We start from the raw sequence: 57,246 nt of genomic DNA, 5'->3' as shown, positions 1-57,246 counted from the left end.
CGCGAAGACGGTCGTCAGCGCCGCGATGCGCAAGGAATAGAGATAGCTCTGCCAGTAGAGCGGATCGTCGCCCAGCAGGCTGAAATTCGCGAGGTCGAGCTGCGAGAGAAACTCGCCGAGCCGGGCGAGGCCTTCCCAATGCGGCGCATAGGGCGGCAGAGCCATCGCAGACTGCGAGAAGGCCATGCGCAGCACGATGGCGAAGGGCGCGAGGAAAAACAGCGTGAGCCAGAGGTACGGCACGGCCACGACGAGCCGGCGAAGCCGCTGCAGCGAAGCGACCGCGCTCATGGCGGCAGCACTACGCCGGCCTCGACATCCCAGGAGAGCCAGACCTTGTCGTCCCAGGCGAAGGGGCGGGCCATCCGGCGGGTACGGTTGGCGAGCGCGACCTTGACGAGCTGGCCACCCTCGCCGCCGAGCATGACCTGGATCATGGTGAAGTCGCCGAGATAGCCGATATCCCAGATCTCGCCCGCGACCTTGTTGACGGCCTGCCCCGGCTCGTCATGGCCGATCTCGATCTTCTCGGGCCGGATGCCGACGACAAGCGGCTCGTCCGGCTTCAGGGCCAGCGCCTCCTCGTCGAGTTCGACGGTACCGACGAGCGGCACCTCTGCCCGAACCAGTTCGCCCTCGACCGACGCGATCCGGCCTTCGAAGATATTGATGTCGCCGACGAACTCCGCGACGTGGCGGTTGGCCGGCGCCTCGTAGATCACGTCGGGCGGACCGATCTGGACAAGCTTGCCATGGTCCATCACCGCCATGCGGTCGGCCATGGTCATCGCCTCGTCCTGATCGTGGGTGACGACCATGAAGGTGAGACCGAGTTCGCTCTGCAGGTCCATCAGTTCGAACTGGGTCTGCTCGCGCAATTTCTTGTCGAGCGCCGCCATCGGCTCGTCGAGCAGCAGCAGCTTCGGGCGCTTGGCCAGCGACCGGGCCAGCGCGACGCGCTGGCGCTGGCCGCCGGAGAGTTGGTGCGGCTTGCGCCCGCCAAGACCGGAGAGTTTGACCAGCGCCAGCATCTCCTCGACGCGCCGGTCGATCTCGGCGCGCGGCAGCCCTTCCCGCTTCAGCCCATAGGCGATGTTGCCGGCCACGCTGAGATGCGGAAACAGCGCGTAGGACTGGAACATCATGTTGATCGGCCGCAGATGCGGCGGAATGCCGGTGATGTCCTGCCCATCGAGCAGGATCGTGCCGGCATCCGGCGTCTCGAAGCCGGCGAGCATGCGCATCAGCGTGGTCTTGCCGCAGCCGGAAGGCCCAAGCAGCGCGAAGAACTCGCGCGGGTAGAGCGCGAGCGAGAGATCGCCCACGGCGGTAACGTCGCCGAAGCGTCTGGTCACACCCCGGAGCTCCACCAGCGGCTTCGCCGCCGGGTCGTTCCAGGGCTGGAAGGCCCGGCGCACGCTGCCGGGCGAGGTCTTCTTCATGGCGCTCGCGATCCGTGCCGTTCCGGTCACTTGGTCGCGTTCACTTGCCGGTCTTCACGCGGGTCCAGAGCCGGTTCACCAGCCGCTGGGACTTCTGGTCATAGGGCGTGATCGTGTAGAGCCGCCCCATCACTTCGTCCGACGGATAGATGCCGGGATTGTCACGCACCGCCGCCGACAGGAACGGCTTCGAAGCGAGGTTGCCGTTGGCATACTGGATGAAGTCCGAGTTCTTTGCGGCCATCTCCGGCTTGTTGACGAAATCGATGAACTTCATCGCTGCGTCGACATTGCCGGCATCCTTCGGGATCACGAAGGAGTCGAACCACATCAGCGCGCCTTCCTTCGGGATCGAATAGGCGATCTGGACGCCGTTCTTGGCCTCCTCGGCGCGCTTCTTGGCCTGGAGGATGTCGCCGGAATAACCGACGGCCAGGCAGATATCGCCATTCGCCAGCGCGTTGATGTATTCCGAAGAATGGAATTTCTGGATATGCGGGCGGATCTTGCGCAGGAGTTCGCCGGCCTTGTTCAGATCGGCTTCCTTCTTCGAGTCGGGATCGAGCCCGAGATAGCGCAGGGCCGCCGGGAACATCTCCTCGACCGCGTCGAGCACATGCACACCGCAATTCGACAGCTTCTTGAGCTGCTCGGGCTCGAAGACGATCTTCCAGGAATCGACCACCGCATCGGGGCCGAGCCGCTCCTTCACCTTCGCGACGTTGTAGCCGATGCCGGTGGTGCCCCACATGTAGTTCACGGCGTATTTGTTGCCGGGATCGTACTTGCCGAGCCGTGTCTGGATTTCCGGCCAGATATTCCTGAGGTTCGGCGCCTTGTCCTTGTCGACCGGCTGGTAGAGGCCCAGCGGGATATGGCGCGGCAGGAAGGAAGCGGTGACGACGATCAGGTCGTAGCCGGTCTTGCCGGCGAGAAGCTTGGTCTCCACCGTCTCCATCTGGTCGAAGGTGTCGTAGACGACGGTGATGCCGGTTTCCTTCTTGAAGGCGTCCAGCACCTCCGGATCGACATAGTCCGACCAGTTGAAGATGCGCAGCTGCTTGTCCTGCGCGGCCACTGGTGTGGCCAGAAGTCCCAGTCCGATCGCGCAAGCCGCAATCGCCTCGGTCAGTCGCTTCGCCGTCCTACCCAATCCGCCCCTCCATCGTGTTGGCGCGCGCACGCTACCAGCTTTCCCCTCGGCATCAACCGCCAGCGGCCGCGACCGAACGCCCGCGCACAGGCAAGCTGCGCCTGACGCAAGCGTGAACGACCGCATCCTTGCCGGCTCGCGCCGCCATGCACATACCGTACCGCATGCGCCTGTTCCGCCGCTTCCTGCTGTTCTTCGCGATCGCCTTCCTGCTGCCGCTCGCGAGCCATGCGGGCTGGTGGTACTGGCAGACGCATGCGCCGGACTGGCGACGCGCCGATTGGACGAGTGCCAAACTCCTGCCCGCGGCTTCCGTAGAGCCCGAAGCGACGGTGCACGTCTTCGCCGCCCGCGTTGGTCGCTGGCGCGGCATCTTCGCCCATCATTCCTGGATCGTAGTGAAGGAGCGCGGCGCCAGCGCCTATACGCGCTTCGACGTCGTCGGCTGGGGCGCGCCGCTCAGGGTCAACCATCGCGAGGCCGATGGCCGCTGGTTCGGCAACATGCCGGAATCCGTCGTCGAAATCCGGGGTGAGGCAGCGGAGCGCCTGATCCCGCGCATAAGGGCAGCCGTGGCGGATTACGCCTATTCCAGCCCCGGCAGCTATCTCGCCTGGCCGGGCCCGAACTCGAACAGCTTCGTCCAGCATGTCCTGGCCGAGGTGCCCGAGCTCCATCAGGCGCTGCCGCCGACAGCGCTCGGCAAGGACTGGCGCGCCGACGGCCTCTTCGCCGGGCTGACCGCCAGCCGCACCGGCATCCAGGCTTCACTCTACGGTCTTGCCGGCGTGACCGTGGGCTGGGTCGAGGGCATCGAGATCAACCTGCTCGGCCTCGTCGCCGGGCTCGACCTGCGCAGCCCGGCGCTGAAGCTGCCGGGCTGGGGGCGGGTCGGCGTCTAGAGCATCGAAGCGGTCAGACCGCCTCGAAGGCCTGTGCGAGATCCGAGATCAGGTCCTCGATATTCTCGATGCCGACCGAAATGCGGATCAGCGCATCGGTCAGGCCGATTTCCTCGCGCAGTTCGCGAGCGACGCCGGAATGGGTCATCGCGGCCGGGTGAGAGACCAGCGTCTCAGTGCCGCCGAGGCTGACCGCAAGCTTCATGATCTGGAGGTTGTCGAGCAGCGCGAAAGCCTCCTTCTCGCCGCCCTTGACGTCGAAGGCGAAAGTCGAGCCCGCCGCCGTGCACTGGCGGTCGAAGACGGCCTTGCGCGGGTCGCCGTCCTTGAGATTGCCGAGATAATGGACCCGGGCGACCTTCGGATGGCTCTCCAGGTATTCCGCCACCAGCTTGGCGTTCTCGTTGGCGCGGCTCATACGGATGTCGAGGGTCTCCAGCGAGCGCATCAGCATCCAGCAGGAATTCGGATCGGCCTGCGTGCCGAGCGAGCCGCGCCAGGCCTTAACCTGCCGCACGAGGGCTTCCGAGCCGCTGATCGAGCCGCCGACAAGGTCGGAATGGCCGCCGACATATTTGGTCAGCGAGAGCAGCGAGAGATCGGCGCCCTGCTTCAGCGGCTTCTGGTATTTCGGGCCGAGCATGGTGTTGTCGACGACGACCGGCGGGCGATGGCCCTGCGACTTCTCCAATTCGTCCGCAATCATCTTGCAGGCGGCGAGGTCGACGAGGCCGTTGGTCGGGTTGGCCGGGGTCTCGACCAGGATCATCGCAACGCGGCCCTTGGCGGAGGCGGCGCGCGCGACATCACGCATCTGCTCGATATCGAGCCCATCGGTGAAGCCGAAGGGCGTGACGCCGAAGGCGCCCATCTGGTTCTTCAGCAGCGTCTCGGTGCCGCCATAGAGCGGGCGGGAATGCAGGATCGTGTCGCCCGGGCGCAGGAAGGCGAAGCAGGTCGTCGCGATCGCGGCCATGCCCGAGGCGAAGACGGCGCATTTCTCGGCCTCGTCCCAGATCGCCAGACGATCCTCGAGGATTTCCATGTTCGGGTGGTTGAAGCGCGAATAGACGAGGCCGGGCTTCTCGCCGGGCTTGGGCTGGCGCCGGCCGGAGGTGAAGTCGAAGAAGTCCTTGCCCTGCTGGGCGTTCTCGAAAACGAAGGTCGAGGTCAGGAAGACCGGCGGCTTCAGCGAGCCCTCCGACATGGCCGGCGAATAGCCGAAGCCCATCATCAGCGTCTCGGGATGGAGCTTGCGGTTGGCGATCCGGTCCTTGTGGTAGTTGTCTGCGCTCATGGCCGTCTCCCTTTAGATCCTGCAACGCAGGCCGGTTTCTGCCGCCAGATTATTCCGATCAGCGCGCCATTGCTTGGCCGATCAGCATCATCCTACTATGCGTTGAGCAGCTTTCTGCTCAATTTTGACAGGGATGGAGCATATCGTGCTCGACAGCATCGACCGCCGGATTCTCGCCGTGCTGCGCGAGGACGGGCGCATCACCAACCAGGACCTGTCACAGCGCGTCGGGCTGTCGCCGACACCGTGCCTCAGGCGGCTGAAGCGGCTGGAGGAGACCGGCGTCATCCAGGGCTACACGGCCGTGGTCGATCCGAAGGCCTATGGGCTGCCCTTCAGCGTCTTCGTCTCGGTGCGGCTGACCCAGCAGAACCAGGAGCAGATATCCGAGTTCGAAAAAGCCGTCGAAAGCTGGAGCGAAGTGGCCGAATGCTACCTCATGACCGGCTCGCAGGATTACCTGCTGCGCGTCGTCACGGACGGCATCGAGGGCTATGAGCGCTTCCTGAAGCAAAAGGCGACGCGGCTGAAATGCATCCAGTCAGTCGAATCCAATTTCGCGCTGGCGACGATCAAGAAGCGCTCCGGCCTGCCCCCGGTCTAGACGCTATCAACGGACGCCGAACAGCTCGGCTCCGGCAGCCTCGGCCATGCCGCTCTGCTGATGTGCCACGCCCGGCACGACGACCTCGCGCCAACGAAGCGTCACTCCGAGGCGGCGCGCTTCGTCGCGGGCCGCGGCCATGAAGTGCTCTCCGCGCGCGAAGCGGGTCGGCCCCTGCTCCTCGGCACCGCGGGATTTGTTGAGCTGGGGATGGTCGGGATCGGTGTCGCGGTCGCCGAGCATCACCAGCATCGGCTTGGACAGCGCGGCTGCGAGCGTGGCGTCCACAGCCGGGGTGCCCTTCAGCGAATAGGGATAAGCGCGCTCGCCAGCGAGAACCGGCAGCGTGTAGTAGCCGGCATTCGCCACGGCCGCCGCCGCAATCCTCGCATCCGGCATCAGCATGACCATGCGGTGCACGAACTGGGCACCGGCGGAGTGGCCGAAGATCGTGTAGCTACCTCCGGCGACGCGGCCGCTGGCGCGGGCGACATCGAACAGCCTCTCGATCAGGCCGAATGTCCATTTCGCCTTGTCGGGTTCGCCGCGCACATTGCCTTGCTGGAAGCGGCGGCTCGAAAACTGCTCCTTGTCGAAGCGTGGGGCGAGGACGAGGAAACCGCCTCGGTCGGCAGCGGCCTTCCAGGCGTCGCGGGCGCCTCTCGCATTGCGGCCCATGCCGTGGATCGCAATCAGCAGCGGGCAGGGCTTGGCCGCGCAGGCCGGCGGCGCATAGGTCGAAACCGCGACGGTGGCCGGCAGCGGATCGGCATAGCTGCTTTCGGCCGGCCCGGTCCCGGCGAAGAGCGGCAGCGTCTCGGCAAAGGCCGAGTGGAGGCCGAAGCCCGGCGCAAGCACGACGATCGCCAATGTCCCGATCAGCCGCAGCATTCTGCGCTCCTTCAGGCGCCGCCACGGTCCATGGCGCGGCGCACGACCTGGGTGACTTCGCTGTTGGACAGGAAGAGATCGTGACGCAGCATGCTCCAGCCCCGGCCGGAGGTGTCCGCGACCCTGACGCCCAATGCTTCCAGCCGCGAGCGATCCGCTGCACCGGCCCGCGCAACGCCGCCGGCGATGCGGGCGGAGACGGCCAGTGCCCGGTCACCGGGGTCGATGATCACGGTCATGCGCTGGGCCAGGGGGCCGATCTTCTTCACCGTCTGCTCGAAGGCGTCGATATCGACATCGGGTGAGGCCAGCACGACCGAACCGATCCGGGCGTAGATTTCCCGGGAATCGCGCAGCTCGCGCAAGCCTTCCAGCGTCAGGAAGGTTCCCATGGAATGGGCAACGATGTGGATGCGGCCGACGGTCGGGTTGGCGACAAGCGCCTGCAGCGACTGGACGAAACCGTCGCGCGACCAGAGCGCGCTCTCGCGGTCGTAGGCGTAGTCGAAGAGCTTGCCGCCGGAGGGCCAGGTGAACAGGACCGTGCGACCCTGGAACTCCAGCGAATGGGACAACTGGCCGGCGCTGCGGGCGGCCGTCTCGAAGCTCTCGTTGAAGCCGTGGATGTAAAGCAGCACATCGCGCCCGTTCACGGCGTCCGCGAGTGCCCGCGTCGCGTCCGCCGTCGTTTCATGCGAAATGCCGAGCACGGCCCAGTCGCCGCTCACCGCCGAGGAGACACGCCCCGCGATGCCGCGCCCGGGCGGCGACAGTTGCGCCTCGGCGAAGGTCAGCGGGCCGCGATCGGTATTGAAATAAGGCGTCGCGTTGCCGGTCGAGCGGCGCGTCGTCATGACGAGCAGCCGCGGGTCCTTGCCGAGCGCCGAGGTATCGGCGCGTTCCGGCTCGGAGAAGGGCGACACACTCGCCTCGCTCTGCGCGCAGGCGGCAAGCCCGAGCGGGAGGAACGCGGCGAGCGCCAGCGAACGGCATGAGAAGGCGCGCCTTGTAACGGGCATGGAGAGAGGCATCCGGTCAGAATTTGAGGGGCCGAACTAGCAGCCGCACCTCTAAAGGCAGGCCAACGCGGCCAGAATGGGGCGAGAGTGCTGCCGCCTACACGAAGCAGCACCCGCGTTGCACCAAGGCGACATCACTGCGTGGCGCCGGAGATGATGGTGATCGGTGCGGTGACGACGAGCCCGACGGTCGATCCCACCGTGCCCATCACGCCGCCGGCGACGTCTCCCAGCCTGTCGCCGAATTGCGGCCCGGCGAAGCCAATGCCCTTGTCCTGCTGCAGCCGCTGGCCGATCATCTGCACGACCTTCGGCGAGGATGCGAATTTCGCATGGTTGAGGCTGTCGCCGGAGGAGACCTCGGAGAGGTCGATCAGCCTCACGCCAAGCTTTTCCAGCTCCGCGATCGTCTCGGTATCTTTGCTCGACACCGCGCCCAGCCGCTTTTTGTCACCGGCGAAGCGCCGGGAGAAATCGAGCGCCCGGTCATCGGCCGAGACGAAGACCGTCACCGGCCGCCGGATTTCGCGCATCTGTGTCTTGAAGACGTCAAGATCGACGTCGGGCGCCGCCAGCATGACATCGCGCAGCTTGCCGCCGAAAGTCCCGTCGCCGCGGATTGCAGCCTGGCGGAGCGTCTCCAGCGTCAGCAATGTGCCCATTGAATGGGCGAGGATGTCCATGCGCGACGGGCCGAGATCCCGGGCGATGGCCCGCAGGTTCAGCTCGAGGAAATCGCGCGAGTAGAAGGCGCTTTCGCGATCATAGGGATAGGCAAGGAGCTGTCCGCGCGAGGGCCAGGTGAACAGCACCGGCACGCCCTTGAAGCCGGAATCATAGACGATCTGGGCGAAGCGATAGGCCGCATCGGCGAAATTTGTGTTGTAGCCGTGGACGAAGACCAGCACGTCGCGCTGGGAGGCAGGCCGCCGCGCCAGCTCTTTGCGCACGTCGGAGACGATCGGCGCGAGATCGAGCTTCTGGAGATTAGTCGCGGTGAAATGCTTCGCCGGGTCACCCGGTCCCGAATCGGGCAGCTCCAGATTCCCGGACTTGTGGGTAAGCGGCACGGTGATGTCGAGCCGGGCGAAGGAGAGCTTCGGCCCGCGCTCGCCGCTGAAATAGACCGGCTGCGCCGAGGCCTCGCGCGTCGTCGCGACGTAAATCTGGACAGTCCCTGCGACCTCCGCCTTCGGAGCGGAGCTCAGCTCCAGCACGCGCGGCGTGCCGCAGGCTGCGAGCGCCAGCGGCAAAAGCAGAACCAACAGGAAACCACGAAGCCGCATCGCCACGCACATCATCGCCAAGTCGTCTCATCGCTGCGGCGGATTCACAAGATGCGCACATGACACAGTGATGAAGCAAGTGGTGCAAGGACGCCTTGTCGCCCGCGCCGGCAGCTTGCTAACTGGCGGCATGGTCGACAGCAGCAGCTCCCCATCCGACACCCTGCGCGATGCCATTCTCGCCGGCGAGCGCGCTGCGCTGGCCCGCGCGATCACTCTGGCGGAATCGCGCCGCGCCGACCATCGCGAGCAGGCGCAGACCCTGATCCAGCAGTTGCTCCCTCACACCGGCCGGGCGATTCGGGTCGGCATCACCGGCGTGCCCGGCGTCGGCAAGTCGACCACGATCGACGCGCTCGGCAGCCACCTGACCGCGGCCGGACACAAGGTTGCCGTGCTCGCGGTCGACCCCTCGTCTTCCCGGACCGGCGGTTCGATTCTCGGCGACAAGACGCGGATGGCTCGGCTCGCGGTCGATCCCAATGCGTATATCCGCCCCTCCCCCTCCTCGGGCACGCTGGGTGGGGTCGCGGCCAAGACGCGCGAGACCATGCTGCTCTGCGAGGCCGCCGGCTTCGACGTGATCCTGGTCGAGACTGTCGGCGTCGGCCAGTCGGAGACCGCGGTCGCCGACCTCACAGACTTCTTCCTCGTGCTGATGCTGCCCAATGCCGGCGACGAATTGCAGGGCATCAAGAAGGGCATCATCGAGCTCGCCGACATGATCGCGGTCAACAAGGCGGACGGCGACGGCGCCATGGCCGCGCGCGCAGCCGCCGCGCAATACAAGGCCGCGTTCCATATCCTCGCCCCCGCCTCCCCCCTGTGGAGCACGCCGGTCGTGACGATCTCGGGGCTGACGGGGCTCGGCCTCGACAAGCTCTGGGCCAGGATCGAGGACCACCGCGCCCGCTTCGAGGCCAAGGGCCTGATCGCCGAGAAGCGTCGCCGGCAGGATGTGAAATGGATGTGGGCGATGGTGCAGGACAGGCTGCAGGCCAGGCTCCGGCACGACCCGGCCCTGAAAGCCCGCACGCCGGAGCTGGAGGCGGCCGTCGCCGCCGGAAAGCTCCCCCCGACATCCGCCGCCGACGAGATCGCGCGGGCGCTGGGGCTGTGATCCCGGCGCAGCGAGCCTCGGTGCCAGATCGGCACAGGTGAAGCTGGCACAGAGCTTGATCCGCGCCGGCCGAACAGGAGTTTCCATGGTGCTGTCCCGACGCAACGTGCTGGCGATGGGCCTTTTCGGCACGGCCTCGGTCGCTCTGCCCGCCGCTGCGCAATCGCGCGGCGCAGCCGCCGGCCCGCTCGGCCATCTTGGCCTAGATGCCGGCCAACTCGGCTTACGGCCCGGTGCCGCGGAGGATCAGTCGCGGCAACTCCAAGCTGCCCTCAAGCAAGCTGCTGCGCGCGGCGCGCCGCTTCTCCTGCCGCCCGGCCGCTACCGGATCGGCGGCGTCGCCCTGCCCGAGAACGCCAGGATGATCGGCGTGCCCGGCGAGACGCATCTCGTCACGGCCAGTGGCCAGCCCCTCCTGATCGCACGCAATATTGGGCGGGCCGCGCTTACCGGCCTGAGCTTCGACGGGCTCGACATCCCCGCTGCCCAGCGAAGCGGGTTGCTCATGGCCGAGAACGTCGGCGAGATCACCATTTCCGGCTGCGCCTTTGCCAAGGCCGGCTCGGTCGGCCTGACGCTTGACCGCTGCGGCGGGCGCGTCACCGCGAGCCGGTTCCGCGACATGCGGGACGCGGCACTGTTCGCGATCGATTCGAAGGGCCTCACGGTCGAGCAGAACCGAGTCGAGGATTGCGGCAATAACGGCATCCAGATCTGGCGCAGCCAGCCGGGCGACGACAGCTCGATCGTCCGCGGCAATCATGTGATGCGCATCCGCACCGATAGTGGCGGCAGCGGCCAGAACGGCAACGGCATCAGCGTCTTCCGCGCCGGGGGCGTGATCATCGAGGGCAACCAGCTGCGCGACTGCGCGCTGAGCTTCATCCGCAACAATTCCGGCTCCGGCGTCCAGATCCTCGGCAACCAGGGGCGGCGCTGCGGCGAGGTCGCGCTCTACAGCGAGTTCGCCTTCGAGGGCGCGATCATCGCCAACAACCATGTCGAGGACTGCGCGTCGGGCGCCTCCATGACCAATCTCGACCAGGGCGGGCGCATGGCGGTCTGCGCCAACAACATCATCCGCAAGGCGACGCGCAAGGCCGTCCCCTACAGCAAGGAGCCGACCGGAGGCTACGGCATCCATGTCGAGGCGGAAGCGGCGGTGACCGGCAATGTCATAGAGGACGCCAGCGATATCGGCATCGCGCTCGGCTGGTCATGGGGCATGCGCAATCTCGCCGCCACCGGCAACGTCATCCGCAAGACCGGGATCGGCATCTCGGTCTCGCTGGTGCCCAAGGAACGCAACGCGCTGATCGCCAACAACGTCATTTCCGAGGCCCGCGACGGCGCCGTGATCGGCACAGAATACGGCAAACCGGTCACCGGCGACCTGACGAAGGCTCCCGACGCGAGGGCCTCCGGCATCGTGGTCGCGAACAACGCGGTGCGCTGAGGCCTCAGGCCGCCGGCGCGCGAATCCGGCCGACCTCGATGCCGTTCCAGTTCTTCAGTACGGTCTCACGCAGCGGCGCGAAGGCTGCCTGCGTGGCATCGTCCATCGGCAGGAAGCGGGCGATCAGGGCGCCAAGCGCGATCTCGGCGGCACGACCGGCGCCATCGTCGCATTTCAGGGCGATGCCGTAGCCGAGTTCCGGCAGCGCGGCGCAATAGACGCCCTCGGCCCCGGTCTTGGTGAAGGCGCGCGCGCCGAGCAGATCCATCAGGCGCGTGTCGTAGCGGCCCGTGCCGGCGACCATGAAGGGGTGGGCTGCAGCGGCCGCCCGGATGCGCGCCGCCGCCTTTGCCCGCTCCGGCCCGAAGCCACGGCCGGTGCCGAGCCGGGCGAAACCCAGCGCCAGCGCCGACAGCGGCACGGCGTAGGATGGGATCGAGCAGCCGTCGGTGCCCATCCGATCGGCACTATGGACGGCGCCGGTCACGGCTTCCAGAGCGCCGCGCACGGCCTGCTGCACGGGGTGGCTCGCCTTCACATAGCCGGCAGGGTCCTCATCCATGTTGCAGGACAGGCAGACGAAGCCGGCATGCTTGCCCGAGCAATTGTTGTTGAGGGCGCTCGGCTCGGCGCCAGACTTTGCCAGGGCGCGGGAGACGACCTCGTTCGACGGCCAATGCGCGCCGCATTCGAGGCAGCCGGCATCGCGGCCGGCCTTGCGCAGCATCGCCAGCGAGGTCTCGGCATGGAGCGGCTCGCCGGAATGCGAGGAGACGGCGAGCGCGATCTCGGCCTCGGTCAGCCCGTAGCGGTCGGCGGCGCCGCTCTCGATCAATGGCAGTCCCTGGATCGCCTTGACGGCCGAACGCGGAAACACCGGGCGCTCGACATCGCCCGCCGAGAAGACCACGCCGCCATCGGCATCGACGACGATCGCCGCGCCGCGATGGCGCGATTCGACGACATTGCCGCGCGTGACCTCGGCGAGAACGGGATTTTCCATGGCGACCTCCATTGCCCTTTGCGCCGGGCTTGCCGCCTTTTGGAGCCGGAGCGGGGTCCTGTCAAAAGCGCTGGCGCGAAGGGCGCCGGGCTGCCACGGTGCGGCCCAGCCAACCCACGCCCTTCAGCGATGGAAGATCGATGTCGCCGGACTACGAGACCGAGTACAACAACCGCGCCCGCGTGCCGGAACATCCGGGAATCATCGCCGGCTGGCAGGCCGATGCCGCCGCCTACCGTGCCGAGGCCCTGCGCGAGCTGGACGTCTCCTATGGCGAGGGCGAGCGCCAGGCCTACGACCTGTTCAAGCCCGAGACGATCCGCGGCAACGCGCTGGTGATGTTCATCCATGGCGGCTACTGGCAGGCGCTGGACCGCAGCTATTTCTCGCATATGGCGCGCGGGCTGAACCGGCTCGGCCTGCCGGTCGCGGTCGTCGGTTACGATCTCTGCCCGCAGGTCCATCTCGGCCACATCGTCTGGGAATTGCAGCAGGCGGCTGCGGCGCTGTGGCGGCGTTTCGGCCTGCCGGTGATCGCGACCGGGCATTCCGCCGGCGGCCATCTCAGCGCCTGCACGCTTGCCACCGACTGGAAGAATGTCGACCCGGACCTGCCAGACCAGCTCGTGCCGGCAGCCTATGGCATCTCCGGCCTCTACAACCTGAAGCCCCTGACCGAGACCAGCATCAACAAGGCGCTGAATCTCGACCTGGCTGCCGCGGAACTGGAAAGCCCGCTGTTCTGGCCGGCGCCGTCGCGGCTGACCATGGATGCCGTGGTCGGCGGCGCCGAGAGCGACGAGTACCACCGGCAGAGCCGCCGCCTCACCGATGTCTGGGGGCTGGAAGGCGTGACGACGCGCTACGAGGAAATCCCCGGAGCCAACCATTTCACCGTGATCGCCGGACTGACCGATCCGGAGAATGCGATGACCCGACGGATCGCCGCGCTCGCCGGCGCTTGATCTTACCACGCAGAGGATTCTATCCAGACCCAACAGAGTTTCGGAGCGCGCGATGCAGACCTTCTTCGTCGAGATCAAATGCAGGCTCGGCAAGACCTATGAGGTCGCCAGCGAACTGGCCGATCGCGAGATCGCCTCGGAGATCTATTCGACCGCCGGCAACTACGACATCCTGGCCAAGTTCCACGTCGCGGCCGATGTCGATATCGGCCATTTCGTCGCGCAGAAGGTGCAGTCGATCCCCGAGATCGCCGACACCCATACGATCATCACCTTCAAAGCGTTCTGAATTTCGCGCCGACGGCGCTGGGGATTTATCGAATCGTTTCCGGCGCTTGCGTGCGGGTTCTCGCATGCCGATTCAGCATCTTGCCAAATTGATTCAAGTTCGCAGCCGCCTCATCCTTTCCGCCCCGGCGAAACTGCTGGCGGCGCCGACGGCTTGACGGCGTGGGGGCTTTCGCGCGACCAGCATCCTTCGGACTGCAGGGATCCTCGCGCCATGAAAAGCACGCTCTCCACTGATCTGCGCTCGGGCGCGCTCGTCTATCACCGCCAGCCTCGGCCGGGTAAGCTCGAGATCCAGGCGACCAAGCCGCTCGGCAACCAGCGCGACCTGGCGCTCGCCTATTCACCCGGCGTCGCCGCCGCCTGCGAGGCAATCGTCGACGATCCCTCGGAAGCCGCCGAGCTCACCTCGCGCCAGAATCTCGTCGCCGTCATCACCAACGGCACCGCCGTGCTCGGCCTCGGCGATATCGGTCCCCTCGCCTCCAAGCCGGTGATGGAGGGCAAGGCCGTCCTCTTCAAGAAATTCGCCGGCATCGACTGCTTCGACATCGAGGTCGAGCAGAAGAACATCGAAAAATTCGTCGAGGTCGTCGCAGCGCTGGAACCGACCTTCGGCGGCATCAATCTCGAGGACATCAAGGGGCCGGAATGCTTCGAGATCGAGGAGCAGCTCAAGGCCCGGATGCAGATCCCCGTCTTCCATGACGACCAGCACGGCACGGCGATCATCGTCTCCGCCGCGGTGCTGAACGGACTCGACCTCGCGGGCAAGAAGATCGCCGACGTCAAGATCGTCGTCTCCGGCGCGGGTGCCGCCGCGCTCGCCTGCACCAACCTGCTGGTCGAGCTCGGCGCGCAGCGCCAGAACATCTGGCTCACCGATATCGACGGCGTGGTCTACAAGGGCCGCAACACGCTGATGGACCGCTGGAAGGAGGTCTACGCGCAGGAGACCGATGCCCGGACGCTCAGCGACGTCATCGGCGGCGCCGACGTCTTCCTCGGCCTTTCCGCGGCCGGCGTGCTCAAGCCCGAGATGGCCAAGCAGATGGCGACGAAGCCGCTGATCCTGGCGCTGGCCAACCCCAATCCCGAGATCACGCCGGAAGATGCGCTCGCCGTCCGCCCCGACGCGATGATCTGCACCGGCCGCTCGGACTATCCGAACCAGGTCAATAACGTCCTCTGCTTCCCCTACATCTTCCGCGGCGCGCTCGACGTGCAGGCGACGACGATCAACGAGGCAATGAAGCTCGCCGCGGTGCGCGCCATCGCCTCGCTCGCCCGCGAGGCGACCTCCGACATCGCGGCCCGCGCCTATGGTGGCGAGGCCTCGACCTTCGGCGCGAACTCGCTGATCCCGAACCCGTTCGATCCGCGCCTGATCATGCGCATCGCGCCCGCTGTCGCCGAGGCGGCGATGGTGACCGGCGTCGCCCGCAAGCCGCTGGTCGATGTCGAGGCCTATCGCGAGCAGCTCTCGCGCTTCGTCTTCCGCTCGGGCTTCCTGATGAAGCCGCTGTTCCAGAAGGCCAAGGCCGACCCCAAGCGCGTGATCTACGCCGAGGGCGAGGACGAGCGCGTGCTGCGCGCCGCCCAGGTCGCGCTGGAGGAAGGGCTCGCCGTGCCGATCCTGATCGGCCGCCCGAGCGTGATCGAGACGCGCATCCAGCGCTTCGGTCTGTCACTCAAGCCCGGCGTCGACTTCGAGGTGGTGAATCCCGAGGACGATCCGCGCTATCGCGACTACGTCCAGACCTATCTCGACATCGCCGGCCGGCGCGGCATCACACCGGAGGCCGCCCGCTCGCTCGTGCGCACCAACAACACCGTGATCGCGGCGCTCGCCGTCGCCCGCGGCGAGGCCGATGCGATGATCTCGGGCCTCGAAGGCCGGTTCATGTCGCGCCTGAGGCACATCAAGGACATCATCGGCCTGGCTCCAGGCGTCTGCGACCTCGCGGCGATGACCCTGATCATCACCAACAAGGGCGCCTTCTTCATGTCGGACACCCATGTGAAGCACGATCCGACGGCGGAGGAGATCGCCGACATGACCGTGCTGGCGGCGAGCCATGTCCAGCGCTTCGGCATCGACCCGAAGATCGCCCTGCTGTCGCATTCCGATTTCGGCGCGGCCGACACGCCCTCCTCGCTGAAGATGCGCAAGGCGCTGAAGCTGATCCGCGAGCGGGCGCCGCATCTCGAATGCGACGGTGAGATGGAGGCCGATACCGCCCTCGTGCCCCTGATCCGCGAGCGCGTGCTGCCCTCCTCGACGCTGAAGGAGATGGCGAACGTCCTGATCTTCCCCAATCTCGACGCGGCCAACATCTCCTACCAGTTCGCCAAGGTGATGGCCGACGCATTGCCGGTCGGGCCGATCCTGATCGGCACGGCCAAGCCCGCCCATATCCTCACCGGTTCGGTGACGGCGCGCGGCGTCGTCAACATGACGGCCGTCGCCGTGGTCGAAGCCCAGGAAAGCGCGGCGGAAGCGGCCAGCCGTTGAGCCTATAGCCACCCCCTGACAAACAACGAGCGAAAACCGCGGCCTCGCCGTCGTTTTCGCGCTTGGCAGACTCAATTCGACAGGGTCTACTCCCCCTGAAGTCGGGCATCGCTCGCAACGACGCCCGGCTTGAGGGAGGTTGCCATGCTCGACGTCACGCGCCGCCATGCCCCTTTGGCCTTCGCCGCCATCCTGGCCGCGACACGCGCCGCCGCCCAGGGCCGCATCGTCTTCCACCGCGGCAATGACGGCGATCCCGAGACGCTCGATCCGCACAAGACCTCCACCGTCGCCGAAGCGCATCTGCTGCGGGACCTGCGCGAGGGCCTCGTGATCCACAATATGATGGGCGAGGTCGTACCCGGCGTCGCCGAAAGCTGGACAATGAGTCCGGACGGCAAGAGCTGGCGCTTCAAGCTGCGCGGCAACGCGAAATGGTCGAACGGTGACCCGGTCAGGGCCTCGGATTTCGTCTATTCCTTCAGGCGTATCGTCAATCCGGAAACCGGCGCGAAATACGCCAACCTGCTCTTCCCGATCCGCAATGCCCAGGCGATCCACAAGGCCGCTGCCGGCTCCTCGCTGGAAACGCTCGGCGTCACCGCTCCAGACGAGAGCACGCTGGAGATCGCACTGGAGCAGCCGACGCCCTATCTGCTCGAGCTCCTGACCCATCAGAGCGCCCTGCCCGTGCACCCGCCCAGCGTGGGCAGGGCGGCGCAGGAGCCCGAGCGGCCGGAGAACTGGATCACCAACGGCCCCTATATGCTCAGGGAGCTGGCGCCGAACTCGCATATCCGGCTCGACCGCAACCCGCATTTCCACGCTGCCGCCGAGGTCAAGATCGATACCGTGATCTTCTATCCGGCGTCCGACCTCGCGGCGGCGGTGCGGCGCTTCCAGGCCGGCGAACTGCATCTCACCACGGACATCCCGGCCGACCAGTTCAAAAGCCTGAAGGAAAAGCTCGGCGATCAGGTCCGGATCGGCCCCTATCTCGCGACCTACTTCCTGATCATCAACAGCGCCAAGCCGCCCTTCGACGACGAGCGCGTCAGGCGGGCACTGTCTTTGCAGATCGACCGGGAATTCATCGCCGACCGGATCTGGGGCGGCACGATGCTGCCGGCCTATGGCGTGATACCCCCGCATATCGGCAATTACGGCGAGCGGGCCGAGCTGGATTTCCGCTACGCTTCTGGGCTCGAACGCGAGGACGAGGCCAAGCGCCTGCTCGCCTCGGCCGGCTTCGGCAGCATACCGCTTCAGGTCGAGTTCCGCTTCAACACCACCGACAACAACCGCCACACGGCCGAGGCGATCGCGGAGCAATGGCGGGCGATCGGCGTCGAGACGCGCTTCGTCCAGACCGATTTCCGCACGCATTTCGCCTATCTGCGCGATGGCGGCGATTTCGACGTCGCCCGCTACGGCTGGATCGGCGACTATTCCGACCCGCAGAATTTCCTGTTCCTGTTCGAGAGCGACAATGCCGGCTTCAACATCGGCAAATACAGCAATCCGCAATTCGACGCGTTGATGAAGCTCGCAACCGAGGAACTCGACATCGCCCGGCGCGCCGCGATCCTGCGCGAGGCCGACAGCATCGTCATCCGCGACGAACCGTGGATTCCGGTGCTGCACTACTCGACCAAGAACCTGGTCTCGCCAAAGCTCGCAGGTTTCGAGCAGAACCTGCGCGGCGCGATTCCGACGCGCTTCCTGAGCTTGAAGGCTTAGGCTTTCGCTGGGTCTTCCTCCGAAGTCATCCCGGACCGAGCGAAGCGAATATCCGGGATCCATGCCTGAACCTTTATCGGAAAGCCTCCGGCATGGATCCCGGGTCTCCCTCCGGTCGCCCGGGATGACCCGCGTGTTTTCACTGAAAACGATCGGGTCGGTTGAACAGCCGGCCCTGCATCAGACGCCGGGCCGTTTCCACGCCTTGAGGCTCGCAACCGGCGCCAAGCTTCGCTAGGAAGGGCGGGCGTTCCCTTCCAATCCAGCGAGTCCGCATCGATGAGCCGCATCGTCTACGTCAATGGCGCCTATCTTCCCGAGGAAGAGGCCAAGATCTCCGTTTTCGACCGCGGCTTCATCTTCGGCGACGGCATCTACGAGGTTTCGGCCGTGATCGGCGGCAAGCTCGTCGATTGCGAGGCGCATCTCGCCCGGCTCGAGCGCTCCTGCGGCGAAATTCGCCTCGGCCTGCCCTGGTCGAAGGCCGAGCTCGTTGCGATCCATCAAGAGCTGATCAAGCGCAACAATCTCGACGAGGGCGGCATCTACCTGCAGGTCTCGCGCGGCGCCTCCGATCGCGACTTCCCCTTCCCGAAGGATGTCCAGCCGACCTTGGTAATGTTCACCCAGGCCCGCAACTTCGTGAACGCACCGACGGCGAAGACGGGCATCAAGGTCGTCTCGACGCCGGACCTGCGCTGGGCGCGCCGCGACATCAAGAGCGTCAACCTGCTCGCTCCGGTGCTCGCCAAGCAGTTCGCGCTCGAAAGCGGCGCCCAGGAGGCCTGGCTCATCGAAGACGGCGTGGTGACCGAGGGCGCCTCCTCCACCGCCTGGATCGTCAAGGGCAAGACGCTGATCTCGCGCCCGCTCTCCAACAAGGTGCTGCCGGGCATCACCCGCAAGGCGGTGCTGGCCTATCTCGCGGAATCCGGCTTCACCTTCGAGGAGCGCGAATTCACGCTGGAAGAGGCGCTCGACGCCGAGGAGGCCTTCATCACCTCCGCGACCAGCCTCGTCATGCCGGTAACCACGATCGACGGCCACACGATCCATAACGGCGCCCCCGGCCCGACGGCGCTGCGCCTGCGCGAGATCTATATCGACTACGCCCGCAAGGGCGGCGTGCTGGGCTGAGGCATCGGGCCCGTTCAACGGCGTCATGCTCGCCCTTGTGGCGAGCATCTACGTCTTGGATAGCGCCTTCGATAGGCGAAGGCGTGGATGGTCGGGACAAGCCCGACCATGACGGTCGGCGCTAGGCACCGCCCGAGAATGACGAGCCCGCAGCCAATTCCCCCATCACATAGGTCGCGGCGACATTGCGCTCGTCGCCGAGCGTGACGAGCACGAAGAGCTCCTCCGCCAGATCGCGCACCGTCTCCATGCGGTGCGCCATCGCTCGCGTCGCGCCCGTATCGAGCACGACCACATCCGCCTCGCGGCCGGGTTCGAAGCTGCCGATCAGGTGATCGAGGCCGAGTGCCACCGCATTGCCGCGCGTGATCGCATGCAGGGCGCCCAAAGCCGACAGGCTTTGCCCTTGAAGCTGCAGCACCTTGTAGGCCTCGGTCATGGTCCTGAGCATCGAATAGGAGGTGCCCCCGCCGATATCGGTCGCGACCGCGACCTTGACGCCGCGCTGCCTTGCATGGGCCCAGTCGAACAAACCTGAACCGAGGAAGAGGTTCGAGGTCGGGCAGAAAACCGCGACGGCGCCGGTCTCGGCGAAGGCCTGCCATTCATTGTGGGTCATGTGGATGCAATGGCCCATCAGGCTTTTCGCACCGAGCAGGCCATAACGCCGGTAGATATCCGCATAGTCCGCAGCTTCCGGATAAAGCTCGCGGGCAAAGGCAATCTCGGCTCGGTTCTCATCGATATGGGTCTGGACATGACAGTCGGGATGCTCGGCCGCCAGCCTCCCCGCCGCCGCCAGTTGCTCCGGCGTCGAGGTGATCGCGAAACGCGGGGTGATCGCATAAAGCTGGCGGCTCTTGCCGTGCCAGCGCGCGATCAGCGCCTTGGAATCGCGATAGCTGCTCTCGGCCGTATCGGTCAGCGCTTCCGGCGCGTTGCGGTCCATCATCACCTTGCCCGCGATCATGCGGGTGTTGCGGCGCTGCGATTCCGTGAAGAAGGCCTCGGCCGATTGCGGATGGACCGAGCAATAGACAGCCGCCGTGGTCGTGCCGCTGGCCAGCAATTCGTCGAGGAAGAAGCGCGAGAGCTTCTCGGCATGGCCCTGCTGAGCGAGCTTCTGCTCCTCGACGAAGGTGTATTTGTTCAGCCACTCCATCAATTGCGCGCCGTAGGAGGCGACGACCTGCGTCTGCGGCATGTGGATATGGGCGTCGATGAAGCCCGGCATGATCAGATGCGGGCGGTGGTCGACGATATCGGCATCGGCCGGCAGCGTCCGCAGCAGTTCGCGCGCCTCGCCTGCCGCCTGGACCAGCCCGCTCTCGATGACGAGCAGCCCGTCCTCGACATAGCGATGCGCGGCCTCGCCCGCGGTCTCCGGATCGTCGACGAACCAGAGCAGGCGGCCGCGCAAGGCGCGCAATCGGGTGGAGGTGGTCACGTCGGGCGGCTCCGGCACAATTCCACATCACATCTGCACCAAATCGAAGCTTCCGGCCAAGGCCGGATCATGCCTAATCTGCGGGCATGATTTGGCTTTGCGAGTGGAGCGAGAGGGATGCGTGAGAGCTTGCGCTTCCTGCTCGGCGACAGACTGGTCGAGATCGACCACTGCGATCCCACTTTGACGGTGCTCGACTGGCTGCGCCTCGACCGGCGCATGACCGGCACCAAGGAAGGCTGTGCCGAGGGCGATTGCGGCGCCTGTACCGTCGTCGTCGGGCGACTGGATCGCGGGCGGCTGCGCTACGAGGCGATCAATGCCTGCATCCGCTTCCTGCCGACGCTGGACGGCTGCCAGCTTCTCACCGTCGAGCATCTGAAAGGCGCCGACGGCAGCCTGCACCCGGTCCAGCAGGCGATGGTCGAGTGCCATGGCTCGCAATGCGGCTTCTGCACACCGGGCTTCGTGATGTCGCTGCTGGCGCTGAGGCTCAACGAGGCAGAGCCCAGCATCGGCCGCATCGAGGATGCGCTGGCCGGGAACCTCTGCCGCTGCACCGGCTACGAGCCGATCATCACCGCCGGCCACCGCATGGACGAGATCGCGCCGCGCGAGGCGGATCGGTTCCTGCTGGAGCGCGAGGCCGTCGCGACCCGCCTCGCGCTCCTGAACGATGCCGAGACGCTGGCTCTGCAGGGCGATGGCGGACGCTTCTATGCACCCGCGACCATCGACGCGCTGGCCGATCTCGTCGCGGCGCATCCGCAGGCGACTCTGGTCGCCGGCGCGACCGATGTCGGGCTCTGGGTCACCAAGGCGATGAAGCGGCTCGATCCGGTGATCTCTCTCGGCCGGATCGAGGCGCTGCGCGCGATCACTGACGAAGGCAGCCATCTGCGCTTCGGTGCGATGGCTGGTCATATCGACGTTCGAGCAGCGCTCACCGCACTCTCGCCGCAGCTCGACGAATTGATGCGGCGCTTCGGCGGCGAGCAGGTGCGCAATGCCGGCACGATCGGCGGCAACATCGCCAACGGCTCGCCGATCGGAGACCTGCCGCCAGCCCTGATCGCGCTCGACGCGACGCTGGTGCTGGCGCGGCGCTCCGAGGCCGGGATCGAACGCCGCAGCATCCCGCTCGAAAGCTTCTTCATCGACTATCGCAAGCAGGACCGGCGCCCCGGCGAGTTCGTCGAGTCCGTGCTGGTACCGAAGCTGGCCGATGGCATGCTGTTCCATGCCTCGAAGGTCTCGAAGCGCTTCGACGAGGATATCTCGGCCGTCTGCGGCGCCTTCCGGCTGACGCTCGGCAGCGATGGGCAGATCAGCGAGGCACGCCTCGCCTATGGCGGCATGGCCGGCATCCCGAAGCGGGCGAAGGCGGCCGAAGCTGCGCTCATTGGCCAGCACTGGAACGAGGGTGCCGTCACCGCCGCCATAGCAGCGCTGCCGCAGGATTTCTCGCCACTCGACGACATGCGCGCCTCGGCGCATTATCGGCTGACGATCGCCGGCAATCTGCTGCGTCGCTTCCTGATCGAGACGACGCAAGCGCAGACGCCAACGCGGGTCGCCGGCCTGCTGGCGGAGGCCACCCATGGCTGACGCGCGCCGCAAACTCGATATCGGACTGGAGAGCGGCCCGGTCGGCAGCTCCCGCATCCACGATTCCGCGCCCAAGCATGTCGCGGGCGAAGCGCTCTATATCGACGACATCGCCGCCCCCGAGGGACTGCTTCACGCTTATCTCGGCACGAGCAGCATCGCGCATGGCAAGCTGATTTCGCTCGATCTCGCAGCGGTCCGCGCCGCACCGGGCGTCGCTGCCGTGCTGACGGCAGCGGATATCCCCGGCGCCAACGACATCTCCTCGACGCATCTCCATGACGAGCCAGTCTTCGCGACCGATGCCATCCTGTTCCACGGCCAGCCGCTATTTGCGGTGATCGCCGAAACACGCGAGCAGGCGCGCCATGCCGCAACGCTGGCGAAGGCGGATTATGCCGAGGAGGCGCCGCTGATCGACATCGCCGCCGCCCGCGAGGCCGGCGGCAAGCTGGTCACCGCACCGCTCAAGCTGGAGCGCGGCGACGTCGCGGCCGCCCTGTCCGCGAGCCCGCGCCGGTTGAAGGGCGCGATGACGATCGGCGGTCAGGAGCATTTCTACCTCGAAAGCCAGATCGCGCTCGCCATCCCCGGCGAGGACGAGGATATGGCCGTGCTGGTCTCGACCCAGCATCCGAGCGAGGTCCAGCATATGGTCTCCGCCGTGCTCGGCGTCGGCTCGCATGCGGTGACCGTCGAGGTCAGGCGGATGGGCGGCGGCTTTGGCGGCAAGGAGACGCAGGCCAATCTCTTTGCCTGCGTGGCGGCCATCGCGGCCCGCAAGCTGAAGCGGCCGGTCAAGCTCAGGCCCGACCGCGACGACGACATGGCGATCACCGGCAAGCGCCACGACTTCGTCTGCGATTACGAGATCGGCTTCGACGACGAAGGCCGCATCCATGCGCTCGATGCCGTCTATGCGGCACGCTGCGGCTGGAATGCCGATCTCTCGGGACCGGTGACGGACCGCGCCCTGTTCCACATGGACAACTGCTATTTCTACCCGGCGGTGCGCGCCCGCTCGGAGCCGCTCTTCACCAATACCTGCTCGAACACCGCCTTCCGCGGCTTCGGCGGGCCGCAAGGCATGGTCGGGGCCGAACGCTTCATCGAGGAGGTCGCCTTCGCGACCGGGCTCGACCCGCTGGAGGTGCGCCGGCGCAATCTCTATGGCGGCGCCGGACGCGACGTCACGCCCTACCACCAGACGGTCGAGGACAATATTGCGGCGGATGTCATCGCCGAGCTGGAGCGGCGCTGCGACTACCAGGCCCGCAAGGCCGCGATCCGCGAGGCCAACAAGACCAGCCCGATTATCAAACGCGGCATCGCATTGACGCCGGTGAAGTTCGGCATCTCCTTCACCGCGACCTGGTTCAACCAGGCCGGGGCGCTGGTGCATGTCTATACCGACGGCACGGTCGCGCTGAACCATGGCGGCACCGAGATGGGGCAAGGGCTCTATATCAAGGTGGCGCAGGTGGTGGCACACGCTTTCGGCATCGGGCTCGACCAGATCAAGATCACGGCTACGACCACCGGCAAGGTGCCGAATACCTCGGCCACCGCCGCCTCCTCCGGTTCCGATCTCAACGGCATGGCAGCGCTCGATGCCTGCGAGACGATCAAGAAGCGGCTGACGGAGTTCGCTGGGAAGCATTGGCAGGCCGAAGCAGAAGACATCGCCTTCCTGCCGGGTCGCGTGAAGGTCGGCGCCCGCGAGATCGCCTTCAAGGAGCTGATCGCCGCCGCCTATATGGCCCGCGTCCAGCTCTCGGCCACGGGCTTCTACGCGACGCCGAAAATCCACTGGGATCGCAAGGCCGGGCGCGGCCACCCGTTCTATTATTTCGCCTATGGCGCGGCGGCGGCCGAGGTCGCGATCGATACGCTGACCGGCGAATACAAGGTCGAACGTGTCGATATCCTGCATGATTGCGGACAGTCGCTGAACCCGGCGATCGACAAGGGCCAGATCGAGGGCGGCTTCGTGCAGGGCATGGGCTGGCTGACGACTGAGGAACTGGACTGGGACAGGAAGGGGCGGCTCTGGACCCACGCCCCCTCGACCTACAAGATCCCCGTGGCTTCCGACCGGCCGCGCATGTTCAACGTGCATCTGCTGGAGAATGCGCCGAACCGCGAGCCGACGATCCACCGTTCCAAGGCCGTCGGTGAGCCGCCCTTGATGCTGGCGATCTCGGTGCTGCACGCGCTGTCTGATGCGGTCGCGAGCGTCGGGGGCTACCGGGTTTGCCCGCGCCTCGACGCGCCGGCGACCCCGGAGCGCGTGCTGGATGCGGTCGAGCGTGTCAGGGCGGAGGCTGAGCGATGACAAGGCTTCGCCACACCCTTCACCGAGAAAAGCGCGGGGAACCCTCTCCCATAGGGAGAGGGCAGGGTGAGGGGTCGGCCCTCCGACGCTTTGGCTGTGCCCTCCCCGCAGCGTCCCCGCAAACCCTCCGCTTTACTGGTCTATGGGCCGACACCTCACCCCTACCCCTCTCCTTACAGGAGAGGGGTTCCCCACGCCTTTCAGGACAGGGCGGCGGGAGAAAACCATGAGCCTCTCGACCTTCCTCGCCGCCCATCAGCGCGACGGCATCGTCCTCGTCCGCATCGAAGCCGCAGAAGGCTCGACGCCGCGCGAAGCAGGCGCCTGCATGGCGGTCAGCCCCGGCGCTATCGCGGGAACCATCGGCGGCGGGCAGCTCGAATTCCACTGCATCGACCTCGCCCGGCACATGCTGAGCGAAAGCGCCGAGGATCAGTTGCTCGACATTCCGCTCGGGCCGCAGATGGGGCAGTGTTGCGGCGGGCGAGTGCGCGTGTCGCTGCGCCATGCCGGCGCAACCGAGATCGCCCTGTTCGGCGCCCGCGAGAAGGCGGAAGCCGCGTCGCGGCCACCGGTCCTGATCTTCGGAGCCGGTCATACCGGCCGTGCGCTCGCTCACGCACTGGCGCCCCTACCCTTATCGGTCTCGCTGATCGACGACCGCGACGATGTCATGAGCGGGCTGCCCACCGCCGTCACCTGCATCCGCATGGCCGATCCCGTCGATGCGGTCGCGAGCGCGCCGGCCAAGGCCGCTTTCGTCGTACTCTCGCATAGTCACGCGCTCGACTACCGGCTGGCGGAGGCGGCACTGGCGCGCGGCGATGCGGCTTATGTCGGCATGATCGGCTCGGCCACCAAGCGCGCCCGCTTCGAATCCGGTTTTATGCGCGCAGGCGGCCGGCGCGCGGCGCTCGACCGCCTCACCTGCCCGATCGGCGGTTCGGATGTGGACGACAAGCGCCCGGAGGTGATCGCGGCCTTGACGGCGGCCGAGCTGGTGCGTTGCTTGCTTGGCCGCTCGGAGCCGGCGAAAGGGAGACGGTCGCGACATGAATCAGCCGCGTGAGCAGGAGGTGCCGCCGCGGCTGGCGCTCGCCCATATCTCGAAGAGCTTTCCCGGGGTCAAAGCCAATGAGGACATCAGCCTGAGCGTCCAGCCCGGCGAAATCCACGCCCTGCTCGGCGAAAATGGGGCCGGCAAGTCGACCCTGGTCAAGATCATCTACGGCGTCCAGCAGGCCGACGAAGGCACGATCTCCTGGAACGGCTCGTCGGTCGCGATCTCCTCACCCAAAGCCGCACGCAAGCTCGGCATCGGCATGGTCTTCCAGCATTTCTCGCTATTCGACGCGATGACGGTGATCGAGAACATCGCGCTCGGGCTTGACGAGGCGGTCGATCGCGACGAGCTGAAGCAGCGCGTCGCCGCCATCCTGCAATCCTATTCGCTACCGCTCGATCCGGAGCGCGAGGTGCATACGCTCTCGGTCGGCGAGCGCCAGCGCATCGAGATCGTGCGCTGCCTGCTGCAGAAGCCGAAGCTGCTGATCATGGACGAGCCGACCTCGGTGCTGACGCCGCAGGAGGTCGAGCGCCTGTTCGCGACGCTGCGCCAGATCGCGACTGAGGGCTGCTCGATCCTCTACATCTCGCACAAGCTGCACGAGATCAAAGCACTGTGCGACAGCGCCACCATTCTGCGCGGCGGGCGCGTCGTCGCGACCTGCGACCCCAAGGTCGAGACGACCAAGCGCATGGCCGAGCTGATGATCGGCGCGGAACTGCGCAAGATCGAGCACGGCAAGGCGGCTGGCTCCGGCGCCGTCCGGCTGGAGGTCAAAGGACTGTCGCTGCCGGGTGAGCCCCCCTTCGGCACGGATCTGGAGAGCGTTTCCTTCGAAGCCCGGGCCGGCGAGATTCTTGGGATCGCCGGTGTCGCCGGCAATGGACAGGCGGAGTTGCTGACCGCCCTCTCGGGCGAGCAACTCGCGGCCGGCTCGGAGGCAATCAAACTCGACGGCAAATCCGTTGGTCTTGAGGGCGCAGGCGCCCGCCGGGCGCTCGGCCTCGCCTGCGTGCCCGAGGAGCGCAACGGCCACGCTGCCGTGCCGGATTTCTCGCTCGCCGATAACGGGATCCTCACGGCGCGTCACCGGCTCCCGCTGGCGCCGCACGGCTTCATCAGCCGCAGCAGCGTGAAACGCTTTGCAGATGGCGTCATCAAGCTCTTCGACGTCCGGACCACTGGCAACGCCGCGCTCGCCCGCTCGCTCTCGGGCGGCAACCTGCAGAAATTCATCATGGGTCGCGAAATCGGCCAGCAGCCGGCCGTTCTTGTCGTCTCACAGCCGACCTGGGGCGTCGATGCGGGTGCTGCCGCCGCGATCCGACAGGAACTCGTCGACCTAGCGGCCAAGGGCTCGGCCGTGGTGGTGATCTCGCAGGATCTCGACGAATTGCTGGAGCTCGCCGACCGGCTCTGCGTCATCAACGAAGGTCGGCTCTTTGTGCCGCGCCCGGTCGCGAGCCTCGGCATCGACGAGATCGGCCTGATGATGGGCGGCGTCCATGGCGCGGAGGCAGCCCATGCTTGAATGGCGCCGCCGCCGCGAGCCCAGCCTGCTGATGCTGGGCCTGAGCCCAGTGATCGCGATCGGGCTCACCATGCTCATCGGCATGATCGTCTTCACCGCCATGGGCTATGACGGCTTCCACGCGGTCGGCAGCATCTTCCTGACCCCCTTCCTGGAGCCGCAACGCTGGGGCGATATCGGGGTCAAGGGCGCGCCGCTCGTCATGATCGCACTCGGGCTCGCCATCGGCTTCCGAGCCAATGTCTGGAATATCGGCGCCGAGGGGCAATACGTCATGGGCGCCATCGCCGGCACCGGCGTCGCCCTCCTGACCTATGACATGACGGGATGGTGGATCCTGCCAGCCATGGTGCTCGCCGGCATTCTCGGTGGCATGGCCTGGGCCGCGATCCCGGCTTTCCTGCGCGTCAAGCTGCAGGTCAGCGAGATCCTGACCAGCCTGATGCTGACCTATGTCGCGGTGCAGTTGCTATACTTCCTCGTGCGCGGGCCGTGGAAGGACCCGGGCGGCTTCAATTTCCCGCAGACGCGGATGTTCACCGCCGATCAGACGCTGCCGACAGTGCTGGAAGGAACGCTGGTCCATCTCGGCATCCCGGCCGCGCTGGTGCTCGCGATCATCGCCTGGCTATTGATGGAGAAGACGACGGCAGGCTACGCGATCAAGGTCGTCGGCCTGGCGCCCGCAGCCGCACGTCATGGCGGTTTCAGCGCGGCGCGCACGACCTGGGCGACCATGCTGATCAGCGGCGCGCTCGCCGGCCTCGCCGGGCTGTTCGAGGCGGCCGGTCCGTTCGGGCAGCTCACGCCGCAATTCCCGGTCGGCTACGGCTTCACCGCGATCATCGTCGCCTTCCTCGGACGACTGAACCCGCTCGGCATCGTCTTCGGCGGCATCGTGCTGGCGGGAACCTATGTCGGCGGCGAGATCGCGCAATCGACGGTGAGGCTGCCGCAGGCCGCGACCGGCCTGTTCCAGGCAACGCTGCTGTTCATGCTGCTGGCAACCGACGTGCTCGTGCGTTGGCGTATCGGTTTCAAGCGGAGGGCGGCATGACCTCCGCCATGTTCATCTCCATCCTGATGACGCTGATCGCGGCTTCGACGCCGCTGCTGCTCGCATCGCTCGGCGAGCTCGTCGCAGAGAAGGCCGGCGTGCTCAATCTCGGCGTCGAGGGCATGATGCTGTGCGGCGCGGTCGCGGGCTTCGCCGTCGCCTTTTCGACCGGCAGCACCGGCATCGGGCTGGTCGCGGCGGCTTTCGCAGGCGTCGCGGCCTCGATGGTCTTCGCCGTGCTCGCGCTCTCGCTGATGGCCAACCAGGTCGCGACCGGGTTGGCGCTGACGATCTTTGGCATCGGCGCCTCCTCGCTGATCGGCGCGGGCTTCGTCGGGCGCACCGTGACGCGGCTTCAGCCGGTGTTTCCGGAAGTGCTGTCGGAACATCCGCTGCTGCGGGTGATCTTCGGACACGACATCCTCGTCTATCTCTCGCTTGCGCTCGTTGCAGCCGTGAGCTGGTTCCTGCGCCGGACGCGGCCGGGCCTGATCCTGCGCGCCGTCGGCGAGAACGACGCCTCGGCCCATGCGATCGGCTATCCCGTGATCGCCATCCGCTACGGCGCCATCGCCTTCGGTGGCGCCTTGGCAGGTCTCGGCGGCGCCTATTTCTCGCTGGCGCTGACGCCGATGTGGGCGGACCGGCTGACGGCCGGCCGCGGCTGGATCGCACTTGCGCTCGTCGTCTTCTCGGCCTGGAAACCGGGGCGGCTCCTGCTCGGCGCCTACCTCTTCGGCGCCGTCATGACGCTCGAATTGCAGGCCAAGGCGGCCGGCGTCAGCTGGCTCGCGCCCGAGGTTCTGGCGATGGCCCCCTACCTTGCGACGATTGCGGTTCTGACCATGATGTCGCTAGGACGAAAGACCGGCCGGCTCGACGCGCCCGCCTGCCTCGGCAAACCCTTCTCGGCGTCCTGACGCCGCAACCGACAACGGGGAGTTTTAGGACATGACTAGCATCATCACCCGCCGCAAGCTGACATTCGGCGCCGCCGCCGCCTCGACCCTGCCGCTGCTCGGCCGCGGCGCCTCGGCGCAGGCCCCGCTCGGCGTCGGCTTCATCTATGTCGGCCCGATCGGCGACCACGGCTATACCTGGACGCATGACCAGGGCCGACTGGCGCTGGAGAAGGAATACGGCGCCAAGATCAAGACCAGCTTCATCGAGAACGTCGCCGAGGGTCCGGACGCCGCCCGCGCGCTGCGCCAGCTCGCCCAGGCCGGCAACCAGCTGATCTTCGCGACCTCCTTCGGCTTCATGAACCCGACGATCCAGGTCGCCAAGCAATTCCCGAAGATCAAGTTCGAGCATGCCACCGGCTATATGCGCGCCGAGAACGTCGCGACCTACGATGCGCGCTTCTACGAGGGCCGCGCCGTGATCGGCACCATCGCCGGACACATGTCGAAGACCGGACAGGCCGGCTACGTCGCCTCCTTCCCGATCCCGGAAGTCGTGATGGGCATCAACGCCTTCCATCTCGCCGCCCGCAAGGTGAACCCGAACTTCAAGACCAAGGTCGTCTGGTGCTCGACCTGGTACGACCCGGCCAAGGAGGCCGACGCCGCCAAGGCGCTGATCGACCAGGGCGCCGACATGATCACCCAGCACACCGATTCCGCCGCCCCGCTCCAGGCGGCCGAGCAGCGCGGCGTCTTCGCCTTCGGCCAGGCCTCCGACATGAAGTCCTTCGCGCCCAAGGCCCATCTTTCGGCCATCGTCGACGACTGGTCGGGCTACTACATCAAGCGCGTCAAGGAGGTCATGGACGGCAATTGGAAGAGCGGCGCGGTCTGGGGCGGCATCAAGGACGGCTTCGTCAAGCTCGCGCCGTATAACGATGCGATCACGCCGGCCGCCCGCGCCGCCGCCGACGAGGTCACCAAGGCCATCGTCGCCGGCACGCTTCATCCGTTCACCGGCGAGCTCAAGGACCAGAAGGGTGAAGTCCGCCTGAAGGCCGGCGAGAAGGCCAGCGACGAGATGCTTTCGAAGATGGATTGGTATGTCGACGGCATCCAGGCCTGACGATGAATTCTCGCTGCGGCGGGCTGCTCGCGCCGCCGCAGCGATTCGCAGGCTCCACCCGCCTGACGCTCCGTCAATCCACCCCGTCAACCTGTTTTCGTTCTCAACTGGGCCGTTATCGGCCTGAAACCGATGGAACGAAGGCGTTTCCTGTGCGTATCTACCGCCGCGGCCATCGTCTTTCCGCGGTAACCGTGGCAACTGCGTGAGTTGCGCGCCGCGAATGGCATCCATGTGTCGCGGTCGCTCGTGTCGGAAACGAGCATGAACGGCCGTCATCCAGCACGCGACGCCTGAACCACCTTCTCTAGGAGGAATTCATGACCAAGAACGAACTGATCGCCGCCATTGCCGAAGAGACCGGCAAGACCAAGGCCGACGTCTCGGCCATCCTGGCCTCTCTCGGCGCGACCGTCGCCAAGTCCCTCAAAAAGGGCGACGACGTCACGCTCGGCGGCATCGGCAAGCTCTCCGCCGCCAAGCGCGAGGCCCGCGAGGCCCGCAACCCCTCGACCGGCGCGACCATCAAGGTGCCCGCCAAGACCGTCGTGAAGTTCAAGGTCACCAAGGACCTCGCCGACGCGGTGGCGTAAGGCCATCATCGGGCTCAGGCAGCGTTCGCGCATGAAACGTGGACGCTGCTTGACCCTGCGCCCCATGCCCTCACATTAGCGGCATGTTTCTCCGTCTCTTCACTGATCTGCGCGCCGCCAAGGTCCCGGTGACCTTGCGCGAGTACCTGACGCTGCTCGAAGGGGTGGAGGCCGATCTGGCCGAACACAGGGTCGACGAGTTCTACTATCTCGCCCGCGCCACGCTGGTGAAGGACGAGCGTCATCTCGACAAGTTCGACCGCGTCTTCGCCCAGGTGTTCAAGGGCATGGAGACGCTGCAGCAGGCGATCGAGGAAGCCGGCATTCCCGAGGAATGGCTGCGCAAGCTCGCCGAGAAATTCCTGACCGACGAAGAGAAAGCCCAGATCGATGCGATGGGCTGGGAGAAGCTCTGGGAGACGCTGAAACAGCGGCTCGACGAGCAGAAGGGCCGCCACCAGGGCGGCAACAAGTGGATCGGCACCGCCGGCACCTCGCCCTATGGCGCCTATGGCTACAATCCCGAAGGTATCCGCATCGGCCAGGACAAGAACCGCAATTTCCGCGCGGTGAAGGTCTGGGACAAGCGCGAGTTCAGGGATTTCGACGACACGCGCGAACTCGGCGTTCGCAACATGCGGATCGCGCTCAGGCGCCTGCGCCGCTTCGCCCGCACCGGCGCGGCCGAGGAACTCGACCTCGACAACACCATTTCCGAGACCGCCCGGCACGGCTATCTCGACGTCAAGCTTCGCCCCGAGCGCCGCAATGCCGTGAAGGTGCTGCTCTTCCTCGATGTCGGCGGGTCGATGGACTGGCATATCGAATTGGCCGAGGAGCTGTTCTCGGCGGCGCGGGCCGAGTTCAAGCATTTCGAGCATTTCTACTTCCATAACTGCCCCTATGAGCGGGTCTGGAAGGAGAACCGTCGCCGCCACGACCAGCAGATCGCGACCTGGGACGTGCTCAGGACCTATCCCTCCGACTATCGCCTCGTCTTCATCGGCGATGCCTCGATGAGCCCCTACGAGATCGCGATGCCCGGCGGCTCCGTCGAGCACTGGAACGAGGAGGCTGGCGAGGTCTGGATGGAGCGCCTGGCGACCAAATTCCCGAAATCGGTCTGGCTCAACCCGGTGCAGCAGAACCTCTGGAACTACACCCAGTCGATCCGCCAGATCGGCGGCTTGATGGGCGGGCGCATGTTCCCGTTGACGCTCGACGGACTGGATGGCGCGATGAAGGTTCTGGCGCGGTGACGAAAGCGATTATGGACGAGGACGATGACGGCCCTGCCCCGAGCTGGCGCCAGCGCCCCAAGCCGGTGGACTTCGAGATCGCCTACAAGCTCGACGGCGACACGCTCGAGGTCGATCGGACGCGCCGGGTCGACAGCATCCGCCTGAGCGCGGTCGAGCAGGTCCGCTTCGTCTATGCGCCCGGCAATATCTCGTCGAAAGGCTACAAGACGCAGCTCAGGCTCAGCGACGGCCGTACCGTGACCTTCGGCAACCTGTCCTGGCGTTCGCTCACCGATCTGGACCGCGACGACCCGCGCTATCGCCGCTTCGTCACCGCGCTGTCGGCCGCGATCGCGCGGGCCAATCCGCGCGCCCGCTTCGTCGCCGGACGACCCAGGCCGATCTGGCTCGGCGTCGCCGCTCTCGGCGCGCTGTCGCTGCTGATGCTCGCGGCCTTCACGCTGCGCGCCTTCCAGCAGGGCGCGAACAGTGCCGGGCTGCTCGGCATCCTGCTGATCGCCGCCTCGTTCTGGCAGGTCTGGCCGCTGGTCAGTCTCAACCGGCCGCGCGAACTCGCGACCGGCGAGGTGCCCGACAGCCTCGTTCCGGGCCGGACGAGCTGAGGCTCAGCGGACGACCAGCACCGAGCATTTCGCCCGGCGCACGATGGCCGAGGCGTTCGAGCCGATGACATAGGCGAGCATGCCGGGCTCATGCGAGCCGATGACGATGAGATCGGCGCCGCTGGCGTCGGCCTCGGCCAGCACCTCGCCATGGACGGAGCCGATCAGGACCTTGGCCGAGACCTGCTCGGCTGGGAGATCGACCTTCGCTGCGATCTCGGCGAGCTTCGCCTCGGCATCTTCCTGCTGCTCGGAATCGAAATCAGCCGGCACGAACTCCATGTAGGTGACCGGGATGAGCGAGCGGACATAGACCAGACGCAGCCTCCCGCCCGAAGCCTTCGCGAAGGAGACGGCCGCTGCGAGCGCCGGCTGGGCAAGCTCGGCTTCGGCGAGATCTACGGGGACCATGATCGATCTGTACATCGCATCCTCCTAGGCATCGGACCGAAAAATGGGCGCCACTTTTCGGGAGTCCGGATGATATCACAAATGCCTGGATCGCTGTTGCCGCGCCCGGTGGAATGCGCGCCGACCCAGGCGGGGTGTGCAATCATCATGGAGTTTGCCAGCATCGGCGCCATGATCCAGCGCAAAATGCCGGATGCGGTGCGATGCCGCGCGGGTCTAGCCCTGGCGCTCGGGCGTACGGACGATCAGCCCGTCGAGATCCTCGCGGATGCGGATCTGACAGGAGAGGCGCGAATTCGGGCGAACGTCGAAGGCGAAGTCCAGCATATCCTCCTCCATCGGCTCGGCAGGGCCGACCGCCGCGGTCCAGGCATCGTCGACATAGACATGGCAGGTGGCGCAGGCGCAGGCGCCGCCGCATTCCGCCTCGATGCCGGGAACCGCGTTGCGGATCGCCGTCTCCATCACGGTCGAGCCGGTTTCGGCCTCGACGGTGCGGCTCTCTCCATGAGCGTCGATGAAGGTGATGTTAGGCATGGGAAACTCCGGCGGCGCGATCTCCGGCACCGCTTAGAGCATTTCAAAGCGGCACGGAACGGGTTTTCCCGCCGCAGCCGTGCTCAGGCGGCGCAATCGGAGCGTGCGATCACCGCCCTCGCCTCGGCCGCCGCGAGGGCGAGCGCATCGAGGGCGCTTTCGCTCGCCTTCTGCTCCGGCCCGGCAAGACCCTCCTCGATGCGGTCGGCAGCCTCGGCGACCTGCCAGGCACCGACGGCGCGCGCCGCACCCTTCAAGCTGTGGGCTGCATCCATCCGCATCTGTCGGTCGGTGCTGCCGTGGATGGCCCGCAGATGGACGACGCATTGCTGGGCGAAGAGCACCAGCAATTCGCGCTCCAGCTCGTGGTCGCCCGCGGTCTGGCGGGAGAGATAGGCGAAATCGATGGCCTTCTCGGTCATGTCAGGAACTCTTCGACATCGGTCATCAAATGGCCGCACGGGCCGGTCTCATGCCCTTCAGGAAGCGCCCGGATGGTGAACGAGGCGTTAACGACGTTTGTGAATCGCGTGGTCAAATGGGTTTCCAAGGGTCCAGGGGTCCACTACCCTTCCAATTGGTAAATGATGGGCGCAGTGTCTCCGTTCACCCGGCCAGAGGCGGCATGGGGCGACGGTGGTCATCGTACGCGCCCATCGTCAGTAGCGTGACGAGGCGGCAACGATGAATCGACCCAAGAAGCTCCAGGACCCCACTGAAGCTGCGATGTCGGCGATCGAAGAGGCTCTTCGCCTTGACCAGTCCAAGGACGGCGCCGAGACGCCGGTCGAGACCGAGCCGCGCCTGCCCTCGACCAGCGAGAACGACCTGAAGCTCGAATTGCCGCGCGTCGAGCCGGCTCCGGCGTCGCCTCCGCCGGCCCTTGCCACTCCTCCCCAGCAGCCGGCGCAGCCGCGCGCCGCGATCGCGCCCGATACCAGCCGCGTCGCCAATGACGACCGCCGCGATTCCAGCTCGCTCGTCCAGGCCTTCGCCGTGCGCCCGTCGCGCAAGCCCTACTGGTTCGCCGCGCTGTCGTCGCTGGCCTGGCTGGGAGGCGCCGCCTTCGTCCTGCTCGGCCGCTACGGCTCGTTCAGCAACGGCCTGCCCGAGCCGGTCGCCAGCTTCGGCATCGGCGAATGGACGCTGCTCGCGCTCTCGATCGGCGCGCCGGTCGTGTTCTTCTTCGTCCTGGCGGCGCTCTATCGCCGCACCCAGGAGATGCGCCTGATCTCGCGCGCCATGACCGAGGTCGCGCTGCGCCTGGCCGAGCCCGAGGTCGCCGGCGCCGATTCCGTATTGTCGCTGAGCCAGACCATCCGCCGCGAGGTCGCCGCCATGGGCGACGGCATCGAGCGCGCGGTTGCGCGGGCCGGCGAACTCGAAACCATCGTGCGCGGCGAAATCTCGACGCTGGAGCGCGCCTATGCCGATAACGAGATTCGCCTGCGTTCGCTGATCGACGAGCTCGTCACCCAGCGCGAGGCCGTGGTCGGCAATGCCGAGCGCGTCAAGCTCGCCATCAGCGGCGCCCATGACGGGCTCGCCAAGGACCTCGACAGCGCCAGCCGCGCCATCGCGGAAGCCGTCTCGCAGGCCGGCGACCGCGTCACCGGTTCGCTCGGCGCCAAGGGCGACCAGATCACCCAGGCGCTCGGCCGCGCCGGCGAAAAGATGATCGAGGAGATCAGCGGACGCAGCCACGACCTGGTCGAGCGCCTGCAGGTCACCTCCGGCGAGGTTTCCGAGCGGCTGGCAGGAGCCAGCGACAATCTCTCGACCATGCTCGACGGCCGGGCCAAGGAAATCGCCGGTTCGCTGGAGCGCACCGGCGCCGTCCTCACCGAAGGCCTGACCACTGGCGCCCAGGACGTCACCCGCGCCATCAGCGAGACCGGCAACCAGGTCGCCGAAACGCTGACCGGCCGCGTCGAGACCGTCAACGAACTGCTCAAGAACACCGGCGAGACGCTCGCCCGCGACATCTCGGCGCGTGGCACGGAAGCGGCCGAGCGCTTCGAGGTCAGCAGCCGCAACATGGTCGCGCTGATCGAAAGCCAGAGCGAGGCCCTGCAGGCGCGCCTGGCGGAATCCGGCGAAGCGCTGCGCAGCGCGCTTTCCGACGAGGGCGAGAGCGTCACCACCCGCCTCGCCGAGGTCGGGCGCGGGGTCAACAGCCTGCTCAACCGCCAGAACGAAGCCATCGCCACCCGCCTCACCGAGGTCGGCGAGAACGTCCACGGCCTGATCGGCACGCATGGCGATACGCTGGTCAGCCGCCTCAACGAGACCGCCCGCACCGTCGACGACGTGCTGCGCGAGCGCAGCGAGGCGATCATCCTGCGCGTCAACGATGCCAGCCAGTCCCTCAGCGAGTCTGTCGCGCAGCATGGCGACGCGCTCACCGGCCGCATCACCGACGTCGCGGGCCAGGTCAACGGGCTCTTCACCGACCAGGGCAGCAAGCTCGTCGACCGCCTCAACGAAACCGGCCAGACCGTCCATACCCTGCTCGACCAGCAGGCCGAGAAGCTGGTCGGCCGCGTCTCCAGCGCCGGCAGCGAGCTCGCCGATCTCGTCGGCCAGCAGAGCGACGGCGTCGTCGAGCGTGTCGCCGAAGCCGGCCGCAACCTCGCCAGCCTGATGGGCGAGCACAGCGACGCAACGGTCTCGCGCGTCTCCAATGCCGGCGCCGATGTCGCCAAGCTATTGTCGGAGCGCAGCGAAGCTCTGGTTTCCAGCGTCTCGGGCGCCGTCAACACCGTCGAAACGCGCCTGCGCGACGAGAGCGAGCTGCTCGTCAGCCGCCTGACCCAGGCCGGCCAGGAGGTCGGCACCATCGTCGGCAACGAGAGCGAGCGCCTGATCACCGGCCTGTCCGAGACCGGCATGCGCGTCAGCGCCCTGCTCGACGAGCAGGCCGGCGCGATGACCGTCAAGGTTTCGCAGGCCGGGCTCGAGATCAAGGACCTGCTCGGCAACGAGAGCCAGGCCCTAGCCAGCCGCGTCGCCGATGTCGGCCGCTCGGTGCATGGCATCCTGTCGGAGCGCAGCAACGCCCTGATCTCCCGCCTCGCCGAGACCGGCGCCAGCATCGACCAGCAGCTGGACGAGCGCGGCGCCCATCTGGCCTCCCGCATCACCGGCAGCATCGAGGCGGCGCAGAACGCCCTCGAACAGCAGCAGACCGGCTTCCTCGCCAGCGTCAGCGACACGGCTGAGAAGGTCGGCTCCCTGCTCGGCGAGCAGCGCGAGACCATGGTGCGCGACCTCGTCAGCACCGGCCGCGAGGTTCACACCCTGCTCGGCGAGCAGAGCGAGGATCTGGCGCGCCGCATGACCGAGGCCACCCGCACGCTCACCGAGACGATCAATGTCGACGGCCGCCATGTCGCCGACCGCGTCACCGAGGCGACGCAGGGGCTGCGCGACACCTTCACCGTCCATGCCGAGGATGCGCGCACCCTGCTCGCCGGCACCGGCCGCGAGATCGTGCTGGCGCTGACCCAGCAGGGCGGGCGCGTGAACGAGGCGCTCTCGGCCAATGCCGAGTCGATGCTGCGTTCGGTCGAGGGCCGGGCCCAGGCGCTCAACGAGGCGCTGGCGCTGCGCCACGACGCGCTGACCAAGCTCTTCGACGAGCGGGGACATGAAATCGAAACCGCGCTCGGCGGACGCCTCTCGGCGTTTGCGGCGCTGTTCGACACGCAGGGCCGCGACGTCGAGAATGCGCTCGCCGCGCGTCTCGGTGCCTTCGAGGACCTGATCGTCGTCCAGGGCGGCACCCTGACCGCCAAGATCTCCGGCGATGCTCAGCAGCTCACCACCGCGCTCCATGCCGGAATCGCGCAGGTCGAGAAGCTGATCTCCGAGGACGGCGTCGCGCTGGCCGACAAGGCCGGGACGCGTGCTCTCGAGGCAGCCGAGCTGCTCGCCAGCCGCACCCGCGAGGCCGCGGACGCGATGGAGAGCCAGATCAAGCTGTTCGAGGATCGCTCCGGCGCCAAGAGCGCCGAGATCGCCGGCACGCTCGACAGCCTGATCGCGCGCATCGACGGCAGCCTCGGCTCGCGCGCCACCGCCCTCAACGAGGCGCTGGTCGAGCGCACGGTCGACATCGCCCGCGTGCTGGCCGAAGGCGGACGCGAGGTGACCAAGGCGCTCGCGGCCAAGGCCGACGAGATCGGCGAGGTCGTCACCTCCAAGAGCGAGTCGCTCACCCGCACGCTCAGCGACAAGGCCGATACGATCAACGCGACGCTGGGCGGCCGTGCCCTCCAGATCGCCGACACGCTCGACCAGAGCGTCGCGCGCTTCGAGGAGCGCGTCGTCAACCGGCTCGACACCGTCTCGCATACGCTCGACACGCGCGGCGACGAGATCGCCACCACGCTGCAGGGCCGCTCCGAGGCCATCGCCTCCGTGCTCGCCCAGCGCGCGCAGGAATTGCGCGCCCTGTTCGACGACCAGGGCGGCGGCATGGTCTCGGCGCTCGCCGGCCAGAGCGAGGCCATCGCGGCCGCGCTCACCGAGCGGGCCGAGCAGTTGCGCACCCTGTTCGACGATCGCGGACTCGGCATCGTCGCGGCGCTCGGCCGCCGTGGCGACGCCATCTCCGGCGCGCTCGACCAGCGTGCCGAGCAACTGCGCGCGATCTTCGAGGGCCAGGGCGCCGGCCTCGTCACGGCGCTGGAGCGCCAGGGTGCGGCCGTGGCCTCTTCGCTGGACGAACGGACGAGCGCCCTGCAAGCAGCTTTCGATGCCAGCGGCAGCGGCCTCGTCGCTGCCCTCGGCCGCCAGGGCGAGACGATCACGCAATCACTCGACCAGCGCGTCGATGCTCTCCACGCAGTCTTCGACGCCAAGGGCAACGGCCTTGTCGCCGCTCTCGGAGAGCAGGGTGCAACCTTCAGCCAGTCGATCGACGAGCGCATCGCGGCACTGCGCGCCGCCTTCGACGCCAAGGGTAACGGCCTGGTCGAGGCTCTCGGGCAGCAGGGCGCTGCCTTCACCCAGTCGGTCGACGAGCGTGTCGAGGCCCTGCGCGCCGCGTTCGACGCCAAGGGCAACGGCGCCGTCGAGGCGCTGAACGAGCGCGGCGAAGCGCTGGCCAACGAGTTCGCCACGGTCGGCGAGACGGTGGTGCGCGCACTCGAAAGCCGCGGCAACGCGCTTGTCGCCGGCCTGCGCGATCGCGGCGCCGCCATCGCCAACGCGGTCGAAGCCTCGTCCAACGCGCTGCGCGAAACGCTGGAATCCGGCTCGAAGCAATCGGTCGACGCGCTGGTCGGCACCAACGAGCAGCTGCGCGAGGAACTCGGCGGCATGCTCGGGCGTCTCGGCGAGGCCAACAAGCTGATGCAGCAGATCGTCAACGGCGCGAACAAGAACCTCGCCGCCGTCGAGAACAGCCTGTCGACCCGCGTCGGTGAATTGCAGACCGTGATCGGCACCGTGATGGCCGAGGCCGGCTCGGCCTCGCAGCAGGTCACGACGCAGATCGCCGAGCTGAAGAGCTTCTCGGAAGGCACGCTGCGGGAGACGACCGCGCTGATCGGCCAGCTCGACGATCGCGGCACCTCGCTCAACGAGGCGACCCAGGCCAGCAGCGCGGCGCTCAACGCCGTCGCCGGCCGGCTGGAGCAGATCGAGGGCCGCGTCGGCAAGGCACTGTCCGAGCGTCGCGAGGCGCTGGAGCAGTTGCACGGGCTCATCGCCAACCGCACCGACGATGTCGAGGCGATCACCCGCTCCTTCGCCTCGCTGATCGACGACTCCCTCAACACAGCGGAATCGCGGGCCCGTCAGATCGGCACGGTCCTGTCCGACTCGGCGGAATCGACGACGAACGCGATCGCCCAGCAGTTCGAGGCGATCCGTTCCGCCACCGGCCAGGAGCGCGAGCGCACAGCGGAGGCCCTGCGTGCGGCCTATGCCCAGGTCTCGACCGAGATCGGCGGCGAGATCGCCAAGGTGACCGAGCGCTTCCAGAAGGCGGCGCAGGACATGCGCGGGATCACCGGCGACATCCAGCGCGAGCTGGAGGCGACCCGCGCCGAACTGAAGCGCGGCGTGCTCGAACTGCCGGCGGAAGCCCAGGAATCGACCTCGGCCATGCGCCGGGTCGTGGCCGAGCAGATCAAGGCGCTGAACGATCTCACCGAGATCGTGACGCGCGCCGGCCGGCGCGGCGATGTCTCGCTGCCGATCGACCATGCCGCCAACCGGCGCTCGGCCGCGACTGCGGCTGTGACCGCCGCCGTTGCCGCCCCTGCCCCGGCAGCCCCGGCCCGGCCTGCCCAAGTGCTCTCGCCTGTGACCCAGCCCGCCCCGGCCGCGGAGGAACCGCTGCTGCGGCCGTCCCTCGATGCCACGGCAAGCGAGCCCGAACAGCCCGCCACGCCGCGCGGGAGCACGCGCGCCGAGCCGGCGCCTGCGCCGAGCCGCACGGCTCCGGTGCAGGAAGCGCCGCGCCGCCAGCCGGAGCCGGTTGCGCAGCCGCCCAAGGCGGGCTGGCTCTCCGATCTGCTCACCCGCGCCTCGCGCGAGGACAAGCAGCCGGAGCCGAGCAAGACGACGACGCATTCGATCGAGAAGCTCGATTCGCTCTCCGTCGATATCGCTCGGATGATCGACCATGACGCCGCGGTCGAGTTGTGGGACCGCTACAAGCGCGGCGAACGAAACGTCTTCACCCGCAGGCTCTACACGCTGCAGGGCCAGCAGACCTTCGACGAGATCCGCCGCAAGTACCGCCGCGATGCCGAGTTCAAGGATACGGTCGACCGCTATATCGACGAGTTCGAGCGCCTGCTCGGCGAAGCCGCCAAGGACGACCGCGACTCGATGGTGGCCAAGACCTACCTGACCTCGGAGACCGGCAAGGTCTACACGATGCTGGCCCATGCCAGCGGGCGCTTCGAGTAGGCGTCCGCGTCCCGGCCGAAACGAGAAAGGCCGCCCGAGAGGGCGGCCTTTGCTTTTCCGGGGCGCGACGAAGGCGCCGAACGGCCGCCTAAGCCGCTGCCTGGAAACGTGCCTCGCCCCGGTTCACGAAGCAGGTCTTGTCGAACAAGGCGAGGTCGAGCGGATTGGGCAATCGCACATCCGCGATCTCGGGAAACGGCTTGCCCGAGGCCTCATAGGAGCGGTCGATCTGCGAGATGAAGACGAGGATCAGGCCCCTCTCCCGCGCGAAGGCCTTCAGCGCCTTCACCTGAAGCGCCAGCTCCGGTGTGTCGCGGCGCTGGTCGAGCAGTTGCAGATAATCGATCACCGCCACCGTGCCGCGCGGCGCGTTGCCGAGCGCCGCGACGATATAGTCCGCGCTGATCGCATCGGAGCAATCGCAGTCGAACCGGTCCGCGAACTCACGCGGCTCGATATTGATCGCGCGCAAACGGGACAGCACATCCGCCGGCGTATATTCGAGGGTGAGGAAGATGCCCCGGCGCCCTGCCCGCATCGCCTCCGCCAGCAGGGCAAGGCTCGCCAGCGTCTTGCCCTGCCCCGGCCGCCCCGCCATCAGGACGAGATCGCCCGGTTCGAGCAGGGGCCAGAGCGCGCGGACGGATGTCATCCCGGGCTGCTTCGCCGTGAGCAGGCTCCAGCTGCGATAGCCTTCCTGAGCCGCGATGCGATCAAGCGCGACGTGGAGCGGGATGCGTTCTGCGCGGCTCTGCAGCTTGGCCTTGCGCTTCAACTCATGGATCGGGGCCGACAAATTCATGACGTGAACCTCCTATCGCGAGCAGCTGGCGCAATCCCTCCTCATGCGTGATGCCCGGACAGTCGGTCAGGTCGTCGGAAATGCCCCGCATGATGATGCTGCCCCGGCTGGAGGGGGAGGCTCGGGCCGAGCCGGAATCAGAGCCTAGCGCAGAGGCGCATTGAAGGAAATCGCGGCCTGCCGGCGAGGCGCGCTCAGCGCGCCCAGCGCACGATCTCGACCAGCACCTGCGACAGCGCCCGGTCGAGCGCCTGGGTCGCACCCGGCCCGTCGACCGCGCCGGCCGGCACCCGCGCTGCGAACAGCCGCGCCCGCTGGATCTGCCCCGTGCGGTCGCCGACGATCCGGGCGGTGATTTCGACGACAGCCGTTCCCGTTGCAGCGTCGATGTTGAAGCTGCGGATATTGGTGTTGAGCTGGACATCGGGCGAGATGCGCTGGCCGGGACCTGAGACCGACCCGACCCGGCCGGCATTCTCGAAGGTCTGGATCAGGCGGGCCTGTACCAGCGCCGGAACCCGGTCCGCCCATTGCGCGCCGCCGACGAAGGAGAGCGCACCGCTCGAATCCTTGACGATGACGCGGTCGGAATCGAGCGCCTGGACCGCCGTCGGCTCGGCCACGACCATCGCGCCCCGCGAGCCGCCGACCTTGCCGAAGCCTCCGGGCGCCGAGAGGTCGAAGGTGGTCGGGGTCGCCCCGCCGCCGCAGCCGGCAAGGAGCGCGGCCGCAGCCAGGGCCAGGGCCGGGAGGAAGCGGCGTGTCCGGCGGGCCGGAGGAAGCTGAACCTCGGTCGTCATGGGGCTAGCGGGATCCGTTGTATTGGGGGAGCGGCGGCTTGCCACCGAAAATGAACTGCTGCGGGTTGCGTTCGAAATTCCGCAAGGTGCGGTTGAGTTCCGTCAGGGTCTTCTTGCCGTCGGCAGCCAGCGACTCGACATCGCGCAGGCCCGGCCCGGTGAAGCGGCTGATGCCGGCCGTGATCTCGGCCGTGCGCTTGTCGAGGTTATCAGCCAGCGTCCGGATCGACTTGGCGGCATCCGCGACCTCCTGGAAGGCGCTGCGACCATCGGGCCCAGATCCGGATTCGAGGAAGCCCTTCGCCGCCTGCAGCACGCCCTCGACCTGATCGGCCGCCTTGTCGAGCTTGGCCGAGATCGAAGCCGCGTCCTTGACCACCTTCGCGACGTCGGCGCTGGAGCCGCCGAGCGCGCCGGTGAACTTGTCGACATTGGCAATGATACTGCTGACCTTCTCGCGATCGACCGAGCGGACCACGGCGGTCAGCTCCTCGCTGAGCGATTGCAGCTTCTGCGAGAGCGGCTGGATCGTCTCGGCGATGTTGCCGAAGCCGGCCATCAGCTTGTCGAGACCCTCGGCATTGTTGCCGAGCGCCTGCGAGAACTTCTCGACATTGCGGACGGTGTTGTTGATCGGCGTGGCGTTCTGCTTGATCAACCCGTCGAGCGACGTGAGCATCCCATCGGCCCTCTGCGCGACGTTGCGGACCGTCTCGATGATATCCTGCAGTTCGGAGCGCTCGGCGATGATCGTCGGCATCGGCTCGCCGGGCTTGGCGATCAGCACCGGCGCAGATGGATCGCCGCCGATAAGCTGCAGCGCGACCACGCCGGCCAGGCCTTGCGCCTCGATGCGCGCGCGCGTGTCGTCGCGCAGCGGCGTCGTGCTGGCGACCTGGATCACCGCGTAGATGCGGCGCGGATCGTCCGGCTGCAGCTCGATATTGGTGACTTCGCCGACCCTCAAGCCGTTGAACAGCACGCTCGACCCGCGGCCCAGCCCTGTCACCGTGCCGGTGAAGATGACGCGGACATTCTCCTTGCGCCCGGTCCCGCCGCTGTTGAACCAGTAGACGAAGCCGAAAGCCGCCGCGAGGACCGCGAGCGTGAACAGACCGACGAGTGCGTAGTTGGCGCGCGATTCCATCGTCTAGCTGCTTTGTCCCTGCTCTCCCGCCGGCAGCCTGGCCATGGCGCGCTCCCCGCCGAAATAGGCCTTCAACCATGGATGATCGGACGCCAGCATCGTCGCCAGCGTGCCGACCGCGATCACCTTCTTGTCCGCCAGAGCGGCGATTCGGTCGCAGGCATGATACAGGCTGTCGAGATCGTGGGTTACCATGAAGACGGTCAGCCCCAGCGTCTGCTTCAAGGTCATGATGAGGTCGTCGAATTCGGCGGCGCCGATCGGGTCCAGCCCCGATGTCGGCTCGTCCAGGAAGACGATCTCGGGATCGAGCGCCAGCGCGCGGGCGAGCGCCGCCCGCTTGATCATGCCGCCCGAGAGCTCTGAGGGTGCCTTGTCGGCGGCGTCCCGCGGCAGGCCGACGAGATCGAGCTTCACCATCGCCAGCTCGTCGAGCAGATCGGGCGAAAGGTGAAGGTATTCCCGCATCGGCACCTGGATGTTCTGCTTGACCGTCAGGGCCGAGAACAGCGCGCCCTGCTGGAACATCACGCCGAAGCGCCGCTCGAGCACGCGGCGCTGCTGCAGGTTGAGATCGTCGACATCCTCGCCGAAGACCTCGATCGTCCCGCGTCGCTTGCGCACGAGGCCGAGGATCGTGCGCGTCAGCACCGACTTGCCCTGGCCGGAGCCTCCGACGAAGCCGAGGATCTCGCCGCGCAGCACGTCGAGATCGAGCCCGTCCATGATGACCTTGTCACCAAAGGCGACCTTGAGATCGCGAACGCGAATGACGGTCTCGGGCTCGCCGAGCGCCTGAATCCGATCGGGGGGCGGCGTGGTTTGTTGCGCCATCGTCAAAACTCGATCGAGGCGAAGAACATGGCGAAGAGCCCGTCGACGACGATGACCATGAAGATCGCCTTCACCACCGAGGCCGTGACCTGACGGCCGAGCGATTCCGCCGAGCCCTTGACCGCGAGCCCCTCGATCGAGGCGATCAATCCGATGACGAAAGCCATGAAGGGCGCCTTGATCAGGCCGACGGCGAAATGCTTCCAGGTGATGACCGATTGCAGCCGGGCGAGGAAGGTATCGACACCGATGCCGCCATAGAGCCAGGCCACCAGCCCGGCGCCGACCAGTCCCGACATCGCCGAGATGAAGGTCAGGATTGGCAGCGAGATGATCAGTGCGAGGATGCGTGGCACGATCAGTACCTCGATCGGGTCGAGGCCCATCACGCGCAAGGCATCGATCTCCTCACGCATCTTCATCGAGCCGATCTCGGCGGTGAAGGCCGAGCCCGAACGCCCCGCGATCATGATCGAGGTCAGCAGCACCGCGAGTTCGCGCAGGATCAGGATGCCGGTCAGGTTCACGACGAAGGCGGAGGCGCCGAATTGCTGGAGCTGGAAGATGCCCTGCTGCGCGACGATGCAACCGACGAGGAACGAGATCAGCATGATGATCGGGGCGCCGTTGAAGGCGATCAGCTCGATCTGGTTGACCAGCGATGGCCCCCGGAACTTGCGCGGGCCGAGGACGACGCTGGCCGAACCGACCACGACCTCGCCGAGGAACATGGCGCCGCCCACCATGTCGCGGCCGAAGCGGACCACCCCCTCGCCGATATCGACGAGGACATCGACGATCCTGAAATGCCGATGCGGCTTCGGAGGGTCGTCATCATGGACCTGGACCTCGGACAGGAGGATACCGTGCTCGGGCCTGCTGCTGACGAGCTCGACCGCTGCGCCGTCCCTCTCCTGCCGTGCCTTCAGGCGGTTAAGGACATAGGCGCCGAGCGTGTCGAGCCGCGTCACTTCCGACAGGTCGATGCGGGCTCCCGGCGTTTCGTTCAGGCGCTCGGTGATCTCGCCGACCAGCTCTTCGATGCGGGGCCCGCGGTCGGCGCTCCACGAGCCCGAGAGCGCCACCGCGAGCGTGCCCGCATCATCGCGGAAGGTCGCCTGCGGTTCGGCGGTATCGAGGCTCGCCATGTCGCCGTGAGGTCCTTGTCCCTGGCTAAAACAGCCTCGTGCGACCGCGCGTCGCCGGCCGCACCATCCTCCACCCCATGCCCTGTATTGCCGTGCCGCGCCCACTTGGCAAGCATCGGGCATTCCAGCAGCTTCCGCTCCGTTGCCAAAGCCCCGGAGGCAGGAGAACCGGCCGCTTCGCCGGCGGTTTGTTCCAGATCGGGGCGCAGGCAGCAATTCCTTAAGAAATCGCAAGGCAGGCTCGGGCCATCCCGTCACGACCGCCTTGCTGATTCGGCCGGTCCTTCGAAGGCAGATTCGTCATGGGCGACGCGCGCTCGCTGACACCATTGACCGAGGCGGATTACGAGGCGATCGAAGCCGCGGTCATGGAAACGGCGCGTGGCCGCTGGTTCATGGTCGAATATGCCAAGCGCAACCGGCAGGCGGACACGCTGCAACTGCTCGGCGCGATCCAGCGGATCGAACGGGTCGTCGGGCTCGGCGTGCAGGAGACGAGCCGGGAGACCAACCTGATCGAGGCGGCCGCGCTGATCAGCGACCTGCGCACCGATCTCGAACGCATCAGCGGCAAGGCCGAGGCCCGCTCGTCCGGGCTCGCCGCCCAGATCGAGAAGGCTGCGGGCTCGGTGCTCGCCGCGACCGAGAGCATCCAGGAGGCCGCCTGGGGCCTGCGCGAGACCGGAGCGGACGACGAAGCCTGCGACGCGCTCGACCGCCGCGCCGCCGAAATCTCGACGGCGATCGGCATCGTCGACAGCGTGGTCCAGCGCATCGACAAGATCGCCGACACCATCGCCATGCTGGATTCGAGCCTGCGGGCCTTCGGCGAAGCGGCGCGCGAGAGCAGCGTGAGCTTCGAGGCGATGGCTGCCACCGCGGAAGCGATGACCGTGCCGGCTCCCTCCTCCGCGCCGCGCCATTATGAGGATATCGACGTCGCAACCGCGGGCCGCGAGCCGGTCCCGCTGGAGTTCACCGGCCGGATGGCGGCCGAAGCGCGTTTCGCCACCGTTCCGTTGCTCGACGACGATATCGTCTTCAGCGATCCGGTCGATACACAACCGGCCCCTGCACGCCTGACGGCGAGTCCCTCGGAAACCACCCTGCGCGAGATCGACGCTCTGCCGGCCGATCGCAAGCTCGCCTATTTCGTCTAGCGGGCCACCGGCAGCGCTCAGTTCTCGCGCCGGATTGCGCTTTCGTGCCAGCGGTGCAGCAGCAGGTGCGATACCAGGCTCGTGGCCAGGAAGATCGCGACGCCCGAGAGCGAGATCATCACCAGTGCCGCGAAGACGCGCGGAATCTTGAGCTGGTAGCCCGCCTCCAGGATGCGATAAGCCAGCCCCGAAGCGCTACCGCCGGTGCCGGCGACGAACTCCGCGACCACCGCGCCGATCAGCGCGAGGCCGCCTGATACCTTCAACCCCGCTAGAAAGTACGGCAGCGCCGCCGGCAGCTTGAGATAGCGCATCGTCTGCCAGCGTGAGGCGCCGTAGAGTTCGAACAGGTTGACCAGATTGTGGTCGGCCGAGTTCAGCCCGAGGATGGTGTTCGACAGGATCGGGAAGAAGGCGACGATCCAGGCGCAGATCAGCAGCGACAGGTCGATATCGTTGGCCCAGATGATGATCAGTGGGGCGATGGCGACGATCGGCGTGACCTGCAGGATGACGGCATAAGGGAGCAGCGCCATTTCCAGCCATTTCGACTGGCTGAACAGCACGGCGAGCGTCACGCCGACGATGACCGCCGCGGCGAGCGCCATGAAGGTGATCTTGAGCGTGACCCAGAGCGAGCCGGAGAGCGTGCCCCAGTCCGCGACCAGCGTCTGGCCGACCAGGATCGGCCCCGGCAAGACATAGTGCGGAATCTCGTTCCAGCGGACCGCGAACTCCCACAGCGCCAGCACGGCGACGCCGATCACCAGCGGGGCGAGGATACGCGGCCAGACGCTGACCGGCAGGCCGAGGATGCGGGCCTCTGCCATGGCGACGGGCAGCGCCTGCGCATCCGTGCCACCGGACCTCAGCGTTTCGACGGGCACGCTCATTGGCCGATCGCCTCCTTCAGCTTGGTGGAGGCGACGCGGCAGAGATGGGCGTATTCGCCGGAGGTCCGGAACAGGTCGTCGCGGGGATAGGCAGCATCGACCGAAAGGTCGGCCATGACCCGGCCGGGCCTGGCCGCCATCACCACGATACGCTGCGAAAGATAGACGGATTCGAAGACCGAATGCGTGACGAAGACGGCCGTGAAGCGCTCGCGCTCCCACAAAGCCAGCAGGTCGTCGTTGAGGCGATGGCGGGTGATCTCGTCGAGAGCTGCGAAGGGCTCGTCCATCAGCAGGATCTTCGGCCGCATCACCAGCGCACGCGCAATCGAGACCCGCATCTTCATGCCGCCGGATAGCTCGCGTGGGTATGACTTCTCGAAACCCTTGAGCCCCACCAGCGCCAGCATCTCGGCGGCGCGCGCCTCGGCCTCGGCGCGGGCGACGCCCTTCAGCTTGAGCGGCAGCATGACGTTGGCCAGCGCGCTGGCCCAGGGCATCAACGTCGGGTCCTGAAAGACGAAGCCGAGATCGCGCGCGCCATGGCCGGCGTTCCCTTGCGCCTCGCCGGTCTCGCCCGGCCAGGTAATCGAGCCGGTCGTCGGCGCGCCCAGCCCTGCGATCATGCGCAGCAGCGTCGATTTCCCGCAGCCGGAAGGGCCGAGCAGGCTGATGAACTGCCCTGCCCCCAGTTCGAGATCGACGTCGCGAACGGCAAGCGTGCCGTTCGCGAATTGCTTGGAGACATGCCGGACCGCCACCAGCGGAGTGCTCGCGGCGGGTTGCGGCTTCGTCTCGTCCATCGTCGCAGTCATCTTTTCAGCAGCGCTCGTCCGGCTCAGCCCTTGCCGATGCCCTTGTTGACGAAGTCGAGGCTATAGGCCTTCTTCACGTCGACGCCGGCCGGAACCACGCCGGCCTCGCTCATCGTCTTGTAGAAGCTCGCCCAGCGCGCATCGGTCATCGCGCCGATGCCGAGCGTCTTGGCGTCGCCGGAGACGACGATGCCGCGCTCGTTCATCACCTTGAGCGCGTAGTCGATCTTCTCCTGATCCATGTCGGGATTGTCCTTCAGGATCCGGGCATTGGCGGCTTCGTTGCCGGGGCCGCCCTTCATGTACTCGGCCCAGCCCTCCAGCGTCGCGTCGGTGAAGCGCTGCACGACGTCCTTCTTCTCCTGCGCCATCTTCCGGGAGAGCGTGATCGTGGTGTTGTAGTTCTCGAAGCCGGCATCGGCGAGGAGATGCACCACCGGATCGACGCCCGCCTTGCGGATGACGAAGGGCTCGGAGGAGAGGAAGCCCTGCTGCGTCAGCTTCTTGTCGGCCAGGAACGGCGCCATGTTGAAGGTGTAGGGGCGGATCTGCTCGTCCTGGAAACCGAATTTCAGCTTCAGGAAGGGCCAGAAGCCGACGCGGGCCTGCGCCGCGATCAGGATCGGCTTGCCCTTGAGATCGGCGAGCGTGTCGTTGCCCTGGCCGGGATGCGAGATCAGGACCTGCGGGTCCTTCTGGAAGATCGAGGCGATGCAGAGGAAGGGCAGGTTCTCGTGGGCGAAGCTGAGCGCCTCCAGCGAGTTGCCCATGATCATGTCGACGCGGCCGCCGAGCAGGAGCTGGGTCGGGTTCTGCTGCGGGCCGCCGGGGCGGATCTCCACGTCGAGCCCGTATTTCTTGTAGATGCCGTTGGTGGCGGCGAGATAGAAGCCGCCATGCTCGGTCTGGGCGCGCCAATTGGTCTGGTAGCTGACCTTGTCGAGCGTCTGCGCGTTGACGCGCGCGCCCGGCACGGGGATCAGCAGGGAGGCGGTGGAGCCGCCGATCAGTCCGAGCGCAGCACGCCGGTTCACGCGATATTTCATCGTCGTCATCTCGCTCTCTCCCCTCACGCTGCGGCCGGCCCGGCCACTGGCCCGTCTCCTTATCCCATGCGATAGGACGACGGGACAATGCAACGCCGTGCCGCCGGGTTTCTGCACAGAAACAAGGCGATCGCACCGGCTCCTGACAGGCCTGATCATGACCGCACGTTTCTGGGGCGACCTGAAGAGCTCCGACTTCGCCACGCTTTCGCCTGACCGTACCGTCGCGGTGCTGCCGCTGGCGGCGATCGAGCAGCACGGCCCGCATCTGCCGGTCTCGGTCGACACCACCGTGATGAACGGGATGCTGGCGGAGGCGATGCCGCTGGTGCCTGATGATCTCGACGTGCTCATCCTGCCGACGCAGGCCGTCTGCAAGTCGAACGAGCATCTGCATTCGCCGGGCACGGTCACGATCGGCTGGGAAAGCGCCGTCCGTTCCTGGATCGAGATCGGCGAGAGCGTGAAGCGGGCGGGCCTGCGCAAGCTCGTGCTGATCACCTCCCATGGCGGCAATGTCGACCCGATGAAGATCGCGGCACGGGAGCTGCGCGTCGACCACGGCATCCTCGCCGTCTGCACGGCCTGGATGTCCTTCGGCCTGCCGGACGGGCTCTATGGCGAACTCGACATCCGCCACGGCATCCATGCCGGCGATGTCGAGACCTCGCTGATGCTGCATTTCCGGCCCGATCTCGTCGACATGAGCCGGGCCGCGCTGTTCAAGCCGCATACCGTGACCATGGCCGAAGAAGGCTATACCCATCTGCGCCCGACCGGCCCGCATGCCTTCGCCTGGATGGCGCAGGACGTGAACCGCGCCGGTGCGGCCGGCGATGCCAGCCTCGCGACCGCGGCGAAAGGCAAGGCGACGGCTGCGCTGCAGGCGAAGGGCTTCGCCCAGTTGATGGCGGATGTCGCGCGGATGCCGCTCGATACGCTCTACAAGGCGGGCTGAGCCTCACTCCGGATCGAGGAGGCGCGGCCCCGGCCCCTCCTCGGCCAAGCGATCGAACGGATTGTGCAGCGGGCAATCCCGCACCGAGAGACAGCCGCAGCCGATGCAGCCGTTGAGCTGATCGCGCAGCCTCGTCAGGCGGTCGATGCGGCGTTCCAGCTCCTGCTTCCACGCCGACGAGAGCCGCGTCCAGTCGGCGACGGTCGGCGTGCGCTCCTGCGGGAGCGCCTTGAAGGCCTCGCGGATGGTCTTCAGCGGAATGCCGGCGCGCTGCGCCACCTTGATGATCGCGACCCGGCGCAGCACCTCGCGGGCATAGCGACGTTGATTCCCTTGCGTGCGGTGGCTGCGGATCAGCCCTTCCGCCTCGTAGAAATGCAATGCCGAGACGGCGAGGCCGCTGCGACGCGCGACATCGCCGACGCTGAGTTCGATCGGCAAATGCGGCTGCCGGGACATCGGAAACGCCTCTTGACCTTAACCTTACTTGAGGTTCTATAAGCCCCGCTCCCGTGATGCAAACCGGAGCGTTTCCATGCACCAGAAGGTCGATACGCGGATCAGGCTCGCCCTGATCTATGGCAGCAGCCGCGAAGGCCGCTTCTGCGACAAGGTCGCCGGCTGGGCGATCTCCCAGATCGCGGGCGACGGTCCGTTCGACCTCGCGGTCGTCGACCCCGGCGAGATCGACCTGCCCCCGCGCCATGTCAGCGGCAAGCACCCAGCGCTTGAAGAGCTCAGGAGCATCATCGGCTGGGCCGACGGCTTCGTCGTAGTGACGCCGGAATACAACCGCGGCTATCCGGCGATCCTGAAGTTCCTGATCGACGCGGTCGGGCCGGAATGGCGCGGCAAGCCGGTCGGCTTCGTCTCCTATGGCGGGATATCGGGGGGCCTGCGCGCCGTCGAGCAGTTGCGCCTCGTCTTCGGGGAATTGCATGCCGCGCCGATCCGCGACGGCGTCGCCTTCGCCGATGTCTGGAGCCGCTTCGACGCCGAGGGCGCGCTGCTTCATGCCGACCGGGCCGAACAGGCGATGGCGACGATGCTGGCGCAACTCCACTGGTGGGCGAGCGCGCTGCGCAAGGCGCGCGAGAGCGTGCCCTACGGCCAGTTCGCTGCGGCCTGATACGTCACGCGAACGTGGAAAGAGCTTCACAAATCCGAACTGGTCTCACCGTGGCGGGATGCGGAACAATGCCCGCCCCTGGGACGAGGAACGGATATGAAGCTCAAACTTCTCCGCAACGCGACGCTGAAACTCGATTTCGGCGGCAGGACCTTCCTGATCGACCCCGATTTCGGGCCGCGACACAGCCGCCGCTCCTTCACCGGGCGGTCGCAGAACCCGATGGTCGACCTGCCCGAACCGATCGAGGATATCATCGCCGGCGTCGACACCGTGATCGTCTCGCATCTCCATGCCGACCATTTCGACGAGGTCGCCAAGGAGCGCATCCCGAAGAACCTGCCGATCATCTGCCGGCCCGGCGATGAGGCGGCGATCGCGCAGGCGGGCTTCTCCTCGATCACGGCGGTCGACTGCTATGTCAGGTTGGGACCGATCATCCTGAAGCGGCATGCGGCTCAGCACGGCACCGGTTCGGTCGTCGAGAAAATGGGGCCGGTGATGGGCCTGAGCTTCGAGGCGCCTGGCGAGCCGACGCTCTACTGGTGCGGCGACAGCGTGCTCTATCCGCCGCTGCGCGACGCCGCCACGGCGACGGGGCCCGACGTGATCGTCAGCCATTCCTGCGGGGCGATGTGGGACAACACGCTCATCGTGATGGATGACGAGCAGACGCTCGACCTCGCAGAGGCCTTCCCGCTCGCGACGATCATCGCGGCGCATATGGAGGCGCTCGACCACGCCACCGTCAGCCGCGCCGCCTTGCGCAAGGCGGCGAAGGCACGCGGCGTCGACACGCGACGCCTGCGCATCCCCGCCGATGGCGAGACGATCGAACTCGGCGTGCCGGCGCTGGTGTGAATCACCCCGCACATGCCGTCATCCCGGGCGACCGCAGGGAGACCCGGGATCCATTCCGGAACAGTTCAGGCATGGATCCCGGCTCTTCGCTTCGCTCCGGCCGGGATGACACGCGATGAAGGTAGAGGGGCTTACTCCCCCGCCTTCAATTGCTTGGCGTAGATATCCTTGTACTGCTCGCGCAGCAGGTTCTTCTGGACCTTGCCCATGGTGTTGCGCGGCAGCTCGGCGACGACGAAGACCTGCTTGGGCTGCTTGAACTTGGCGAGACGCTGCTCCAGCGCCGCGGCGATCGCCTTCGCGGTGATCTCGGCGCCGGGCTTGCAGACCACGCACGCGGTGACGCCCTCGCCGAAATCGGGATGCGGCACGCCGATGACGGCACTCTCGATCACGCCCGGCATCTCGTCGATCTCGGTCTCGACCTCCTTCGGATACACGTTGTAGCCGCCGGTGATGATCAGGTCCTTGCCGCGCCCGACGATATGGACGTAGCCGGCGGGATCGATCTTGCCGAGATCGCCGGTGATGAAGAAGCCGTCGGGGCGGAACTCGGCGGCCGTCTTCTCGGGATTGCGCCAGTAGCCCTTGAAGACGTTGGGACCCTTGACCTCGATCATGCCGATCTCGTCGCGGGCGATCTCCTTGCCGGTCTCGGGCTCGACGACACGCGCCGAGACTCCCGGCAGCGGAAAGCCGACCGTGCCCGCCACCCGATCGCCCTCATAGGGGTTCGAGGTGTTCATGTTGGTCTCGGTCATGCCGTAGCGCTCGAGGATGGCGTGGCCGGTGCGGTCGCGCCATTCACGATGCGTCTCGGCCAGCAACGGCGCCGAGCCGGAGACGAAGAGGCGCATATGCTTCGTCGCCTCCTTGCTGAGGCGGGCGTCCTGCAAGAGCCGGACATAGAAGGTCGGCACACCCATCATGCTCGTCGCCTGCGGCAGGTATTTGAAGACCTGTTCCGGATCGAACTTGGGCAGCAGGATCATCGAGGCGCCGGACAAGAGGATCACGTTCGTCGCGACGAAGAGGCCGTGGGTGTGGAAGATCGGCAGGGCATGAAGCAGCACGTCGCCCTTCGTGAAGCGCCAGTAGTCGACCAGCGCCAGCGCATTGGACGACAGGTTGTCGTGGCTCAGCATCGCGCCCTTGGAGCGGCCGGTCGTGCCGGAGGTGTAGAGGATCGCGGCAAGATCGTCCGGCCCGCGCGCGACATCGGCAAAATCGCCCGAAGCGGCGTTCGCTTTGTCGAGCAGGCTGCCATTGCCGATGCCGAGCGTCTCCAGCTTGGCGCCGGCCTTCTCGGCATAGGGGCGCAAGGGCTCGGCCTTGGCGGGATCGCAGACGAAGACCGCAGGCTCGGCGTCGCCCAGGAAATACTCGATCTCCGCCGGGGTATAGGCGGTGTTGAGCGGCAGGAAGATCGCGCCGGCCCGGACCGTGCCGAGATAGAGCATCAGCGCCTCGAAGCTCTTCTCCACCTGGACCGCCACGCGGTCGCCTGGCTTGACGCCGAGCCCGACCAGCGCATCGGCGAAGCGCGCGGAGGCCGCAACCATGTCGCCATAGGAGAAACGCCTGCCGTCATCGAGCAGAGCGAAGGGCGCGTCGGGCGCCGGCATGCGCGAGCGGATCAGGTCGAAGAGATGATTGCCCATGATTTCGGGTCCTTTCAGGCGTTTCCGTATCAGCTTGTGGCCGGGCGCAGCAGCTTGCGCACACTCGACGAGGCCACCACCGTGTTGCGGGTGGCGAAGGCCTCGTGATTGGTCTCGATGTCGTCGAGGTCATAGCGGTAATTGACCATCACGCCGTGCGACTCGCGCAGGCCTCGCGCAGAGAGATTGCCGCCGACATTGATGCGCTCCAGTCGCGCGCCATTGCCGAGATGGAAGCGCGCGACCGGATCGATCACGCGGCCAGACGCGGTGCGCGCCCGCAGCATGTACTGCGCCATCATCTGGCCGAGCAGCTTGTCGCGGCGCGCCCGTGTGGCCTCGTCGAGCGAAATCGTCTCGCCGGCCGGGCGGGCCAGTTCGGCGCGCTCTTCGTTGGTGAGAACGAGATCGCCCGGCTCTTCCGCAACACCGGCCAACCAGCGCGCGAAACCAGGCACCGGCGAGAGCGTGACGAAGGTGTCGAGCCCCGGCAGTTCGCGCTTGAGGTCCTCGGCCACCTGCTTGATCAGGAAATTACCGAAGGAGATGCCGCGCAGGCCCTCCTGGCAGTTCGAGATCGAATAGAACACCGCCGTCGTCGCCTGCTGCGCGGGGAGGACCTGGCGCTCCGGCTCCAGAACTTCGCCGATGCTGCGCGGGATATCGCCGGTCAGCGCGACCTCGACGAAGATCAGGGGGTCGTCGACGAGCTGCGGATGGAAGAAGGCGAAGCAGCGCCGGTCCGCCGGCTCCAGCCGGCGCCTCAAATCGTCCCAGCCCTGGATCTCATGGACCGCCTCGTAGCGGATGATCTTCTCCAGGACGTTGGCGGGCGTGCGCCAGTCGATCCGGCGCAGGACGAGAAAGCCTCGGTTGAACCAGGAGCCGAAGAGATGGCGAAAATCCTCGTCGATGCCCTTCAGCTCCGGCTCTGCGGCGATGGCCTCGAACAGGGCCTCGCGCATCCGCACCAGCACATGCGTGCCCTCGGGCGCGAGGTTCAGGCGACGGAACAGTTCCTGCCGGCGCGGCTCGGACGCCTGATGCAGGGCGGCGACGGTCGCCGGATAGGGCTTGGCGCGATAGGCCTCGATCGCCGCGTCGAGCCGCTCGTGATCGGGACCGAAGCGCTCCCGCAGCATGGTGAAGAAGGCGAGCCGGCCAGGCTTGTCGAGCCGCTGGAAGGCTTCCAGCACGGCCTGCGCCAGCGCCATGCCCGACGCCTCGCCGCGGCCGGAGAGCAGGTCCTCGCAGAGCTTGTCGATCGGGCGCGAGCGGTTGCCGAGGAAACGCTCGAAGCCGATCAGCGCGCGGCCGCGATCCGCCACGTTGGTCAGGAGTTCGCCGAGAAATGCCATATCCATGCCGGCTCCCAGTTCGGAAGGCTGATCCTATACGAGATTCAGCGCAGGCAAATCGGGCATCAGCGCAGCAGGCTCCAGGCCTTCAGGAAGAAGTCCGGCGTGCCGAAATTGCCGGATTTCAGCGCCACGACCATCTCCGGCCCGTCGACCACGCGCGTCCAGGGCACGCCGGGATCGATTTCAGGGCCGATTTCCAGCGTGCGGATGCCAAGGCCCAGCACGGTCGCGCCCGAGGTCTCGCCGCCCGCGACGAGAAGCCGCGTCACGCCGCCCTCGGCAAGCAGCCGCGCGACCTCGGCAAAGGCATGTTCGACGATGCTGCCGGCCCTCTCGCGGCCGAGCTTGTCCTGCACCGCCGCAACCTCGGCTGGATCATCGCTGGAATAGACGAGGAACGGCTTGTCGGCCGGCTGCGTCAGCGCCCAGGCGGCAAGGCCTTCCGCATTCTGGCTGCCATCGACCAGAGCGAAGGGATCGACCTTGAGTGCGGGATAGCCGGCCTCCAGCGCCGCCTTGATCTGGCCGCGCGTCGCAGTCGAGCAGCTGCCGGAGATGATGCCGGCACGGCCGGCCGGCGCCTTCAGCTCCACAGGGCCGGGCCGCTCCGGCAGCAGGCCGGCGCGGCGGAAATTCTGCGGCAGGCCCATCGCGATGCCGGAGCCTCCGGTCAGCAGGACATGCTCCGACACGGCGTGGCCGAGCGTCATCAGGTCCTCGTTGGTCAGGGCGTCGGTCACGGCATAGCGGACGCCGTCGGCCTGCAATTTGGCGAGGCGCGCCTTCACCGCGGCGGGGCCGGCGAGCACGGTGGCGTAGTCGACGAGGCCGACATCGGTCTTCGCCTGAACCGACATCAATCGCATCAGGTTCGAATCCCGCATCGGCGTCAGCGGGTGATCCTTCATCGAGCTTTCGTGGAGCGGCATCGCGCCGACGAAAAGATAGCCCTGATAGATCGAGCGGCCATTCGCGGGAAAAGCCGGGCAGACGATGGCGAGCTTCGCGCCGAGGCGCTCCGCCAGCGCATTCGCCACCGGCCCGATATTGCCTTCCGCCGTCGAATCGAAGGTCGAGCAGTATTTGAACAGGATCTGGCGCGCGCCGCCCTTCAGCAGCGCCTCGCAGGCGGCAAGCGAATCCGCGACGGCCTCCGCGACCGGGTTGGTCCGCGATTTCAGCGCGACGACGACGGCATCGGCCTCCGGCAGGGCGGAGCCGGCCGGGGGCACGCCGATGACCTGCACGGTCCGCATGCCCGCCCGGTTCAGCATCAGCGCGACATCGGTAGCGCCCGTCATATCGTCGGCGATCACGCCCAGCAGCATGCCCAATCTCCCCTGCCCGCGCGGGCCTTGCCTTGTCGAACGCCGTTCTAGCCTCTGCCGATGCAGGTGACGACCGCCATGGCCGCATCGTGCACGTCCGCCCCGGACATGGAACCCCGTTTCCCGGCGAAGCCGCGCCTGCCCATGGGACAGGCAAGGCTGCTTGCGAATTGATGCGGCGCATCATCGACGGCGCGCGCGATCTGAGTCAGGTTAGTGCCACAAGGAACGAATTGAGCAGGACGACCCGCTGATGACGCGGCGGGAACGTTCGCCGACAACGTCCGGAACGAGGGGAAAAAGATGAAGCTTTTGAAGGTTGCGATCTCGGCTGCCGCACTCGCGCTCGCGATAGTGCCGGCGCTGGCACAGGCCCCGTCGACCCTGCGGATCGGATTGCAGGAAGACCCCGACATGCTCGATCCGCACAAGGCGCGGACCTTCGTGGGCCGCATCGTCTTCATGGGGCTGTGCGACCGGCTGGTCGATATCACGCCGGAGCTGAAGCTGGTGCCGCGGCTGGCGACCGAATGGAACTTCTCCGCTGACGGCCTGACGCTGACGATGAAGCTGCGCAGCGATGCGAAATTCCACGATGGCGAGGCCTTCAACGCCGAGGCCGCCAAGGCCAATCTCGAGCGTGCCCGCACCCTGCCCGATTCGCTGCGCAAGGCCGAACTCGCCTCGGTCGACACCATCGAGGCGCCCGACGCCACGACGCTGGTGCTGAAGCTCAAGCGCCCGGACGCCACGCTGCTCTCGCAGCTCACCGACCGCGCCGGCATGATGCTCTCGCCCAAGAGCCTTTCCGGCGACGTCGCGGCCAAGCCGATCTGTTCCGGCCCCTATAAATTCGTCGAGCGCGTCCAGAACGACCGGATCGTGCTGGAGAAGTTCAAGGAGCATTGGGAGGCCGACAAATACAGCTTCGACCGCATCCTCTATCGCTCGATCCCGGACACGACGGTCCGCCTCGCCAATCTGCGCTCGGGCGAGCTCGACATGCTGGAGCGGCTGGCCCCCACCGACGTGAAATCGGCTCAATCGGACAAGTCCCTCAAGGTCGAGAGCGTCGCCA

49 protein-coding genes (2 of these 49 running past the window's edge) are annotated in these 57,246 nt (G+C 66.9%); 25 read left to right on the top strand and 24 right to left on the bottom strand.

The annotated features are described in order from the left end of the window. The 3 genes in view from FHT98_RS20145 to FHT98_RS20135 are tightly spaced (at most 40 nt apart) and all read right to left on the bottom strand, a layout consistent with a single transcriptional unit that may run on beyond the window. Positions 1-291: the 5' portion of an ABC transporter permease gene (locus FHT98_RS20145; protein ID WP_142115067.1), read on the bottom strand. It extends 612 nt beyond the left edge of the window; 291 of the gene's 903 nt are visible here — the first part of the coding sequence; the start codon lies at positions 289-291; the stop codon falls past the left edge of the window. Continuing rightward, on the bottom strand, positions 288-1,442 hold the full coding sequence (locus FHT98_RS20140; protein ID WP_142115066.1) for an ABC transporter ATP-binding protein: 1,155 nt from the start codon (positions 1,440-1,442) through the stop codon (positions 288-290). Before FHT98_RS20140 ends, FHT98_RS20145 begins: the two co-directional genes overlap by 4 nt. 40 nt (positions 1,443-1,482) lie before the next feature. Continuing rightward, on the bottom strand, positions 1,483-2,595 hold the full coding sequence (locus FHT98_RS20135) for a polyamine ABC transporter substrate-binding protein (protein ID WP_282568655.1): 1,113 nt from the start codon (positions 2,593-2,595) through the stop codon (positions 1,483-1,485). 146 nt (positions 2,596-2,741) lie between these two features. Between FHT98_RS20135 and FHT98_RS20130 the strand changes: the two genes are divergently transcribed. Further along, entirely contained in the window at positions 2,742-3,497 is a 756-nt protein-coding gene (locus FHT98_RS20130) for a DUF3750 domain-containing protein (RefSeq protein ID WP_142115064.1), read from the top strand. A gap of 13 nt (positions 3,498-3,510) precedes the next feature. Here the strand turns inward: FHT98_RS20130 and FHT98_RS20125 are convergent, their stop codons facing one another. Next, positions 3,511-4,794 carry a cystathionine gamma-synthase family protein gene (locus FHT98_RS20125; RefSeq protein WP_142115063.1) on the bottom strand — a complete coding sequence of 428 codons (1,284 nt, stop codon included), beginning with the start codon at positions 4,792-4,794 and terminating at the stop codon, positions 3,511-3,513. 133 nt (positions 4,795-4,927) lie between these two features. Between FHT98_RS20125 and FHT98_RS20120 the strand changes: the two genes are divergently transcribed. After that, on the top strand, positions 4,928-5,398 hold the full coding sequence (locus FHT98_RS20120; protein ID WP_061964482.1) for an Lrp/AsnC family transcriptional regulator: 471 nt from the start codon (positions 4,928-4,930) through the stop codon (positions 5,396-5,398). Positions 5,399-5,404: 6 nt separating this feature from the next. Here FHT98_RS20120 and FHT98_RS20115 read toward each other — a convergent pair whose 3' ends face one another. From FHT98_RS20115 to FHT98_RS20105, 3 genes are all read right to left on the bottom strand, one after another. After that, complete coding sequence (locus FHT98_RS20115; protein ID WP_142115062.1) at positions 5,405-6,289, bottom strand: alpha/beta hydrolase family protein; 885 nt, start codon at positions 6,287-6,289, stop codon at positions 5,405-5,407. 11 nt (positions 6,290-6,300) lie between these two features. Further along, the gene (locus tag FHT98_RS20110) at positions 6,301-7,308 is read right to left on the bottom strand and encodes an alpha/beta hydrolase (RefSeq protein ID WP_142115061.1); all 1,008 of its coding nucleotides are present in this window, start codon (positions 7,306-7,308) and stop codon (positions 6,301-6,303) included. 134 nt (positions 7,309-7,442) lie between these two features. Beyond that, entirely contained in the window at positions 7,443-8,594 is a 1,152-nt protein-coding gene (locus tag FHT98_RS20105) for an alpha/beta hydrolase (RefSeq protein ID WP_248309262.1), read from the bottom strand. Between the two features lie 130 nt (positions 8,595-8,724). Between FHT98_RS20105 and meaB the strand changes: the two genes are divergently transcribed. Beyond that, a complete protein-coding gene (meaB, locus tag FHT98_RS20100; protein WP_142115829.1) occupies positions 8,725-9,714 on the top strand; it encodes a methylmalonyl Co-A mutase-associated GTPase MeaB in 990 nt (329 codons plus the stop codon). 85 nt (positions 9,715-9,799) lie between these two features. Further along, entirely contained in the window at positions 9,800-11,170 is a 1,371-nt protein-coding gene (locus FHT98_RS20095; RefSeq protein ID WP_142115060.1) for a TIGR03808 family TAT-translocated repetitive protein, read from the top strand. A gap of 4 nt (positions 11,171-11,174) precedes the next feature. Here FHT98_RS20095 and FHT98_RS20090 read toward each other — a convergent pair whose 3' ends face one another. After that, entirely contained in the window at positions 11,175-12,173 is a 999-nt protein-coding gene (locus FHT98_RS20090; RefSeq protein WP_142115059.1) for an asparaginase, read from the bottom strand. 140 nt (positions 12,174-12,313) lie between these two features. On the opposite strand from FHT98_RS20090, the gene FHT98_RS20085 reads away from it, so the two are divergent. The 5 genes from FHT98_RS20085 (at position 12,314) to FHT98_RS20065 (ending at position 18,818) form a co-directional block, all read left to right on the top strand. Then, positions 12,314-13,138: an alpha/beta hydrolase gene (locus FHT98_RS20085; protein WP_061964494.1), complete on the top strand. Its 825-nt coding sequence runs from the start codon at positions 12,314-12,316 to the stop codon at positions 13,136-13,138. Positions 13,139-13,190: 52 nt separating this feature from the next. Further along, positions 13,191-13,427: an Lrp/AsnC ligand binding domain-containing protein gene (locus FHT98_RS20080; protein ID WP_061964496.1), complete on the top strand. Its 237-nt coding sequence runs from the start codon at positions 13,191-13,193 to the stop codon at positions 13,425-13,427. A 213-nt stretch (positions 13,428-13,640) separates the two neighbouring features. Further along, a complete protein-coding gene (locus FHT98_RS20075) occupies positions 13,641-15,941 on the top strand; it encodes an NADP-dependent malic enzyme (RefSeq protein WP_142115058.1) in 2,301 nt (766 codons plus the stop codon). A 144-nt stretch (positions 15,942-16,085) separates the two neighbouring features. After that, positions 16,086-17,681, top strand: a complete 1,596-nt coding sequence (locus FHT98_RS20070) for a peptide ABC transporter substrate-binding protein (protein WP_142115057.1) — start codon at positions 16,086-16,088, stop codon at positions 17,679-17,681. Between the two features lie 279 nt (positions 17,682-17,960). After that, entirely contained in the window at positions 17,961-18,818 is an 858-nt protein-coding gene (locus FHT98_RS20065; protein ID WP_142115056.1) for a D-amino-acid transaminase, read from the top strand. Between the two features lie 121 nt (positions 18,819-18,939). Here FHT98_RS20065 and guaD read toward each other — a convergent pair whose 3' ends face one another. Next, positions 18,940-20,265 (bottom strand): guanine deaminase, encoded by a 1,326-nt coding sequence (gene guaD, locus FHT98_RS20060; protein WP_142115055.1) that lies wholly within the window; start codon positions 20,263-20,265, stop codon positions 18,940-18,942. Positions 20,266-20,382: 117 nt separating this feature from the next. On the opposite strand from guaD, the gene xdhA reads away from it, so the two are divergent. The 10 genes from xdhA (at position 20,383) to FHT98_RS20010 (ending at position 32,350) form a co-directional block, all read left to right on the top strand. Continuing rightward, entirely contained in the window at positions 20,383-21,873 is a 1,491-nt protein-coding gene (gene xdhA, locus FHT98_RS20055) for a xanthine dehydrogenase small subunit (RefSeq protein WP_142115054.1), read from the top strand. Continuing rightward, entirely contained in the window at positions 21,866-24,208 is a 2,343-nt protein-coding gene (gene xdhB, locus FHT98_RS20050) for a xanthine dehydrogenase molybdopterin binding subunit (RefSeq protein ID WP_142115053.1), read from the top strand. Before xdhA ends, xdhB begins: the two co-directional genes overlap by 8 nt. Positions 24,209-24,434: 226 nt before the next feature. Then, complete coding sequence (gene xdhC / locus FHT98_RS20045) at positions 24,435-25,277, top strand: xanthine dehydrogenase accessory protein XdhC (protein WP_142115052.1); 843 nt, start codon at positions 24,435-24,437, stop codon at positions 25,275-25,277. Continuing rightward, on the top strand, positions 25,261-26,805 hold the full coding sequence (locus tag FHT98_RS20040; RefSeq protein WP_142115051.1) for an ABC transporter ATP-binding protein: 1,545 nt from the start codon (positions 25,261-25,263) through the stop codon (positions 26,803-26,805). The genes xdhC and FHT98_RS20040 overlap by 17 nt, the downstream gene beginning before the upstream one ends. Next, a complete protein-coding gene (locus FHT98_RS20035; protein WP_142115050.1) occupies positions 26,798-27,862 on the top strand; it encodes an ABC transporter permease in 1,065 nt (354 codons plus the stop codon). The genes FHT98_RS20040 and FHT98_RS20035 overlap by 8 nt, the downstream gene beginning before the upstream one ends. Beyond that, positions 27,859-28,782, top strand: coding sequence for an ABC transporter permease (locus tag FHT98_RS20030; protein WP_142115049.1), 924 nt, complete (start codon positions 27,859-27,861; stop codon positions 28,780-28,782). The genes FHT98_RS20035 and FHT98_RS20030 overlap by 4 nt, the downstream gene beginning before the upstream one ends. Positions 28,783-28,813: 31 nt before the next feature. Beyond that, the gene (locus FHT98_RS20025; RefSeq protein ID WP_082617050.1) at positions 28,814-29,893 is read left to right on the top strand and encodes a BMP family ABC transporter substrate-binding protein; all 1,080 of its coding nucleotides are present in this window, start codon (positions 28,814-28,816) and stop codon (positions 29,891-29,893) included. 320 nt (positions 29,894-30,213) lie between these two features. Continuing rightward, on the top strand, positions 30,214-30,486 hold the full coding sequence (locus FHT98_RS20020; protein WP_061964514.1) for an HU family DNA-binding protein: 273 nt from the start codon (positions 30,214-30,216) through the stop codon (positions 30,484-30,486). A gap of 83 nt (positions 30,487-30,569) precedes the next feature. Continuing rightward, entirely contained in the window at positions 30,570-31,745 is a 1,176-nt protein-coding gene (locus FHT98_RS20015) for a vWA domain-containing protein (protein WP_142115048.1), read from the top strand. Further along, positions 31,742-32,350, top strand: coding sequence for a hypothetical protein (locus FHT98_RS20010; RefSeq protein WP_142115047.1), 609 nt, complete (start codon positions 31,742-31,744; stop codon positions 32,348-32,350). Before FHT98_RS20015 ends, FHT98_RS20010 begins: the two co-directional genes overlap by 4 nt. A gap of 3 nt (positions 32,351-32,353) precedes the next feature. Here the strand turns inward: FHT98_RS20010 and FHT98_RS20005 are convergent, their stop codons facing one another. The 3 genes from FHT98_RS20005 to FHT98_RS19995 form a co-directional block, all read right to left on the bottom strand. Then, on the bottom strand, positions 32,354-32,776 hold the full coding sequence (locus FHT98_RS20005) for a universal stress protein (protein WP_061964521.1): 423 nt from the start codon (positions 32,774-32,776) through the stop codon (positions 32,354-32,356). Between the two features lie 201 nt (positions 32,777-32,977). Further along, positions 32,978-33,298, bottom strand: a complete 321-nt coding sequence (locus FHT98_RS20000) for a 2Fe-2S iron-sulfur cluster-binding protein (protein WP_142115046.1) — start codon at positions 33,296-33,298, stop codon at positions 32,978-32,980. Between the two features lie 83 nt (positions 33,299-33,381). Beyond that, positions 33,382-33,720 (bottom strand): Hpt domain-containing protein, encoded by a 339-nt coding sequence (locus tag FHT98_RS19995; protein ID WP_091855762.1) that lies wholly within the window; start codon positions 33,718-33,720, stop codon positions 33,382-33,384. A gap of 262 nt (positions 33,721-33,982) precedes the next feature. Between FHT98_RS19995 and FHT98_RS19990 the strand changes: the two genes are divergently transcribed. Then, positions 33,983-40,225, top strand: coding sequence for an apolipoprotein A-IV repeat region-like domain-containing protein (locus FHT98_RS19990; RefSeq protein WP_142115045.1), 6,243 nt, complete (start codon positions 33,983-33,985; stop codon positions 40,223-40,225). An 88-nt stretch (positions 40,226-40,313) separates the two neighbouring features. On the opposite strand, the gene FHT98_RS19985 is transcribed toward FHT98_RS19990, so the two are convergent. From FHT98_RS19985 to FHT98_RS19965, 5 genes are all read right to left on the bottom strand, one after another. Beyond that, complete coding sequence (locus FHT98_RS19985) at positions 40,314-41,027, bottom strand: DNA helicase (RefSeq protein WP_142115044.1); 714 nt, start codon at positions 41,025-41,027, stop codon at positions 40,314-40,316. Between the two features lie 194 nt (positions 41,028-41,221). Then, positions 41,222-41,827, bottom strand: a complete 606-nt coding sequence (locus tag FHT98_RS19980) for an ABC-type transport auxiliary lipoprotein family protein (protein ID WP_142115043.1) — start codon at positions 41,825-41,827, stop codon at positions 41,222-41,224. Positions 41,828-41,831: 4 nt separating this feature from the next. After that, positions 41,832-42,974, bottom strand: a complete 1,143-nt coding sequence (locus FHT98_RS19975) for an MlaD family protein (protein ID WP_091855766.1) — start codon at positions 42,972-42,974, stop codon at positions 41,832-41,834. 3 nt (positions 42,975-42,977) lie between these two features. Then, a complete protein-coding gene (locus tag FHT98_RS19970; RefSeq protein ID WP_142115042.1) occupies positions 42,978-43,808 on the bottom strand; it encodes an ABC transporter ATP-binding protein in 831 nt (276 codons plus the stop codon). 2 nt (positions 43,809-43,810) lie between these two features. Beyond that, positions 43,811-44,956, bottom strand: coding sequence for an ABC transporter permease (locus tag FHT98_RS19965; RefSeq protein WP_061964535.1), 1,146 nt, complete (start codon positions 44,954-44,956; stop codon positions 43,811-43,813). Between the two features lie 302 nt (positions 44,957-45,258). Here FHT98_RS19965 and FHT98_RS19960 point away from each other — a divergent pair, with 302 nt between their 5' ends. Continuing rightward, entirely contained in the window at positions 45,259-46,116 is an 858-nt protein-coding gene (locus FHT98_RS19960; RefSeq protein ID WP_142115041.1) for a hypothetical protein, read from the top strand. A 17-nt stretch (positions 46,117-46,133) separates the two neighbouring features. Here the strand turns inward: FHT98_RS19960 and FHT98_RS19955 are convergent, their stop codons facing one another. From FHT98_RS19955 to FHT98_RS19945, 3 genes are read right to left on the bottom strand one after another with little or no spacing between them, the layout of a single operon-like run. Further along, positions 46,134-46,946, bottom strand: a complete 813-nt coding sequence (locus FHT98_RS19955) for an ABC transporter permease (RefSeq protein ID WP_142115828.1) — start codon at positions 46,944-46,946, stop codon at positions 46,134-46,136. Between the two features lie 59 nt (positions 46,947-47,005). Beyond that, positions 47,006-47,824, bottom strand: a complete 819-nt coding sequence (locus tag FHT98_RS19950) for an ABC transporter ATP-binding protein (RefSeq protein ID WP_142115040.1) — start codon at positions 47,822-47,824, stop codon at positions 47,006-47,008. Positions 47,825-47,847: 23 nt separating this feature from the next. Further along, positions 47,848-48,879, bottom strand: a complete 1,032-nt coding sequence (locus tag FHT98_RS19945; RefSeq protein ID WP_142115039.1) for an ABC transporter substrate-binding protein — start codon at positions 48,877-48,879, stop codon at positions 47,848-47,850. A 148-nt stretch (positions 48,880-49,027) separates the two neighbouring features. Between FHT98_RS19945 and FHT98_RS19940 the strand changes: the two genes are divergently transcribed. Further along, positions 49,028-49,828, top strand: a complete 801-nt coding sequence (locus tag FHT98_RS19940; protein ID WP_142115038.1) for a creatininase family protein — start codon at positions 49,028-49,030, stop codon at positions 49,826-49,828. A 3-nt stretch (positions 49,829-49,831) separates the two neighbouring features. Here the strand turns inward: FHT98_RS19940 and soxR are convergent, their stop codons facing one another. Further along, positions 49,832-50,287 carry a redox-sensitive transcriptional activator SoxR gene (soxR, locus tag FHT98_RS19935; protein ID WP_142115037.1) on the bottom strand — a complete coding sequence of 152 codons (456 nt, stop codon included), beginning with the start codon at positions 50,285-50,287 and terminating at the stop codon, positions 49,832-49,834. 76 nt (positions 50,288-50,363) lie between these two features. Here soxR and FHT98_RS19930 point away from each other — a divergent pair, with 76 nt between their 5' ends. Next, positions 50,364-50,957, top strand: a complete 594-nt coding sequence (locus FHT98_RS19930) for an NADPH-dependent FMN reductase (RefSeq protein ID WP_142115036.1) — start codon at positions 50,364-50,366, stop codon at positions 50,955-50,957. 96 nt (positions 50,958-51,053) lie between these two features. After that, on the top strand, positions 51,054-51,818 hold the full coding sequence (locus tag FHT98_RS19925; RefSeq protein WP_142115035.1) for an MBL fold metallo-hydrolase: 765 nt from the start codon (positions 51,054-51,056) through the stop codon (positions 51,816-51,818). Positions 51,819-51,949: 131 nt separating this feature from the next. Here FHT98_RS19925 and FHT98_RS19920 read toward each other — a convergent pair whose 3' ends face one another. From FHT98_RS19920 to otnK, 3 genes are read right to left on the bottom strand one after another with little or no spacing between them, the layout of a single operon-like run. After that, complete coding sequence (locus tag FHT98_RS19920; protein ID WP_142115034.1) at positions 51,950-53,479, bottom strand: malonate--CoA ligase; 1,530 nt, start codon at positions 53,477-53,479, stop codon at positions 51,950-51,952. A 29-nt stretch (positions 53,480-53,508) separates the two neighbouring features. Then, positions 53,509-54,843, bottom strand: a complete 1,335-nt coding sequence (locus tag FHT98_RS19915; RefSeq protein ID WP_142115033.1) for a malonyl-CoA decarboxylase — start codon at positions 54,841-54,843, stop codon at positions 53,509-53,511. 59 nt (positions 54,844-54,902) lie between these two features. Further along, entirely contained in the window at positions 54,903-56,168 is a 1,266-nt protein-coding gene (otnK, locus tag FHT98_RS19910; protein ID WP_142115032.1) for a 3-oxo-tetronate kinase, read from the bottom strand. 303 nt (positions 56,169-56,471) lie between these two features. On the opposite strand from otnK, the gene FHT98_RS19905 reads away from it, so the two are divergent. Continuing rightward, positions 56,472-57,246: the 5' portion of an ABC transporter substrate-binding protein gene (locus FHT98_RS19905; protein WP_142115031.1), read on the top strand. 731 nt of this gene lie beyond the right edge of the window; only the first 775 of its 1,506 coding nucleotides appear in the window; its start codon is at positions 56,472-56,474; its stop codon lies off the right edge, out of view.

It is taken from the genome of Allobosea sp. AK1, assembly GCF_006714945.1.
In the GTDB taxonomy this organism is placed as follows: Bacteria; Pseudomonadota; Alphaproteobacteria; order Rhizobiales; family Beijerinckiaceae; genus Allobosea; species Allobosea robiniae.
Note: the sequence above shows the minus strand (reverse complement) of the source record. Positions and strands in the feature narration are given on the sequence as shown.

Coding starts and splice junctions, on each gene's coding strand:
- FHT98_RS20120 (WP_061964482.1), top strand. CDS start 4,928: ATGGAGCATATCGTGCTCGACAGCATCGACCGCCGGATTCTCGCCGTG.
- FHT98_RS20015 (WP_142115048.1), top strand. CDS start 30,570: ATGTTTCTCCGTCTCTTCACTGATCTGCGCGCCGCCAAGGTCCCGGTG.
- FHT98_RS19920 (WP_142115034.1), bottom strand. CDS start 53,479: ATGGGCAATCATCTCTTCGACCTGATCCGCTCGCGCATGCCGGCGCCC.
- FHT98_RS19985 (WP_142115044.1), bottom strand. CDS start 41,027: ATGAATTTGTCGGCCCCGATCCATGAGTTGAAGCGCAAGGCCAAGCTG.
- meaB (WP_142115829.1), top strand. CDS start 8,725: ATGGTCGACAGCAGCAGCTCCCCATCCGACACCCTGCGCGATGCCATT.
- FHT98_RS19975 (WP_091855766.1), bottom strand. CDS start 42,974: ATGGAATCGCGCGCCAACTACGCACTCGTCGGTCTGTTCACGCTCGCG.
- FHT98_RS20115 (WP_142115062.1), bottom strand. CDS start 6,289: ATGCTGCGGCTGATCGGGACATTGGCGATCGTCGTGCTTGCGCCGGGC.
- xdhB (WP_142115053.1), top strand. CDS start 21,866: ATGGCTGACGCGCGCCGCAAACTCGATATCGGACTGGAGAGCGGCCCG.
- FHT98_RS20020 (WP_061964514.1), top strand. CDS start 30,214: ATGACCAAGAACGAACTGATCGCCGCCATTGCCGAAGAGACCGGCAAG.
- FHT98_RS19915 (WP_142115033.1), bottom strand. CDS start 54,843: ATGGATATGGCATTTCTCGGCGAACTCCTGACCAACGTGGCGGATCGC.
- FHT98_RS20035 (WP_142115050.1), top strand. CDS start 26,798: ATGCTTGAATGGCGCCGCCGCCGCGAGCCCAGCCTGCTGATGCTGGGC.
- FHT98_RS20085 (WP_061964494.1), top strand. CDS start 12,314: ATGTCGCCGGACTACGAGACCGAGTACAACAACCGCGCCCGCGTGCCG.
- FHT98_RS19965 (WP_061964535.1), bottom strand. CDS start 44,956: ATGGCGAGCCTCGATACCGCCGAACCGCAGGCGACCTTCCGCGATGAT.
- FHT98_RS20110 (WP_142115061.1), bottom strand. CDS start 7,308: ATGCCCGTTACAAGGCGCGCCTTCTCATGCCGTTCGCTGGCGCTCGCC.
- soxR (WP_142115037.1), bottom strand. CDS start 50,287: ATGTCCCGGCAGCCGCATTTGCCGATCGAACTCAGCGTCGGCGATGTC.
- FHT98_RS19960 (WP_142115041.1), top strand. CDS start 45,259: ATGGGCGACGCGCGCTCGCTGACACCATTGACCGAGGCGGATTACGAG.
- xdhC (WP_142115052.1), top strand. CDS start 24,435: ATGAGCCTCTCGACCTTCCTCGCCGCCCATCAGCGCGACGGCATCGTC.
- FHT98_RS20000 (WP_142115046.1), bottom strand. CDS start 33,298: ATGCCTAACATCACCTTCATCGACGCTCATGGAGAGAGCCGCACCGTC.
- FHT98_RS20105 (WP_248309262.1), bottom strand. CDS start 8,594: ATGCGGCTTCGTGGTTTCCTGTTGGTTCTGCTTTTGCCGCTGGCGCTC.
- FHT98_RS20130 (WP_142115064.1), top strand. CDS start 2,742: ATGCACATACCGTACCGCATGCGCCTGTTCCGCCGCTTCCTGCTGTTC.
- FHT98_RS19940 (WP_142115038.1), top strand. CDS start 49,028: ATGACCGCACGTTTCTGGGGCGACCTGAAGAGCTCCGACTTCGCCACG.
- FHT98_RS19945 (WP_142115039.1), bottom strand. CDS start 48,879: ATGACGACGATGAAATATCGCGTGAACCGGCGTGCTGCGCTCGGACTG.
- FHT98_RS20090 (WP_142115059.1), bottom strand. CDS start 12,173: ATGGAAAATCCCGTTCTCGCCGAGGTCACGCGCGGCAATGTCGTCGAA.
- FHT98_RS20025 (WP_082617050.1), top strand. CDS start 28,814: ATGACTAGCATCATCACCCGCCGCAAGCTGACATTCGGCGCCGCCGCC.
- FHT98_RS19995 (WP_091855762.1), bottom strand. CDS start 33,720: ATGACCGAGAAGGCCATCGATTTCGCCTATCTCTCCCGCCAGACCGCG.
- FHT98_RS20125 (WP_142115063.1), bottom strand. CDS start 4,794: ATGAGCGCAGACAACTACCACAAGGACCGGATCGCCAACCGCAAGCTC.
- FHT98_RS20095 (WP_142115060.1), top strand. CDS start 9,800: ATGGTGCTGTCCCGACGCAACGTGCTGGCGATGGGCCTTTTCGGCACG.
- FHT98_RS19950 (WP_142115040.1), bottom strand. CDS start 47,824: ATGACTGCGACGATGGACGAGACGAAGCCGCAACCCGCCGCGAGCACT.
- FHT98_RS20030 (WP_142115049.1), top strand. CDS start 27,859: ATGACCTCCGCCATGTTCATCTCCATCCTGATGACGCTGATCGCGGCT.
- FHT98_RS20040 (WP_142115051.1), top strand. CDS start 25,261: ATGAATCAGCCGCGTGAGCAGGAGGTGCCGCCGCGGCTGGCGCTCGCC.
- FHT98_RS20140 (WP_142115066.1), bottom strand. CDS start 1,442: ATGAAGAAGACCTCGCCCGGCAGCGTGCGCCGGGCCTTCCAGCCCTGG.
- FHT98_RS19970 (WP_142115042.1), bottom strand. CDS start 43,808: ATGGCGCAACAAACCACGCCGCCCCCCGATCGGATTCAGGCGCTCGGC.
- FHT98_RS20080 (WP_061964496.1), top strand. CDS start 13,191: ATGCAGACCTTCTTCGTCGAGATCAAATGCAGGCTCGGCAAGACCTAT.
- FHT98_RS19980 (WP_142115043.1), bottom strand. CDS start 41,827: ATGACGACCGAGGTTCAGCTTCCTCCGGCCCGCCGGACACGCCGCTTC.
- FHT98_RS20075 (WP_142115058.1), top strand. CDS start 13,641: ATGAAAAGCACGCTCTCCACTGATCTGCGCTCGGGCGCGCTCGTCTAT.
- FHT98_RS19990 (WP_142115045.1), top strand. CDS start 33,983: ATGAATCGACCCAAGAAGCTCCAGGACCCCACTGAAGCTGCGATGTCG.
- FHT98_RS19955 (WP_142115828.1), bottom strand. CDS start 46,946: ATGGCAGAGGCCCGCATCCTCGGCCTGCCGGTCAGCGTCTGGCCGCGT.
- FHT98_RS20005 (WP_061964521.1), bottom strand. CDS start 32,776: ATGTACAGATCGATCATGGTCCCCGTAGATCTCGCCGAAGCCGAGCTT.
- FHT98_RS19925 (WP_142115035.1), top strand. CDS start 51,054: ATGAAGCTCAAACTTCTCCGCAACGCGACGCTGAAACTCGATTTCGGC.
- otnK (WP_142115032.1), bottom strand. CDS start 56,168: ATGCTGCTGGGCGTGATCGCCGACGATATGACGGGCGCTACCGATGTC.
- FHT98_RS19930 (WP_142115036.1), top strand. CDS start 50,364: ATGCACCAGAAGGTCGATACGCGGATCAGGCTCGCCCTGATCTATGGC.
- FHT98_RS20070 (WP_142115057.1), top strand. CDS start 16,086: ATGCTCGACGTCACGCGCCGCCATGCCCCTTTGGCCTTCGCCGCCATC.
- xdhA (WP_142115054.1), top strand. CDS start 20,383: ATGCGTGAGAGCTTGCGCTTCCTGCTCGGCGACAGACTGGTCGAGATC.
- FHT98_RS20065 (WP_142115056.1), top strand. CDS start 17,961: ATGAGCCGCATCGTCTACGTCAATGGCGCCTATCTTCCCGAGGAAGAG.